We start from the raw sequence: 55,737 nt of genomic DNA, 5'->3' as shown, positions 1-55,737 counted from the left end.
ACTGCTGGCTGGCCCACATGCTACGGATGCCGTCAATGCGCAGTGGTCAGTGCAAAATTTTGTCACACCGCGCACGCCGCCGATGTTCCTGGTGCAAGCCGAAGACGATAAAGTTTCCAACCCGGCGAATACCTTGATCATGGCCGCCGCCTGCCGGCGTGAGCATGTGCCGGTAGCATTATACCGCTACGCAACCGGCGGGCATGGCTTTGGCATGGGCCGGCCCGGCACCCCTACCGTGGCCTGGCCCACGCACTATAAAACCTGGCTCCACGCCGGCTAAGGCGGGCCGCTACTCACCCTGTGCGATTTCCGGCGCCAGAATCCACTCGGCGCTGTCGTTCCACACGTCCATTTTAACGATCTTGCCGCCGCGAACTTCATAGCGATCCAGATAGCGGTTGCCGGCAAACGGGCGGCCGTCCGGCCATTCGCCATACAGCGTACCGTTGGAATACACCACGACGTGATCGCCGCGATCCATCCAGTCAAACTGCCCAACACGTTTTTTCACCCATTTATAGCGTGCGCCGTTAAAGTCGGTGATACCTTGGGTGGTGGGCATTTCACGCTTGCCGGTAAAAGTGATTTTAACCTGTGGGTGCATGTAGGTCGCGGCGCGCACCGCATCGGGGGCCATCGAAGCCTCCAGAAAGCCTTTTACAATCTCAACGGCGTTTTCAATCTCAGACATAAGCACTCCTGTGTTATCGCTGCACTACTTTGACGCGTCAGCACCAAAATGGCGCAACTTCGCGGTAATTAGGCGCCGTTTGGCGCGGCTTTTCAGCAATATCAAACTGGCACTCAAATTGCTAGAAATAATATGAAAAATAGCTAGCAATCCACCTGAGGTGCAACATGTTCGGAAAATCACGCCTGAAAAACTGGCGCCTGCGCACTGCGGCAGCCACCCTGTTTACACTGATGTCAGCCGGCGCTCTGGCGGCGGAAGAACCGATTAAAGTCGGCCTGGTGGCGGCGCTCACCGGCCAGTCGGCCAAGTCTGGTGAAGCGCTGACGCGCGGCCTGACCATCGCCATCGACGAAATCAACGCTGCGGGGGGCGTAAAAGGCCGCCCGTTGGCGCTGGTGCGCCGCGATGACGAAAGCAATCCCAGTAAAGGCATGCTGGCGGCGCGCGAACTGATCCAGCGCGAGAAAGTGGCGGTGCTGTTTGGCGGGCTGGATACGCCGGTATCGCTGGCGATTGTGCCGTTAGCCAATCAGTTGAAAATGCCGTTCGTCGGCATTTGGGCGGCGGGCACCGGCATCACCCAAAACGGGGCGAAACAAAACTATGTGTTCCGCGTCTCGGCGGTGGATGAGCTGGTGGACGAAGCGCTGGTGGAATACGGCATCAGCAAGAAAGGCATGAAAAAACCGGGCATGATCCTGGTGAACAACCCGTGGGGCGAATCCAACGAGAAAGGCTTCCGTACCGCGTTGCAAAAGCGCAACCTGCCGATCGCCGGCGTTGAGCGTATCGAAGACAGCGATGTCGATCTGGTGCCGCAGTTAACCCGGCTGAAAAATGCCGGCGCCGATGCCTTATTGATGGTCGGCAACGTGGGCCCTTCCGCCCAGGTGGTGAAATCGCTGCATAAAATGAACTGGCAGGTGCCGGTGGTTTCCCATTGGGGACCAGCGGGCGGGCGCTTTAGCGAGCTGGCCGGGCCGGGGGCCGATCGCGTGACCTTCATCCAAACCTTTGTCTTTACCGAACACAACTCCGCCAAGGCCGAACGGGTGCTGACGGCGCTGAAAACCAAATACCCGCAGATCAAAAGCCTGGCCGACGTTACCCCCGCCGTGGGCATCGCTAATGCCTATGACGCCATGCACCTGACCGCCATGGCGATGAACAACGCCGGCAGCCTGGACGGCACGGCGGTGCGCGACGGTTTCTACGCCATTAAGGATTACGCCGGCCTGATTAAGCACTACACGCAACCCTTCAGCCCAGAACAGCACGATGCCCTGGGGCCAAAAGACTATGTTTTCGCCCATTTCGTCGGCGAGCAGATCGTCCCGGTTAACGAGTAACCCACGCGAGGAACCTGACCATGTGGAGCACTGCCCTGACCACCGGCCTGAGCCTCGGCAGCATGTATGCGCTGCTGGCGCTCGGCTTTCATATCACCTGGATTGTGTCGCGCACGCTTAACTTCGCACAGGGCAGTGCGATGATGGTCGGCGCCACGCTCGGCTACACGCTAAGCGTCAGTTGGGGCTGGCCGCTGTGGCTGGCGCTGCCCGCCACATTGCTGTGCTGCGCGCTGTACGGCATGTTGATCGAGCGCCTGCTGGTGCGCCCGTTTGTCGCGCGCAATTCAGACGCCTGGCTGATGGCGACGGTGGCGGGCGGCATCCTGGTGGATAACCTGGCGATGTTCACCTTCGGTAAAGAGCCGCGCCAGTTCCCGGTGACCGACGTCAACTTCACACTGTTCGGCAGCCAGCTGTCGCTGATTAACCTGCTGATCCCGCTCACCGGCCTGGTGATTGTGGTGGCGCTGACGCTGGTGCGCCGCTATAGCCGCCTGGGCAAAGTGCTGGAGGCCACGGTGCAAAACCCGCGCGCCGCACAGTTGATGGGCATTCGCGTCAACACCGTGGTGGCCGTGGCCTTTGCCCTCTCCACGCTGTTCGCCGCGCTGGCCGGGCTGCTGATTGCGCCGCTGTTTAATATCCACAGCGACATGGGCACGTTGTTTGGCCTGAAAGCCTTTGCCGTGGCGATCCTGGGCGGCCTGGCCAGCAGCAGCGGCATCTGGATCGCCGGGCTGCTGTTTGGCCTTAGCGAAGCGCTGGTCACGCTGTGGTTTGGCTCCGCCTTTACGCAGATTTTCACCTTCTCGCTGGTGATCCTGGCGCTGGCGCTGCGCCCCGACGGGCTGTTTGGTAAAAAAATGAGGGTGAAAGTGTAATGCAACGTTTTCCTGTCAATACGGTGGCCCTGGCGCTGCTTGGCGTGATCGCCCTGCTACTGCCCTTTTTCCTCGGCAGCTATGCGCTGCTGGTGTTTTCACTGTTTGCGCTTGGCGTCACCACCGTCGCCGGCCTGAATATTTTGCTTGGGCTGAGCGGCCAGGTTTCCTTCGGCCATATCGCGTTTTATGCGCTGGGGGCTTATATTTCCGCCGGGCTGACCCTGGCCGGGCTGCCGCTCGGCATAGCGATGCTGGCGGCAATGCTGGCGTGCGGCCTGATCGGCGGCCTGCTGGCGATCCCAGCGCTGCGCGTGAGCGGCCCCTTCCTGGCGATGATCACCATCGCTTTTGCACTGGTCGTGCGCCATGTGTTGATCGAATGGCGCGATGTGACCGGTGGTTCTAACGGCCTGATGGGCATCCCGATGCCTGAATTCGGCGGGCTCGATCCGGCCATCGGCCTGGCGGTCTGCTGCGGCCTGCTGATGATGGCGGCGCTGTGCGGCTTCGCCCGCCTGCAGCATAGCCAATGGGGGCTGGCGATGCGCGCAGTGAAAGCCAGCGAAATCGCCGCGCGTTCGCTGGGCTTTAACCCCGTGGTGAGCAAAACTCTCGCCTTTACCCTTTCCGCCATGTTGACCAGCGCCGCCGGCGCCCTGGTGGCACCGCTGATGATGTTCATCAACCCGGATTCCTTCCCTTTTTCGCAGTCGATACTGTTTATTCTCGCCGTCGTCATCGGCGGCAGCGGCACGCTGTTAGGGCCAGTGCTGGGAGCGCTGTTGATCGTGGTGCTGCCGGAACTGTTGTCCTCATTTGCCGAATACCGGTTGCTGATCTTCGCCATGCTGTTGCTGGTGGTACTGTGGCTGGCTCCGCGCGGGCTGCTGGGCACTCTGAGCCGCTGGCTGGCGAAACCGCCGGTGGCATTGGCGCCGCAAACGCCGGACGCCGCCCTGCTGCAACGCCATTTCAGCCACAGCGACCAGCCGCTGCTGAAGGTGGAAAATATCGGTATCCGCTTCGGCGGCGTGCAGGCGGCGAAGGACGTCAGTTTTAGCGTGCGCGGCGGGGAAGTGCTGGGGCTGATCGGCCCCAACGGCGCCGGGAAAACCACCGTACTGAATATGATCAGCGGCTTTTACCGCGCCGACAGCGGCAGCATTCAGTTGCAACGGGAACTGCGCGGGCTGGCCGCCTGGCGGGTCGCCCGCAACGGCATCGCCCGTACCTATCAAACCACCCAGCTATTCAGCGGCATGAGCGTGCTGGAAAACCTGTTAGTGGCCCAGCAACGCGGCAGGCAGGGGTTGCCGTGGCGGCGCCCGGCCGCCGAGGCCCATGATATTGCGCTCGCGCTGCTGGCGTTGGTGGGTTACCGCGGTTCGGTACATACCCCGGCGGAAGATCTGCCGCACGTCGATCGTCGGCTGGTAGAGATCGCCCGCGCACTGGCGCTTAACCCAGCGCTGCTGCTGCTTGATGAACCGGCGGCGGGCCTGAGCCGGGAAGAAACCGACGCACTGATCCCACTGCTGCGCCGGCTGGCAAGCTTTGGGCTGGCGATAATCGTCGTCGAGCACGATATGGCGCTGGTCATGGCAGTGAGCGATCGGCTGCAGGTACTGGACGCCGGCAAACCACTGGCGCACGGCGCACCCGCCGAAGTGCAGCGCAATCCGGCCGTCGTGGCGGCCTACCTCGGCGGCACCGACTACCGCGGTAAACCGCGCCAGCGGGCGCTGTATTCCGATGGCCAGCCAGGGCTGGTAGTGAACCAACTGACGCTGGATTACGGCGCCGCGCCGGTGGTGCGCGACGTCAGTTTCAGCGTCAATCCGGGGGAAACGGTCGCGATCCTCGGCGCCAACGGCGCCGGCAAATCCACCATTCTGCAAACCCTCGCCGGCCTGCATCCGGCGCGCAGCGGCGCGATTTATCTGCACGACCATTCAATCAAAGAGCTGAACGCCAGCCAGATTGCCGCCCGCGGCCTGGCATTGGTGCCGGAAGGGCGGCAGCTATTCCCGCAAATGACGGTGCTGGATAACCTGCTGATCGGCCAGCATGCCTGTGCCGAAAGACACGATCCGCAGGCGGAGATCGAAAAGGTGCTGACACGCTTCCCGCGCCTGCGTGAGCGGCTACACAGCCCGGCAGGGCTGCTTTCCGGCGGTGAGCAGCAGATGGTGGCGATCGGCCGCGGCCTGATGTCGCGCCCATCGATCCTGCTGCTGGACGAGCCGAGCCTTGGCCTCTCGCCGGCGATGATCGGCGAGCTGTACGATGCGCTGGCGGCGCTGCGCGATGAGGGCGTTACGCTGTTGCTGGTGGATCAGATGGCCAACCTGGCGCTGACCATCGCCGATCGGGCGCTGGTGCTGGAATCGGGCGTCGTGGTGAAAGCCGGCCGCGCCAGGGATCTGTTGGCGCAGGCGGATCTGGCCGACGCCTGGCTGGGAGCTGCGAACGCATGAAACACCTTAAGATAATGAACGCGCGCCTGGCGAACCAGCCTGGGCTGCACAGCCTGTTGATTGAGGACGGGCGTTTTGTCGCCGCCCTGGCGGCGCCGGCCGAAACGCTGGATCTGCAAGGCGCGCTGGTGCTGCCCGGCCTGATCGAAACCCATATCCACCTGGATAAAGCCTGTATTATCGATCGCTGCCGCCAACAGGAGGGCACGCTGGCGGAAGCCATCCGCGAAACGGCGCGCGCCAAGACGGATTTCAGCGAGCAAGATGTCTATCAACGCGGGGCCAAAGTGCTGGAAATGGCGATTATGCAAGGCACCAGCCACATGCGCACCCATATCGAGATCGATCCGGTGATTGGCCTGACGGGCTTTAACGCCATTCGCCGTCTGCAGGCCGACTACGCCTGGGCGATTGATCTGCAACTGTGCGTGTTCCCGCAGGAGGGGATGCTCAATAACCCTGGCACCGAAGCGCTACTGTGCGAGGCGCTGGCCGGCGGGGCGGATCTGTTGGGCGGCTGCCCCTACACCGACAGCGATCCGATCGGGCAGATCCGGCGGCTGTTTGCGCTGGCGGCGCAGTACGATGTCGATCTGGATTTCCACCTCGATTTTGATCTTTTGCCGGAAAACCGATTAATCGATGAGGTGATCAGCCAAACGCGCCGTTGGCGGCGCGGCGGGCGCGTTACCGCCGGGCACGTCACCAAGCTGGCGCTGCTGGAACAAGATGCGCTGCGGGCGCTGGGCGCTGAACTGGCGCTGGCCGGGGTGCAGATCACCGCCCTGCCGGCCACCGATCTGTTCCTCACCGCGCGCGATCGCTTTGCGCTCAAACCGCGCGGCGTGGCGCCGGTAGATGAACTGGATAGCCTTGGCGTTGTCTGTTCGCTTTCCACCAACAATATCGCCAACCCGTTCACGCCGTTTGGCGATGCATCGCTGGTGCGGCAGGCCAACCTGTTCGCCAACGTCCGCCAGCTCGGCACCCAGGCGGATCTGCTGCGCTGCCTGTCGTGGATCTCGGGCCAGGCAGCACGGCTGCTGCGCCTAAAGGATTACGGGTTAACGCCCGGCTGCCAGGCAGATTTTGTGGTGTTTGACGCCGAACGCGCCGATCAGGTGGTGGCGGAGATCGCCGCACCCAGAATGGGCTTTAAACGCGGGCGCCAGACCTTCCACCGCCCGCGCGCCGCGCTACTTCGCTAGGCTTGCTTCAGCATTCAGCGCCTGGCGCAGCGACATTGCGCCAGCCGCTGGATCCAGCTCCAGCGCCAGTTCCGCCTCCAGCTCATTTAAATGCGCCAGCATGATCCGCTGCGCCTCTTCCACCTTGCCGGCCGCTAGCGCCGCCACAATCGCGCCGTGTTCCGCGCATTGGCAGGCCGGCGTATCGTTGCGCTGATAAAGCGCGACAATCAGCGAACTGCGCACCATCAGGTTGGCAAGGATTTCCCCCAGCACTTTATTGCCGCTGACCCTGGCCAGCAGCAGGTGAAAGGCGCTGAGCTCGCGCACGATGTCCCGGCGATCCTGCCGCTGCGCCGCTGCGCGTTCCGCCTGCTGCTGGGCGGCGATCTCGTCACTAAACTGCGCGATACGCTCCGGCGTGATAGAGGCCACAATCGCACTTTCAATGGCGCGGCGGGCAATGAAAATCTCACGCGCCTCCCGCGCCTCTGGCTGCGCCACCATCGCGCCGCGGTTCGGCTCAATGGTGACAATATGCAGCAACGCCAAGCGCTGCAACGCGGCCTGCACATGGTTGCGGTTGGCATTCAGAGCTTCGACAATCTGCGCTTCCACCAACCGGGCACCGGGCTTTAGCCGGTGCTGAGCAATAGCAACCGACAGCGCCTCAACGATACGTTGTACTTCACGCTGTTTTGCGGTGGCAACCTGACTCATCCTTACCTCAATCTGGCCTGATAGATAGCCGCTACTATAACATCTAACCCGGCACCGCCTCACTACAGAACAGCCGGCACCGCGATCGTCACGTCACCACCGTGGGCGCATGCGCCAAACGCATATGCAACAAGGGAAAGGGCTTGCCCAAGCTATCCAGGGGCGAACGGCCAACCACAACAAACCCCTGGCGTTGGTAGAAGCCGATGGCCTGTGGGTTCTGTTCATTCACATCCAGTTCGCTGATGCCCCATTGCGCAATCGCATACTGCAATAACTGCTTGCCAACCCCCTGCCCGCGCGCCTGTGGCGCAACGAACAGCATTTCAACCTTGCAGCCTGAAACGCCGATAAACCCCAACATCGCATTTGCGGCGTTCTTGCAAACGCGCAGTTCAAGCGCGCAAAGATAATCATGACGAATGCGCGGTCGCAGCCAGGCGATGTCCGCTGCCTGCAAAAAATCGTGAGTGACGCTGACAGACGCTTCCCAGAGATCCGCCAACGCATCAAACTCGCTTTCCTGTGCGGTGAAAATACTCGTCATTTGTCGTCATCCCTCAGATAAACATGCCGCCAGGCGTTCAGCGCCCCGTGATGGCGGCCAGCAACGCCTGCGGTTGCTCGACCGGGATTGAATGCCCGGCATCGGGGACTAAAAGATGCTCGGCCGCGGGGATCAGGCTGGCGATCTCAAGCCCAAGCTCGGCCGGCGTAGCCCGATCCTGGCCGCCAGATAACACCACGGTGGGCGCGCAAATGGCGCCGATCAGCGGCCGTATATCCCGGCGCTGGATAACCGCAGCGCGCAGCGCGGCAGCCAAACCTTCAGGATCCTGCGCCATCATGTTTGCCAACTCCTGCTGCGCCGCTTGTGGATGCGCGGCCAACCAGGCTCCCGCCGCCTTCATCCCCTGAATCTCCTTAAACATCGCCAGGCGCTCGGCATCGCTTCCCAGCAAGGCCTGTTCACGCCGATGCCATGCGGGAATACGTTCTGGGTATTCTTCCCGCGCGCTGGTATTCACCAACACCAAGCGTTCAACCAATGCGGGATGCCTGGCGGCAAGACGCATCGCAATCATTCCCCCCTGGCTGTGGCCGATCCAGGTAGCGTGCTTAATGCCCTGCTCTTGCAGCCACAATGCCAAATCATCAGCAATAAGGTCAAGATCAAGCCCGGTGCGCCAGCCCGTAGCGCCATGGCCGGGCATATCAAAGGCGATGCAACGATAATTCCCCTGCAACGTGGCAATCTGCTGCGCCCAGAATGAACGATCCAGAAACAGACCGTGCAGGAATATCAGCGCCGGGCCCTGACCTACGTCTTCCCAGCCATAATGCATTTGGTTAATGGCTACCGACCTGGCAGGCGACGCGCTTGCATGAGCCTGTGCCAGCAACAGCGAATCTTCAAAAATTTGGTAGCGGGCAATCCGCTGCTCACGGACGGTGAAGCGGATGGCATAGTCACTGTCGACGATGGCGCTACTGGCCATAACGCGGTGACGAAACCGCCCCAGCGCGATCACGTCGCTTCCCGCATCGAGCAAACGTTCGACACTAAAAGCCAACGGTGTGAAGCCCAGAGGGAAACGGGCGATCCAGCCACGGATTTGCGCATGCCCGCGCAAAATACCCACGGTGGTCACGGCCGGATCGCCATCAATGTGCCAGACGGCGTCTTGGTGCACGCAGGCCATGGCGCGCTCAACGTCGCCTTGGCCGAAGGCCGCCAGGTAGCGGCGAACGGTTGCAACGGCTTCAGTATCATGGGGCTGGGTCTTGGCAGTGTTCATGGCGTTCCTTTAAGAAAAATGAATGGGTTATCTTCACGGCCAAAATAAACCTTTCCTCGTTTTCTTAGAATGGAATATAAGTGAGAATCGAATTCCAATTATGGAAAGCCTATGAACTGGGATGACCTACGCTATTTTTCAGCCGTGATGCAGCACGGTGGCCTCAGCGGCGCGGCGCGTGTTTTAGGCGTGAGCGCCCAAACCGTCGGGCGCAGGATCACGATCCTGGAAGCGGAAATCGGCACCACCCTATTTGTGCGGCACCCGACCGGTTATCACCCCACCACCGACGCCTTCGCCTTTTCCGCTGAAGCCGAAAAAGTGGAGGCAGCGATGGTCATGCTGCAGGCCAACTTCAGCGCCCGCGCAGAAAACCTGACAGGCCCGGTGCGGCTGGCGGCCCCCGAAATGATCGCCGTCGAGCTGTTGCTGCCCGCGCTGCAACCTTTCCTCCAGTTGCACCCATCCCTTGAGCTTGAGTTGATCACAGGTATCGTGCCGGTGGGCATAGCCCGGGGCGATGCCGATATTGCGCTGCGGTTGGTGAGGCCGGAGCAAGGGGCATTAACCATCAGGCAGATAGGTTCTATGGCCAGTGGACTCTATGCCGCGCCCGGTGCTTCCAGCGATCTGGAAACGGCCCGGCTGATTGGCTGGGATGCCGCGATTGATTTGCCCGCCGCTCGCTGGCTGCGCCGGGTAACCGGCAGGGAGCCAGATATACGTCTTACCAGCCTTGCGGCGCACCGGGCGGCAATTAGCGCGGGAATTGGGATTGGTGTGCTCCCTCAGTTTTTGGCCGATGGCCTTATCAGGATTGAAGCACCGGCGTTGCCAATCGAACCTTTATGGCTGCTCACCCATGCCACCGAAACCACAACGCCGCGCATCAAGGCGATTTACGATGAGATAGTGCGGATTATCACGCTAAATGGCGCGAAAATCCGCGGCAAATAAGGATTACGATTCGCGCCAGACCGGGGAAATTTCGGTGTCAATCGCCCAGTGCGCTTGGCGTGGCGCGATGCATACCCCACCCACCCAGCGCGCCTGCGAGGCATAATCCGGCCAGTATGCCTGGCCTTTCACTACCGCCAGCCCCAATTCGGTCAGCGTTAATCGCCGCGCGGGCCATTCACGCTGCGGATCGGCCTCTATCAGCAGGGGTTCATCCGCATCAATCAGCGGCCGGATCAAGGCATGGAACATTAAATCGCCTAAATAAGGCAGCGGATCCCGCTCTGCGTTAAGCACGGCGAAAACGTTACCGAATGCCACTGGGCCGGCCTGATGGATGTAGTGCAACGCCAAGCGTTCCGTTAGCGACAGCCCATCCTGAATGTACGGTAGCTCTTGTAATTGCCGCAGCAAAGCCGGGGCAAGCAAAGGTAGCGCCGCATGGGGCTGGTGCGCAAGCGCCGCCAGTTGCACCGGCGATGCGCTGCAATACGCGGCCCACGCCTGGCAGGCCAAACGGTGCGCTGCAGCCCCAATGGGCCTGCGCTGCGGCCACAGCCAGGCCAGCACATCGGGGGAAAGCTGGCCGATGCCAATAAAGCGCTCAACCCCCGGCACGTGGTTTATTTCAATCAACTCCAGCTTTTGCGGCAGCCGTTTCAGGCTGGCCAACACCCGGATCAGGAACAGTTGATCGTAGGCATCCGCTTCACACCACAAGATGGCGTTGGCACTGTGCGCCAGATTTTCCAGGCACTGGTATTCGTTATCAAAACGCGACGTGACCTCGGCCTTTGCGATACCAAAGGCACGGCTGATGTATTCAGTGCGCTGCGCCCGGTATTGCGCAAAGGGCAGATCCTGCACCGGCCCCATGCAGAAAGGATCGGTCAGCGTTTGGAATTCCCCATGGAAACCGGCAATCCGTAGCGCGTGTTCGATATCATTGCCGCAGCGCCAGTGCACAGTATGCGCTTCGTTGTCCGCGGCGAAACTAGGATGGCGGGCAGCGAAATCGAGCGCCTCTACGTGCGCTTTTAATTTGGGCCAACTGCTAAAGCCAAGGCCGCGGGCGATCAGCCACTGGGCGCCCGACAGGGTGAGAGCAGCGGAGGGATTGAGGCGCTGAAGCAAGGCCAATTCATCAGGCGCAGCGCCTTGTTTTAACCGACGCAGCAGTGCCTTCGCGCGTTTGCGTTGTTGCTCAAGGTTGATGTGGCCATTGTCGATGTGTGATGCAGACATACGAGCTCCTTATCATTACCTTATCCGCATTCAGGTAGGGAGTCGTAAGATACGCTGTGGGCAAACAATCCTGGGCGTAGCCCTTTCCGCAGATGGCGGCGCAGATCACGCCAGCCGTGAGTATAACTATTAAGAAATGGGCGCGCAATCTATACGCCTTGGGCCATCGCCAGCAGCCACGCCAGCAGTTGCCGCCCGCCGGGCAGCTCAAGGCTACCTGGCGGCCAGGCGACAAAATAAGGTTTGCTAAGCGGCAGGCTCAGGCTATCGAGCACCACCAATTGGCCACTTTTCAGCGCCGGGCCGATCAGCCGCCGCTGCCCAAGCAACAGGCCGTGGCCCTGGATTGCCGCATCAATGGCCAGCGAGGTGAGATTAAAGGTCAGATGCCGGCGCCCGCCAGGCGCGGCGATCCCTCGGGCCTGGCACCACTCGCGCCAGTTGGGCAAAAAGCGCCCGTCCTGCCCCCAGTCAAGATGAATCAGCGGCGCCGTAGCCAGGCCGGCCAGGCCATTGATGGCGGCCGCCAGCGCCGGGCTGCCCACCGGCAACACCTCATCCTGAAACAGCTGGCGCTTTTCCAGTTGGGGGTACTGATGCGCGCCGAAGCAAATAACAAAGTTCGCCGACATGGCGTTGAAATCCACATGGGCGTGGGTGGCGTGCAGCGCCAGATCCACCTCTGGGCAATAGTGTTCCCAGCTTGCCAGGCCGGGCAGCAGCCACAGCGAAGCCAGCGCCGGCAGGCAGTACAGCGCAAGCCGCTGCGCCTGGCGCTCCGCATTCAGGTTATGCTGCCCCAGTTGCAGGATCTCGAACGCCTCTTTCACATAGCGCAGGTATTCTTTGCCCGCCTCGGTCAGTTTCACGCCGCTGCGAGTGCGCACAAACAGCGTGACGTGCAGTTGTTCCTCCAATAACCGAATTTGCTGGCTCACCGCCGCGGGAGTTAACGCCAGCAGCGCCGCCGCTTTCGCCAGGCTCCCTGCTTCCGCCGCCACCTGAAAGGCCTGGATGCTGTTCATTTTCGGCAATTTGGGCTGCACGGGCGGCATATAACTTTCCTTTTGTTAGCGTTAAGAAATTTTTGCTACGGCTGATAGCGGCAGGCTGCTTATAGTGAACGCCACCTGCACAAAACGAGAACCAAAACCATGTTGAACACTATCGTCCAAATCGATGCCCATCCCTTAGCGGATCCCGCCTGGCGCCAGACCTGCCGGGAAACGCTGCAGCGCGACGGCGCGCTGGTACTGCGCGGCTTCCTGACCGGCGCAGCGCTCGAGCAGGTGCGCCAGGAAGGCGAGGCCCGCCACCATTTGGCCTGGTACGCCGTCAACCGCCATAACGTTTACCTGCTGAAGCCCGATCCGGCCTTGCCGGCCGAGCATCCGCGCAACCGTGAGGTTGTCTCCACCAAAGGCTGCATTACCGACGATCAGGTTGCGCAGGATTCCCCGCTGCGCCAACTTTATAACGACGCCCAGTTCCGCGATTTCCTGTGCGATGTGCTGGAAGAAGAAGCGCTGTGGCCTTATGCCGATCCGCTGTCGTCCATCAACCTGCACTATGCCCATGCCGATCAGCAACTGGGTTGGCATTTCGACAATTCATCGTTCGCCATCACGTTGCTGATCCAAAAACCGTTGGGCGGCGGCGTGTTCGAATATGTCCGCGATCTGCGTGACGCCGACGCCGGCGAAATGAACTACGCCGGGGTGGCGGAGGTGCTGGATGAACAACGCCCGGTCGCTAAACTGGCGATTGAGCCAGGCGATCTGGTGCTCTTTCGCGGGCGCAACGCGCTGCACCGGGTCACCCCGACCGAAGGTGAAAAACCCCGGATGCTGGCTGTGCTGGCCTGGAACGCACAACCGGGGATCGCCCTGTCTGAAACGGCTCGCATGACGTTTTACGGGCGGCTATAAAGGCTCGCTTTCCGCTAACGCCCGCCACGCCCGGCGGAAAATCTGCCGGGTACGCAGCGCCACCAGCTCACGCCAGTCCTCATCTGCTGGCCAGAAACCGGCCACCAGCGCCTGCTTCACCGCCCGCCCGGCTGGGCTAAGCGGATCGCCTGCCAAGTGCAGCCAGTGATCGGCCCGCACCCGCTGGTGCATCTGTTCCCCACTCAGGGTGCCGCACTCAATCACCAGTTGGATCAGTTCCACGCCAGGCAGGCTATCCAGCATAAACTGGGACAGATAGCCGGTCGCGCTGGCCGTAACGCCGGTGTCGCTCTCGCGCTCGGCACCGGTAAACAACACGGTGAGCCATTCGCCGAACCACTGCCGGGCAAGCGCCTGCTCCGGGCGCGGCGTTTCGGAAATAGCCAGCAGCATCGGGTGGCCCCAGGCGCCGGCACCGGTATGCAGGTCAAAACTGATGATCCGCCGGGCGTGGCTAAGGTGGCGTTCGATAATCTGTTTCAGGGTTTGGCGCGACCAACTCTCGCCCACGCCGCCGAAGAACAGGCCGTCGGCATGGCGATACTGCCCGGCTTCCACCACCCGCTTCACCGCCGGCCAGCCTTGGGCGCCCAACACCGCCGCCAACGCACGATCCGCCGGCTCCCGCTCGCCATGATAAAACGCATGATATTTTTCATAATCTGCGTTCACCGGCAGCGGTTGCCCAAAATCGACGAAATTACGGTTAAGATCAATGTTGTCTTCGTTCACGCGCCGCAGCCAGGCGGTGCCCCAGGGGTTGATCAGATGGATCAGCACCGCGGCGGTATCCGGCGGCAAGGCGTGCGGATCGTATTCATCCAGCCAGGCGATCTGGCTCTCTGAACCGTAGTAGCCCTCTACCCCGTGCGTGCCGGAAATAATCACCAGCAGCTGGCTGGCCTGCGCCGGGCCGATCAGCGCAACATCGGTATATAGGGTTTCGCCTTGCGGGCCGGGCAGCGGGTGCCGCCAGTGGCTCAACGCCCCGCCGGCCCGCTGCACTGCCGCAAGAAAACGCGCCCGCTGGGCGCAATAATCAGGTAATGCCACGGCATCCGTCACGGCCTTATTCCTTGTTTGGGTAGACGTTGAAATGGAAGTACTTTTTGGTCAGGCGATCATATTCACCATTTTTATGTAGCTCGGCCAGCGCCTGGTTAATCAGGGCCAGATTGGCCTTATCATCTTTACGTAAACCGATCCCAACGCCTTCGCCAAAGAATTTTTTATCCACCAGCGTTGCTACGATGGCGTACCCTTTGCCCTGATCCCGGCTCAGAAATCCCTCATCGGCCGATACGGCATTGGTCAGCGTGCCGTCTAACCGGCCGGTAACCAGATCCGGCCACAGCTCTTCCTGGTTCGGGTAGGCAACCACATGTACACCCGCCGGCGCCCATTTTTCGTTGGCCCAGGATTCGTGAATGGTGCCCTGGGCTACGCCAATGTTTTTGCCCTTGAGGGTGGCGATATCAGCCGTTAACCCGCTGCCTTTCGGGGCGACCAGCGCACTCGGCGTGTTGTAAACCATGTCGGAGAAGGCAACCTGTTGGCGGCGCTTATCCGTCATCGACATGGCGGACAAGATAGCATCGAACTTTTTGGCCTGCAGCGCGGGAATAATGCCGTCAAAGCCGATTTGCACCCATTGGCATTGCACCTTGGCCTGATGGCAAATCGCATTGCCCAAATCAATGTCGAAGCCCTGCAACGCGCCATCCGGCGCTTTGGACTCAAAGGGCGGGAAGGTCGGATCGACGCCAAAACGCAGCGTCTGTTGGGCCGCCGCCGCGCCGCAAAAGCCCACTAACCCAGCCAGGCAGGCGGATAACAGTCGTTTTTTCATTGCTTACTCCCTGAAAAATCATGCAGTAAAAGGCAGGTGAGGTTATTGGCCTGCCGCAGGTGAAACCTGTGTTTATGCCGGTGAAGCGTAATACCGGCTTGCTGGCAAAACTTGATACTGGTGGATCACGCCTGCCAAGGCAACCCGCGACATCAGCATCATTCCCTGTGAAATAGACGATTAAGGCACAGCTCTGACACGCAGGCCGTTTATAAACATACATGTATATACAGGAGCGCTAATGCAAGCATTTATCGTGCCAAAGCGGAATGGAGATAAAACGGAAGACGGCGGTCACGCAGTTGCGGCACGTGCACCAAAACAGGCCAGCGCTGCTGCCTTATGGCACCCGGGCGCGGCGGTTTTGGCGAACCTGAAAGCGATTTTCAGCCGGGGAAACTAAGGCAAAAATGTTGGGGGAATACATCAATATCTGGCTGGCACAGGCCAGCCAGAAAACAACCGGTTATTTACTATAGGCTTCGGTTGAGATAGTCAGCGTGACTTCATCGGCAACGGCAGGAACGTATTTATCAATTTTAAAGTCAGAGCGTTTGATCGTACCTACGGCATCAAACCCAATCGCAGGTTTTTTCAGCATCGGCTGAATATCCTGTTTGTTGAGGGTGGCATGCAGCGTGACCGGTTTAGTGGTGCCTTTAATGGTCAGGTTACCTTCAACGTCGAACTGATTATCACCCTTAGCGATAACTTTGGTGCTACGGAACGTCGCCGAAGGATATTTCGCCACGTCAAAATATTCCACACCCTTGAACTCTTTGGTCAGCAGCGGTACGTGGCTGTCTATTTCAGAAACCGGAAGAGTAACATTGATGGTTGATTTTTCAGGGCTTTCTTTATCGAACACCAGTTCGCCTTTGGCATTCGGGATCACCGCTGTCGGATGAGAAAAACCGAAGTGGTTCCAGGTTACAATAACGGAAGTATGTTCCGGGTTGAGCTCGTATTTTACAGCTTCTGCCTGTGACAGCGGGACATAAAGACTTGTTGCCGCAAACAACGCGATGGCGATCTTTTTCATATTATTCACTGCACTACCCTCATGAATGAGCAAGCATTAGGAAAGATATTTTCACCAGCTATTAACAACGTTGATAGTGAATAGTTTTGTTTATTACGTTCAGTTTTTTTCAAACATGATGACGCATGGGCTATTCAGCCTGCGCCATCGTATGTTTCAGTATAATAAATCTCTTGCCATCTGCCCCAAAACACGGAGGCAAACTTAAGCCGTTTTGCTGAGTCGCATTTTTTCCACTAATAGCGGCTCAAGCCAGGCAATAAATAGCTGGAGCGGGCGTGCAAGATGCCTTCGGCTGGGATACAACACGCTGACAGGAAGCGGGCGAGGCAAAAAAGCCGGCATGACCTCATGCAGGGCACCGGCCGCCAGGCGTTCACTCACGTCATATTCCGGGATCTGAATCATCCCCATGCCCGCGACGCAAGCCTCGATATACGCTTCAGCGTTATTAACGGTCAGAAAACTGTTAACGTCCGTACTGCATGTTTCTCCATCGCGCAGCCATTCCCAACGTTCCTGGCGCCCGGTCGTCGGCGAGACGTAACCCACAGTAAAATGCTTATCAAGCTGCTCCGGGGATTCGGGCGCGCCGAAAGAGGAAATGTAGCCCGCGGAAGCTACATTAATAAACTTCAGATAACCGACCCTGCGCGCCACCATCCCCGAGTCATTCAGTACGCCAACGCGAATGGCGCAGTCAATACCTTCCTCCGGGAGATTCACGCTGCGGTCGGTCACACCGAGATCAATCTGAATAGAAGGATGACGGGCAAAAAAATCAGGTAGCGCGGGCACGATAATGCGTCTTCCGACCCGCCCAGGCACATCCACCCTGATTTTCCCCTGCACATGCCCATCGGCCTGCCGGAAAAGATTCTCGGTTTCTTCCACATCCTGAACCACAACCTGGCAGCGCGCATAAAACGCGCTTCCGTCGGAAGTCAGGGAAACGCTGCGCGTGGTGCGGTGTAAAAGGCGGGTCCCTAGCCGGGACTCAAGTTCTTTGATGGCGGCAGAAACGGTCGAGGCGGGCCGGTTCATCGTCTCCGCCGCCCGAATAAAGCTGCCGTTTTCCGCAACACGGATAAATATCCGGAACAGTTCGATGGTGTCCATAGGCTCTCATTATTCGTTAATGCTGAATAGTGCATGCAGATAATGGTTCTTTATACAGCATTCCGTTGTATTAAGCTGTTTTTACGAACACACCCGTCAATAACCGACACAGGAGTTGGAACATGACCGACCATGCCATCAAAGGTAAAACCGTTCTAATCGCCGGTGGGGCTAAGAATCTCGGGGGCCTGATTGCCCGTGATTTCGCGCAGCAAGGGGCCCGTGCCATTGCCATTCACTATAACAGCGACGCAACGCGCAAAGATGCCGAAGCCACTGTCACGGCGATCAAGGCCGCCGGCGCGCAAGCGGTGGCGCTCCAGGCTGATTTGACCTCTGCCGCCGCCATGGAAAAGCTCTTTGCTGACGCCGCCGCTGCGCTGGGGGCACCGGACATCGCCATCAACACCGTAGGGAAAGTGCTCAAGAAGCCGATGGCCGAGATCACCGAGGCGGAGTTTGATGACATGAGTGCCGTTAATGCTAAATCTGCGTTTTTCTTCCTGAAAGAAGCGGGTAAACACGTCCGGGATAACGGTAAAATCTGCACGCTGGTTACTTCGCTGCTCGGTGCCTATACCCCATACTATGCTGCCTATGCGGGCATGAAAGCACCGGTTGAACACTTCACCCGTGCGGCTTCGAAAGAGCTGGGCGAACGCGGTATTTCCGTCACCGCTATCGGCCCCGGGCCAATGGACACGCCGTTCTTTTATCCGGCCGAAGGCGCGGATGCCGTGGCTTACCACAAAACCGCGGCGGCCTTGTCCCCTTTCAGTAAAACCGGCCTGACGGATATTGAAGACATCGTTCCCTGGGTCCGCTTTCTGGTCAGCGACGGCTGGTGGATGACCGGGCAGACGATTCTGGTCAACGGGGGCTACACGACTAAATAATGCCGGGCACTGGCAGCGCCTCTCATACGGAGGGGCTGCCAATGTTATTGCCGTTCATCATGGCGCAATAGTGATGGCAATCCCCGTCGGCACTCTGGCCCAGATCTGCTGCATGTCTGCGTTGCTGACAGCGATGCAACCATCGGTCCAGTCAAAATGGCTGAATATCGAGCTAAACCATCCCCAGATAACTTTCGGTTCCACGATCTGAGGCACACTTTGGCAAGCTGGCTGCTTCAGGCGGGAGGCCACTATCAGCTTTGCAAGAAATTGAGTGGCTGGGAATCTATCGAGATGATGCGTCGATACGCTCACCTGGCGCCGATCCATTTAATCGAACATGCCAAGCAGAATGATGCGATTTTCGGGGGGTAGTCCCAAATCTGTCCCACACAGGAAAAGAGAAAACAGGTTGAGTTATGTAACTCATTGATATTTAATGGTACGCCCTACAGGGCTCGAACCTGTGACCTACGGCTTAGAAGGCCGTTGCTCTATCCAACTGAGCTAAGGGCGCATTGGGATGCGGCAACCGGGGGTTGCGGGTTGGGATTATACGGTCAGCGGGTACTGAGTCAATGCCTTTTCATAGGGTTGCGCCGGCAATGGTGCCTTATGGCGATTTTTCGCCCATGCGGCATCGCTATCCCACCGTTAATCATTGCTATTTCACCCAGCGGCCTTAGCATTCCCCCCAACCGCCGGCACCAATCCCCCTACTTTATGGCAGCTAAAAAGCCGCAAATCAGCCAAGTCCGACGCCGTTCCACGCAATAACCCTGATTCAACGCCTGACAGCGCGGCCAGCTTCTGACAAAATAGCGCCATCCCCCCGCTTTTCTTAATTGATGGATTTCCTCACTGATGGCAGCAAAAATTATTGATGGTAAAACGATTGCGCAGCAGGTTAGAAATGAAGTGGCTGAGCATGTTAAACAACGTCTGGCCGCTGGCAAACGTGCTCCCGGCCTGGCGGTGATACTGGTCGGTGAAAACCCGGCCTCACAGATTTACGTCGCCAGCAAGCGCCGCGCCTGTGAAGAGGTCGGCTTTATTTCCCGCTCTTACGATCTGCCGGCTTCCACCACCGAGGCGGAACTGCTGGCCCTGATCGACACGCTAAATGCAGACAAAGAAATCGACGGTATTTTGGTGCAGTTGCCGCTGCCGGCCGGCATCGATAACGTCAAGGTGCTTGAGCGCATCCTGCCGGATAAAGACGTTGATGGCTTCCACCCGTACAACGTCGGCCGCCTGTGCCAGCGGGCACCGAAGCTGCGCCCCTGCACGCCGCGTGGCATCGTCACCCTGCTGGAGCGCTACAACATCGATACCTTCGGGCTGAATGCCGTAGTGGTCGGCGCGTCCAACATCGTTGGCCGCCCAATGAGCATGGAACTGCTGCTGGCGGGTTGCACCACCACCGTCACCCACCGCTTTACCAAAAACCTGCGCCACCATATCGAACATGCCGATCTGCTTATCGTCGCCGTCGGCAAGCCGAACTTTATCCCTGGCGAATGGATCAAAGAAGGCGCGATCGTGATCGATGTGGGCATCAACCGGCTGGAAAGCGGTAAAGTAGTGGGTGACGTGCTGTTTGAAGAAGCCGCCGCCAAAGCCTCGTACATCACCCCCGTACCGGGCGGCGTTGGGCCAATGACGGTCGCCACGTTGATCCAAAACACGCTACAGGCGTGTGAAGAGTACCATGACACGGAGAACCACTAAGATGGCAACCTTTTCCCTGGGTAAATACCCGCACGTCGAACTGTGCGATCTGCTGAAACTGGAAGGCTTGAGTGAAAGCGGCGCGCAGGCGAAAAACGCCATTGCCGATGGCCTGGTTACGGTAGACGGTGCGGTGGAAACCCGTAAGCGTTGCAAAATCCTCGCCGGGCAAACGGTCAGCTACGCCGGGCAACAGATCACCGTGACTGCGTAACCCTGCCCTATTGATGGCCGGCTGCGCTGTTATCGCCGCCGGCTATCGTTGAAAACCGCGGTGGAAAGCGGGCAACCCGCCACGCAGGTTGCCATTATCGCGGTTACTTACGGCGCCAGATCGTTCCCTGTGCGCCGTCTTCCAGCACAATACCCATTTCGTTTAGGCGATCGCGCGCCGCATCGGCTGCCGCCCAGTCTTTGGATTGGCGGGCGTCGTTGCGTTGTTTGATCAGCGCTTCAATCTCCGCCACCTCACCGTCATCCGCCTGTGCGCCGCTTTGCAGGAACTGCTCCGGCTCCTGCTGCAACAGGCCAAGCACCTTCGCCAGCTTGCGCAGCTCCGCCGCCAGGCTGTTGGCCGCCGCCATATCTTCCCCTTTCAGGCGGTTGACGTCGCGGGCCAGATCAAACAGCGCCGAATAGGCTTCCGGCGTGTTGAAATCATCGTCCATCGCTTCCCGGAAGCGTGCCTCAAAGGCTTCACCGCCGGCCGGCAGGGCTGCAGCGTCGGTGCCGCGCAGCGCAGTGTACAAGCGCTCCAGCGAAGCACGCGCCTGTTTCAGGTTCTCTTCGCTGTAGTTCAACTGGCTGCGATAATGGCCGGACATCAGGAAATAACGCACGGTTTCAGGATCGTAATGCCCCAGCACGTCACGGATGGTAAAGAAGTTGTTTAAGGATTTAGACATCTTCTCTCTGTCAATCATCACCATGCCGGAGTGCATCCAATAATTGACGTACGGGCCATCGTGCGCACAGCTTGATTGGGCGATCTCGTTCTCATGGTGTGGGAACATCAGATCTGAGCCGCCGCCGTGGATATCGAAATGGGTGCCAAGCTGTTTGCAGTTCATCGCTGAGCACTCAATGTGCCACCCTGGGCGGCCCGGCCCCCATGGCGATTGCCAGCTCGGCTCGCCCGGCTTGGACATCTTCCACAGCACGAAGTCCATCGGGTTGCGTTTCACGTCATCAATTTCCACGCGCGCGCCGGCCTGCAGTTGATCCAGATCCTGGCGCGACAGCAGGCCGTAATCCGGATCGCTGTCGATCGCGAACATCACGTCGCCGTTGCTCGCCACATAGGCATGATCGCGCTCAATCAGGCGCTGGGTAAGCGCGATAATTTCGCCGATATGCTGGGTGGCGCGCGGCTCCTGGTCTGGCCGTTCGATCAGTAGCGCATCGAAATCCGCATGCATCTCGGCCAGCATGCGCGCCGTCAGTTGCTCGCAGGTTTCACCGTTTTCCGCCGCGCGGCGAATGATTTTGTCGTCAACGTCGGTAACGTTGCGCACATAATCCAGATCGTAGCCCAGGTAGCGCAGATAGCGCGCCACCACGTCAAAGGCGACAAAGGTGCGCCCGTGGCCAATGTGGCACAAATCGTAAATGGTCACCCCGCACACGTACATGCCCACTTTCCCGGCATGAATAGGTTTGAATTCCTCTTTTTGACGACTCAGGGTATTAAAAATCTTTAGCATCAGGATATTCCGTGGTGTACGTGATAACAGTATTAATTACAGGGCATCAAGTTAATGCTGCGTATTGAACCCCGAAGGGTGATGTAATGCAAGGTTCAGGCACGGGTTTGCTGCCCAGGCCGGTAAAAAAGCTCATAACCATGAATAGTATCACCAGGCAGGGCAAAAAATCCCGTATTGCAACATACCGCCCCAACCCGCCAATACTGACTCGCTAAGTGAGATATGTTATAAGAGCGGTCTGATCGTGCACGCTGTAATGACAGGCGCGCTGGCTTTCCGGCAACGCGTATGTTGAGCGTATATGTGGCATCTCACTTCACCTTGTTAGGATTAAAATATGGTTACTTTCCACACCAACCACGGCGATATCGTTATCAAGACCTTTGCTGACAAAGCGCCGGTTACCGTTGAAAACTTCCTGAACTACTGCCGTGCAGGCTTCTACGACAACACCATTTTCCACCGTGTTATCAATGGATTCATGATCCAGGGCGGCGGCTTTGAGCCAGGCATGAACCAGAAAAGCACCCAGGCGCCAATCAAAAACGAAGCCAACAACGGCCTGAAAAACACCCGTGGCACCCTGGCAATGGCCCGTACCAACGATCCGCACTCTGCCACCGCCCAGTTCTTCATCAACGTTGTCGACAATGACTTCCTGAACTTCCGTGGCGAAAACGCCCAGGGCTGGGGCTACTGCGTATTTGCCGAAGTGGTTGAAGGCCTGGACATCGTCGACAAAATCAAAGGCGTGAAAACCGGCCGCAGCGGTATGCACCAGGACGTTCCGGTTGAAGATGTGGTAATCAACAGCGTTACCGTCAGCGAATAATCACAACTGCATGAGCACCCTGTTCATTGCAGATTTGCATTTATGCGCACAGGAACCGGCAATTACTGCCGGTTTTCTGCGTTTTTTGCAACGTGATGCGATCCATGCCGACGCACTGTACATCCTTGGCGATCTGTTCGAAGCCTGGATTGGCGATGACGATCCCCAACCGCTGCACCGTGAGGTCGCCGCCGCGTTGAAAGCGCTGCAGTTGGCCGGCGTGCCCTGCTACTTTATCCACGGCAACCGCGATTTTCTGCTGGGCAAACGCTTCGCCCGCGAAAGCGGCATGGCGCTGCTGCCGGCAGAAAAAGTCCTCGATCTGTACGGCAGAAAGATCCTGATCCTGCACGGCGATACGCTGTGTACGGACGATCACGCCTACCAGCGGTTCCGCCGCCGGGTGCACAACCCGGTGATCCAAACGCTATTCCTTGCCATGCCGCTGCGCTGGCGTCTAAAGATCGCCGCCAACATGCGCGCCCGTAGCCAACAGAGCAATCAGTACAAATCTGAAGCGATCATGGATGTTAACCCACATGCGGTTGAGCAGGCCCTGCTGCGCCACCAGGTGCATTGGATGATCCACGGCCATACCCATCGGCCGGCGGTGCATACGCTCGCGTTGAGCAGCGGCGAAGCGCACCGGGTGGTGCTCGGCGCCTGGCACAGCGAAGGTTCGATGGTCAAGGTCAGCGCGAACGGCGTTGAATTGATCCGCTTCCCATTTTAGCCCCGCCGCATTCGCCAACGCCGCCATAAGGCGTTGTTTACGCGGCGGCCGTTAAAACGCGCTAAAAAATTCCCGGGTTTGCCGGCGAAAAGCGGCGACGCAACCGTTTTCCTCGCCGTGCTCACATGTTATGCTCTACGCCCTCAAACGGCCTGCCACCCGCGCAACCGGCCAAAGCTTGTATCATTTACAGGAGCCTTACACCCATGGGAGCCAACGCCGCTTCAGCCACCCAAGCCGGAGCTAAAATCGCAATTGTTATGGGATCCAAAAGTGACTGGGCCACCATGCAATTCACCGCCGACGTCCTCACCGCACTGAACGTTCCATTCCACGTCGAGATCGTCTCTGCCCACCGCACCCCGGACAAACTGTTCAGCTTTGCCGAACAGGCCAGCGGCAACGGTTTTGATGTGATCATCGCCGGCGCGGGCGGCGCGGCGCATTTGCCCGGCATGCTGGCGGCTAAAACGCTGGTCCCGGTGTTGGGGGTTCCCGTGCAAAGCGCGGCACTGAGCGGCGTCGACAGCCTGTATTCCATCGTGCAGATGCCGCGCGGCATCCCGGTGGGCACATTGGCCATCGGCAAAGCCGGTGCGGCCAACGCCGGCCTGCTGGCGGCGCAGATCCTGGCGTTGCACGACAGCGCGTTAGCACAGCGCCTGGCAGCCTGGCGCCAGGCGCAAACCGATGAAGTGCTGAATAATCCGGATCCACGGGAGGAAGCATGAAACCGGTTTGCGTACTGGGCAACGGCCAACTGGGGCGTATGCTGCGCCAGGCCGGCGAGCCTTTAGGCATTGCGGTCTATCCGGTTGGCCTTGATGCCGAACCGGAAGCGGTGCCGTATCAAAACAGTGTGATTACCGCGGAAATCGAGCGCTGGCCGGAAACCGCGCTCACGCGCGAACTGGCGCGCCATAACGCATTCGTCAACCGCGACATTTTCCCGCGCCTGGCCGATCGCCTGACGCAAAAACAGCTGCTGGATCGGCTCAACCTGGCGACCGCGCCCTGGCAACTGCTGGCCGATGCCAGCGAATGGCCGCAGGTGTTTTCCCAACTGGGCGAGTTGGCCATCGTTAAACGGCGCGTCGGCGGCTATGACGGCCGCGGCCAATGGCGCCTGCGCCCCGGCCAGGAGAATGAGTTGCCGGCCGATGCCTACGGCGAATGCATCGTTGAACAGGGGATCAATTTCTCTGGCGAAGTGTCGCTGGTGGGCGCCCGTGGCCATGATGGCCAGGCGGTATTTTACCCGCTGACCCACAACCTGCATCAGGACGGCATTCTGCGCACCAGCGTTGCGCTGCCGCAGCCGCTCCCGGCGTTGCAACAGCAGGCCGAACAGATGCTCGGCGCGATCCTTAACGAGCTCGACTACGTTGGGGTGATGGCGATGGAATGCTTTATCGTCGGCGATCGTTTGTTGATCAACGAACTGGCGCCGCGCGTACACAACAGCGGCCACTGGACACAAAACGGGGCGTCGATCAGCCAGTTTGAACTGCACCTGCGGGCTATTCTGGGTTTGCCGTTGCCGAAGCCGGTGGTTAACACGCCGTCGGTGATGGTCAACCTGATCGGCACCGCGGTGAATACGCAATGGCTGTCGCTGCCGCTGGTGCGGCTGCACTGGTATGAAAAAGAAGTGCGCCCCGGGCGCAAGGTCGGCCATCTGAACTTAAACGATCCGCACGCCGCCGCATTGCAGCAGGCGTTACAGGCGCTGGCGCCGCTGTTGCCGGCCGAGTACCAAAGCGGGTTGGAGTGGGCGCAGCAAAAACTGGGCTAACCCCAGGCGTTTTCACTGCCGCGGTTTCGGCTTGCCTCTTTCCCACTGGGAGAGAGGCAAGCCAGCGCCAGAAAGCGGGAACGTACGTTTCAGGCTATCGCGCAATCACCCTTCGTAATTGCGAAACAGCGCCTTGCCGCTTAGCAAACGCACGCCTAACCAACCGCCGCACAGTGAAAGCAACAGCGCACTGAACAGCGGCAACGCCCACCACAGCAGCACGGTCGGCTCCCAGGGGAAGTCAAACACCCGGCTTTGCAGCAGCCACAGCGCCGCTTCCGCACCCAGCGCGGCGGCAATACCGGCCCCCAGCCCCAACAGCGCAAATTCGCACCAGAGCGTGCCGCGCAGCAGGCGCTTACCAGCGCCCAGCGTCCGGTAAACCACCAATTCCTGCCGCCGCTGGCGCATCCCCACCTGCACCTGAGCCAACAGTAATAAGCCCCCGCAGATAACCACCAACACCACCATCACCTCCAGCGCACGGCTCACCTGCTGCAACACGCCGCCGATTTGTTGCAGGATCGACCCCACATCCATCAGGCTGAGCGACGGGAACTGGCGATTAAGCTGGGTCAACATGCTGCCGTCGCCATCGTAACGGAAACTGGTCAGCCAGGTTTGCGGCTGGCCGTCCAGCCCGCCCGGCGGGAAAATAAAGTAGAAATTCGGCTTCAGGCTTTCCCAGTCCACCTGCCGCAGGCTGGTGACTTTGGCGCTGAATGTCTGGGTATCGCCGCTAAAGGTCAGCGTATCCCCCAGTTTGACATTCAGGCGTTTGGCCACGCCCTGCTCCATCGACACTTCCCCGGCTTTCGGCGGCCAGGTGCCGGCCACCAGCGGGTTGTGGTCCGGCAACGCCGCCAGCCAGGTCAGGTTCAATTCGCGGTTCACCGCTTCGCCGCCCGGATCGTCTTCATGCACCCGTTCCGTCGCCGCCTGTTGGTTAATTTCAGCCAGCCGCACGCGAACAATCGGGTAAAAGGTTTCCTCATGCACCTTATGCTGCGCCAGGAATGCCTTCACCTGGGGCACCTGCGCATCATTCATGTTCAGCAGGAAGTAGTTCGGCGTGCCCGGCGGCAACTGTTGCTGCCAGCGATCGAGCATATCGCCGCGCATCACCAGCAGCAGCGCCAACAGCATAAACGACAGCGAAAACGCCCCAAGCTGGCTGATCGTCACCCACGGCTGGTGCAGCAGGCGGTTGACCGCCAGCCGCAGCGCCAGGTTCTTTAACGTAATGCGCCGCAGCACCATCAGGCTGCACCAGCCGATAGCGCCCAACAGTAACGCAAGAACCACAATCCCGGCCAATATTGACCACAGCAGCGTGCTGGCGCCCATCAGCGCCGCCAACAGCAGCACCACAATCAGCAAGGCCGCCGGCAGGAAATAACGCAGCGGCCACACGTTGGCCACCACATCACGCCGCAATACCCGCAGCGGCTGCGTCGCCAGCAATTGGCGGTATGGCCGCAGCCCCACCAGCAGTGAAATCATCACCAGCGCGCCGATCGCCCATAGCCAAGGCCAGGCGCTGGCGGCGGGCAATTCCCCCGGCAGCACCGGCGCCAATAGGCGGATCAGCAATGCCTCAAACGCCAAGCCGATGACGCTGCCGCAAACCCCGGCCAGCACCAACACCGCCAGCCATTGGCCGGCGATCAGGCGCCGCAGTGCCTTGCGCCCGGCGCCGAGGGTTTTTAACACCGCGATCAGATCGTAACGGCTACGGCAATAATGGCTCATCGCCACCGCCACGGCGGCGATCGACAACAGCAGCGTCAACAGCGCGGACATCAACAGAAAATGCTGCGAGCGCTGCAGTGATTTGCCCAGCGCACTGCCGGAATCCTCCAGCCCGTACCAACGCTGCCCCGGCGTAAGCTGTGGCACCAGGCGATCTTCATAGCGTTGGATATCCTCCACCGCGCCGGCGAACATATAGCGATAGGTCAAACGGCTGCCGGGCTGCACCGCGCCGGTTTTATCCACGTCCGCCAGGTTGATGATGATGCGCGGCGCCGTCTGGAACGGGTTAAAGCCAGAGTCTGGCTCCTGAATAATTTCACCGGCGATGCGCAGCGTGGTATCGCCCACATCCAGATTATCGCCCACTTTCACATTCAGCAGCGCCAACAAACGTGGCGCCACCAGCACCGTGCCCGGCTCCAGCTTCACATTGGCCGGGCGCGTTTCCAGCGTGCCGTATAACGGATAGGCCAAATCGGTCGCCTTTACCTGCGCCAGTTGCGGACGATCGCCGGCATAGGTCATGGTGGTGAACGACAGCTGGCGGCTCACCTGCAGCCCCTGCTGCTGCGCATCCAGGATCCAGCCTTCCGGCACCGGGCGCGCCGTGCGCAGAACCCGATCGCCGGCGATAAAATCGCGGCTTTGCTGGCTTAACCCTTTGTTCATACGATCGCTGATGCTGCCCAGCGCCAGCACACAGGCCACCGACAGCGTCAGCGCCAGCCAGACAATCAGCAGCGAAGGCGAACGCCACTCACGCCAGAACCAGCGCCAAATCATGCTTCCTCCCACAGCTTGCCTTCACGCAAGCGCAGCCGCCGCTGGCAGCGTGCCGCCAGCGTTTCGTCGTGGGTGACCAGGATGAGCGTAGTATCAAAATCACGGTTGAGGGAAAACAGCAAATCGGCGATGCGCACGCCGGTCTGGCGATCCAAGTTGCCAGTGGGTTCATCGGCAAACAGCACCCGCGGCCGGCCGCTGAAGGCCCTGGCGAGCGCAACCCGCTGCTGCTCGCCGCCGGATAGCTGCGCCGGCAGGTGGCCCAGGCGCTTGCCCAGGCCCAGTTGCTCCAGCAGTTGCACCGCCTGCTCGCGGCTTTGGCGTTCACTCTCGCCGCGCAACAATGCGGGCAACTGCACGTTCTCCAGCGCGCTGAGCGTCGGCACCAGCATGAACGACTGAAAGACAAACCCCACGTCCCTGGCGCGCAGCGCCGCACGTTTTTCTTCATCCAACGCGGGCAGATTTTCCCCCAGCAGACGCACTTCGCCGGCGCTGCCGTCGTCCAGCCCGGCCAGAATGCCCAGCAGCGTCGATTTGCCGGAGCCGGACTCGCCAATCAGGGCGATGGTCTGCGCGGGTTTGACAACCAGCTCGACACCGGTAAGTATGGTGAGCCGATGTTCCCCCTCACCAACGTGTTTACTAAGATGATGAACTTCAAGAACGTTTTCCGCTGGCATCTTCCCTTCCTTTTGCTGTTGGGATTATTCAGTTTACGCGCTGCCGCCGCAGATACCCTATTGATTTTGGGCGACAGTTTAAGCGCCGGCTACCGCCTGCCGGTGGCGCAGGCCTGGCCGACGCAGTTGGCCGCCCGCTGGCAGAAACAGCCAGGTAGCCCACAGGTGGTTAACGCCAGCATCAGTGGCGACACCAGCGCCCAAGGGCTGGCGCGCCTGCCGGCGCTGCTAAAGCAGCACCAGCCACGCTGGGTGCTGGTTGAGCTGGGCGCCAACGATGGCCTGCGCGGCTTTCCGGCGCCCGATATTCAACAGCAGCTCAGCCAGATCATCACGCTGATCCAGCAGGCCGGCGCCCAGCCGCTGCTGATGCAGATTCGCATCCCGCCCAACTACGGCAAGCGCTATACTGACGCTTTCAGCGCCATTTACCCGCGGCTCGCCGGGCAGTTCAACATTCCGCTGCTACCGTTCTTTATGGAACAGGTGGTGATTAAACCGGAATGGATGCAGGATGATGGATTGCATCCCAATCAGGATGCCCAGCCGTTTATCGCTGCCTGGATGGCAGAGCGCCTGGAACCCTTAGTAAAACATGAGTCTCATTAAATAAGGCCGTACGGTAGGTAAAGTTATGCAAAAAGCGGTATTAATAACCGGCTGTTCCAGCGGGATCGGCTTGATAGCGGCGCAGGATCTGCGTAACCGCGGCTATCGCGTGCTGGCGGCCTGCCGTAAGCCACAGGACGTGGAAAATATGCGCCAGCTTGGGCTGGAGGGCATTGAGTTGGATCTGGACGACAGCGCCAGCGTTGAGCGCGCAGCCAGCCAGGTGATCGAACTGACCGGCGGCCGGTTATATGGCCTGTTCAATAACGGCGGCTTTGGTGTTTACGGCCCGCTAAGCAGTATTTCCCGTGCCCAGTTGGAAAAACAGTTCGCCACCAACCTGTTCGGCACCCACCAACTGACCCAACTGCTGCTGCCAGCCATGCTGCCGCACGGCGAAGGGCGCATTATCCAGACCAGTTCGGTAATGGGGCTGGTGGCCAGCGCCGGGCGCGGCGCCTACGCCGCCAGCAAATTCGCGCTGGAGGCCTGGTCGGACGCGCTGCGCATGGAGCTGCACGGCAGCGGCATCACAGTAAGCCTGATCGAGCCCGGCCCGATCGCCACCCATTTCAGCCAGAACGTGAATCAGGCGCTGCGCGATAAACCGGTGCATAACCCCGGCATCGCCAAACGCCTGACGCTGCCGCCGGAAGCCATTCTGCCCAAACTGCGCCATGCGCTGGAAAGCCCACGGCCCAAATTGCGCTACCCGGTGACGCTGATCGCCCATGCGCTCAGCATACTGCGCCGTATTCTTCCTGGCCGGGCGCTCGACTGGCTGCTGCGCAGCAACGGCTAAGCGCCCCATCGGCAACGGCGTTTCGCCCCTATATTCGCGCCGGGGGTTGAAGATGCCGGCCCTTGCCCCCACGTAGCCTTTATTGGCTCCGAAAGTTTCAGAGAGAAAATACATGCTAACTCAAGCCGTTGTTGATATTAACGAAACCAACCTGCACCAGACGCTGGATCAATCCATGTCGGTTCCGGTGCTGTTTTACTTCTGGTCCGAACGCAGTCAACACTGCCAGCAGCTTACTCCGGTGCTGGACAAACTGGCGGCCGAATATGCCGGGCAGTTTATTTTGGCAAAAGTGGATTGCGACGCCGAGCAGATGATCGCCTCGCAGTTTGGCTTGCGCTCGATTCCAACGGTTTATCTGTTTAAAGACGGCCAGCCGGTAGACGGCTTCCAGGGCCCGCAGCCGGAAGAGGCTATTCGCGATTTGCTGCAGCGTTTTTTGCCGAAGGAAGAAGATCTCAAACTGGAGCAGGCTACGGCGCTGCTTGCCGAAGGGCAGGCGCAGGAAGCGCTGCCGCTGCTGAAAGATGCGTGGCAGCTCAGCAATCAGCGCAGTGATATCGGCCTGGCGCTGGCGGAAGCACAGATCGCCTTGAACCGCACGGAAGACGCCGAAGCGGTGCTGGCGACCATTCCACTGCAGGATCAGGATACTCGCTATCAGGGCCTGGTGGCGCAGATTGAACTGCTGAAACAGGCAGCGGACACCCCGGAGATCCAACAGTTGCAGCAGCAAGTGCAGCAACAGCCTGACAACGTGGAACTGGCCATCCAGCTTGCGCTGCAGTTGCATCAGGTTGGGCGCAACGAAGAAGCATTAACGCTGTTGATGGAGCATCTGAGAAAAGACCTGGCCGCAGCCAACGGCAATGCGCGCAAAACGCTGATGGATATTATGGCCGCACTCGGCACCGGCGATGCGCTGGCCGCCAAGTTCCGCCGCCAGCTCTACTCCCTGCTGTATTGATTTGCCCCCATATGTACCCCCTCTCCCACTGGGAGAGGGCCGGGGTGAGGGTGAACCCTTCCCCACTCCTAGCCTTACGCTTAGCGGTAAACCCGCACGCCGCCCGGCACGCCGCTCGGGCTGAACAATACCTGCCACAGTTGAATATTACGTGACCGGAACGCACCAGCGCAGGCGTTCAGATAATAGCTGAACATGCGTTCAAAACGCGCCGAATAGCGGCCTTCCAGCGCGGGCCAGGCCTGGCGGAAATTTTCATACCATGCCATCAGCGTCCGATCATAGTCCGCCCCAATGTTATGCCAGTCTTCCATGATAAACCGCCCTTCACTCGCCTGAGCAATATGCTGTACCGAAGGCAGGCAACCGTTGGGGAAAATGTATTTATCGATCCAGGAATCAACGTTCAAATCGGTCTGGTTGGAGCCGATGGTGTGCAGCAGGAACAAACCGTTCGGTTTCAGGTTCCGCGCCGCTACGGTGAAATAGGTGTCGTAGTTTTTAGGCCCCACGTGTTCAAACATGCCCACCGAGACAATGCGGTCAAACTGCCGATCCAGGTCACGGTAATCCTGTAGCAAGATCTGAACATCCAGCCCTTCACAGCGCTGCTGCGCCAGTTTCTGCTGCTCGGCGGAGATCGTCACGCCATACACGGAAACGCCGTAATTCTGCGCCGCATACTGGGCCAGGCCGCCCCAACCGCAGCCAATATCCAGCAGCGACATGCCCGGTTTCAATTGCAGCTTTTCACAGATCATTTTCAGCTTGTTCTGCTGCGCCTGCTCCAGCGTCGTGGCATCCTTCCAGTAACCACATGAATACTGCATGTAGGGATCCAACATGCGGGCGAACAGATCGTTACCGATATCGTAATGCTCTTTCCCCACCTGCCAGGCGCGCCGGCGGGACTGGCGGTTAAACAACCGGGCATAAAGGATGCGGGCGATATCTGCCATGTTTTTCGGCAGCCGTTCATCAATTCCGGCACGCAGGATCTGGGTGAACAGCATGTCCAGCAGCTCGCAATCCCACCAGCCATCCATATAACTTTCGCCAAAACCGAGCGAGCCTTCCTGCAGCACCCGTTTGAATAATTCAGGATTGTGCACCTGAATATCGCATGCATTATTACCATTAATGGCAATGCCGGCTTCGCTGAGCATATTCTCAACGATCTGATACCAGCGATCTTTCTTGTGCGTGAGTTGTTCGACACTGACCGAGTTCATAACAATCCTTGCTCTGCCCGCCATTCCAAACCGCATTGTCGCAAATTGAAATGACAATTTTTTTAAAGAGAAAACGACGCTACCTTTTACTGTAGCCAAGCGCGGCAAGGGCATGAAATGAATTAAAATTATTGAATTCATGCCCATTTGGCATGATTCCAGCGTAATAACGGTGAATAATTGGCTATTCCCCCTATCGCTGGCGTACTATCAGGTACAAATGCCTGACAGGAGGTTATGCCATGATTACCGTTATCCCGATTATTATCGTTGTCGCTCTGATCGTCGTCTTTGCCGGCGTAAAAATTGTGCCGCAAGGTTTTCAATGGACCGTGGAACGCTTCGGCCGCTATACCAAAACCCTGATGCCCGGCCTGAATCTGGTGGTGCCGTTTATGGATCGCGTCGGGCGTAAAATCAATATGATGGAGCAGGTGCTGGATATTCCTTCGCAGGAAGTCATATCGCGCGACAATGCCAATGTGGCGATCGACGCGGTGTGTTTTATTCAGGTTATCGATCCGGCGCGCGCCGCTTATGAAGTCAGCAATCTGGAACAGGCCATTGTTAACCTGACGATGACGAATTTCCGCACAGTTTTAGGCTCCATGGAGTTGGACGAAATGCTCTCGCAACGCGACAGCATCAACACCCGTCTGCTGCATATCGTCGATGAGGCCACCAACCCGTGGGGGGTAAAAATCACCCGCATCGAGATCCGCGATGTGCGCCCACCGGCAGAACTGATTGCCTCAATGAACGCCCAGATGAAGGCCGAACGAACCAAACGCGCGGATATTCTCGAAGCCGAAGGGGTGCGCCAGGCGGCCATCCTGCGCGCCGAAGGGGAAAAACAGTCGCAAATCCTGAAGGCTGAAGGTGAACGCCAGTCTGCTTTTCTGCAGGCTGAGGCCCGCGAACGCGCCGCCGAAGCTGAAGCCCGCGCCACCCAATTGGTTTCCGACGCGATCGCCGGCGGCAACATTCAGGCGATCAACTATTTCGTGGCGCAGAAATATACCGAAGCGCTGCAAAATATCGGCTCCGCCAACAACAGCAAAGTGATCATGATGCCGCTGGATGCCAGCAATCTGTTGGGTTCCATTGGCGGCATTGCGGAGTTGTTGAAAGAGAGCAAAGGGAAATGAACATCATCGCCAGCATCGCCATGAATCCACACGGGTTCTGGCTCTCGCTCGGCGGCCTGTTGTTGGCGGCCGAGATGCTCGGCGCCGGTGGCTACCTGCTATGGAGCGGCGTGGCGGCGATGGTGACCGGCGCCATTGCCTGGCTGTGGCCGCAGCTCGGCTGGGATTGGCAAGGCGTTATCTTTGCGGTGCTGACCGTGGTGGTCGCCTGGTTGTGGTGGGCCTGGCTGCGGCGCCAGACGGCGAAAAACCAGGCTGTTTCGCCCCTAAACCAGCGCGGCCGCAGCCTGATCGGCTTTCGCGCCACGCTGACAGAGCCCGTGTCCAACGGCCTGGGGCGCGTGAACATTGGTGACGGCAGCTGGCGCGCGCAGGCCGGTGAGGACTACCCGGTGGGCACCGAGGTTGAAGTGGTAGCGGTGGAAGGCACCACGCTTATCATCAGCAAAGTGCCGCGTTAAACCGCACCCGCTTTGGGGAGCGCACGGCCATTGCGCCTGCCAGATAGGCTTTCTAATGGCAGCAACCAGCCAGGTTATTCATAATGGGGCACTCAGCCCCTTCATCGCCGGGGCATTGCTCCGCCAGCGCCAATAAACGTTGACGCATACCATCCAGCTCCTGCATGTGCTTTTCAATTTCCGCGACTTTTTGCAGCGTACGCGCCTTCACATCGGCGCTGTGGCGTTTGGGATCGTTAAACAGCGCCACCAGCTCACGGCATTCATCCAGTGTGAAGCCCACCTGGCGCGCCTGGCGCAGTAACGTCAGTTCTTCAATCTGTTTCGAACCATAGCAGCGGTAGCCATTACCGGCGCGCAGCGGCGCGGTCAGCAACCCTTTTTCTTCGTAAAAACGGATGGTCTTGCTGGTCAAGCCGGTTTTTTTGGCAACCTCACTGATATTCATCTTCCCCCCTTGACCTTCCCCTTGCAGGAAGGTTTAACCTCATTCTTAATGAAAATTGTCATGACGGTCAAGCCTTGAACAAGGCCCGTCAGCGAGGAGCCAAACCATGTCACAAACCACAGTGCTGGCGCTGCAGGGGTTATCCTGCATGAACTGTGCCCAGCGGGTAAAACAAGCTCTGGAAAACCGCGCCGATGTCGAACAGGCGCAGGTAGATGTTCACTATGCAAAAGTTACCGGCAGCGCGCCCAGCCAGGCGTTGATCGACAGCGTCATCGCCGCCGGCTATCAGGCCACGCTGGCGCAACAGGCGGATACCGAGCTCCAGCTAGCCGGCCTCAGTTGCATGCACTGCGTTGGCGCCACCCGCAAAGCGCTGGAAGCCGTGCCGGGCGTGTTTGCCGCCGACGTGACCCTCGATAAAGCCAAAGTGTATGGCGATGCCGGGGCGCAAACACTGATTGAAGCCGTCGAGCAAGCGGGCTACCAGGCCAGCCTGGCCGGGGCCAAACACCCAAAAACTGAGCCGCTGGCTGATGCAGTGCCATCCATGCCGGAAACGCAGACAGCGGCTCAGGTTCCCCTTCCGGCAGAACAAGATGAAGAAAACAGCCTGCAGCTGTTATTAAACGGCATGAGCTGCGCCAGCTGCGTAAACAAAGTGCAGAAAGCGTTGCAAAGCGTGCCGGGTGTGGAACAGGCACGGGTCAATCTGGCGGAACGCAGTGCGCTGGTCAGCGGCCGCCCCGATCCCCAGCGGCTGATCGCCGCCGTGGAAAAAGCCGGCTATGGCGCTGAAATTCTGGCTGATGAAACCGCCCGGCGCGAGCGCCAACAGCAAACGGCCCAGGCGGCGATGAAACGTTTTCGCTGGCAAGCGGCGCTCGGCCTGGCGCTCGGGATCCCCCTGATGGCCTGGGGGTTGTTCGGCGGCAGCATGGCGCTCACGCCAAACAGCCAGCGCCCCTGGCTGCTGGTAGGCATCATCACATTGCTGGTGATGATCTTCGCCGGCGGTCATTTCTATCGCAACGCCTGGCGGGCATTACGCAACGGCGGCGCCACGATGGATACGCTGGTGGCGCTCGGCACTGGGGCGGCCTGGCTGTACTCGTTTGGCGTCACGCTCTGGCCTGCGAGCTTCCCGATGGAAGCGCGCCACCTGTACTATGAAGCCAGCGCAATGATCATCGGGTTAATCAACCTGGGCCATGCGCTAGAGCAAGGGGCGCGGCAACGTGCTTCCCAAGCGCTTGAGCGGCTGCTGGATTTAACGCCGCCGGTGGCGCGCTGGATCAGCGACGAAGGCGAAAAGCCGCTGCCATTGGCCGACGTGCAACTCGGCATGACGCTGCGGCTGGTCACCGGCGATCGCGTACCGGTGGACGGCGAGATCGTGCAGGGCGAAGCCTGGCTGGATGAAGCGATGCTCACCGGCGAGGCGGTGCCGCAGCAAAAAGGCGTTGGCGAGAAGGTTCACGCCGGCACCCTGGTGGAAGACGGCAGCGTGCTGTTTCGCGCGGCGGCGATCGGCAGCCATACCACGCTGGCGCGCATCATTAAACTGGTGCGGCAGGCGCAAAGCAGTAAACCGGCGATCGGCCAGCTCGCCGATCGCATCTCGGCGGTGTTCGTGCCGGCGGTGGTGGCCGTGGCGCTATTCAGCGCGGCGATCTGGTTCTTCTTTGGCCCGCAGCCAAACCTGGCGTATACGCTGGTGATCGCCACCACGGTGCTGATTATCGCCTGCCCATGCGCGCTGGGGCTGGCAACGCCCATGTCGGTCATCGCCGGCGTCGGCCGGGCGGCGGAATTCGGCGTGCTGGTGCGAGATGCCGATGCGCTGCAGCAGGCCAGCCGGCTCGATACGCTGGTGTTCGATAAAACCGGCACCCTGACGGAAGGGCAGCCGCGCGTTGTTGAAGTACTGACCTTCAATCAGGTGAGCCAGGAACAGGCTACCCGCTGGGCGGCGGCGTTGGAACAGGGGGCCAATCACCCGCTGGCCCGGGCTATCGTCGCCCACGCCGGCAACCAGATGCTGCCGGTGGCACAACGGTTGCGCACGCTGCGCGGCAGCGGCATCAGCGGCGAGGTTGACGGCGCAAAGCTGCTGTTGGGCAATGCCCGCCTGCTGCAGGATAACCAGATCAACACCGCGGAACTGGAGGAGCCGATGCAGCAGCAAGCTGAACGCGGCATCACGCCAGTGGTGCTGGCGGTGGATGGCAAACCGGCGGCGCTGTTCGCCATCCGCGATCCGCTGCGCGATGACAGCGTCGCCGCGCTGCAACGGTTGCATCAGATGGGCTACCAATTGGTGATGTTGACCGGTGATAACCCAATTACCGCCAGTACCATTGCCAAAGAAGCCGGTATCGATCGCGTGATTGCCGGCGTACTGCCGGAGGGCAAGGCCGAAGCCATTAAGCAGTTGCAGGCCAAGGGCCTGCGCGTGGCGATGATCGGCGACGGCATCAACGACGCCCCGGCACTGGCGCAGGCCGACGTTGGCATCGCCATGGGCAGCGGCAGCGATATCGCCATTGAAACCGCGGCGATCACCCTGATGCGCCACAGCCTCAACGGCGTGGCCGACGCCCTGATATTGGCCAAAGCCACGCTGCGCAACATGAAGCAGAACCTGCTGGGGGCGTTTATCTATAACATTCTGGGCATCCCAATTGCCGCCGGCGTGTTGTACCCACTGACCGGCACGCTGCTTAGCCCGGTGGTCGCCGGCGCGGCCATGGCGCTCTCGTCCATTACCGTGGTCAGCAACGCCAACCGGCTACTGCGTTTTAAACCCAAAGCATAATCTCGCCGGGCGCCGGGATAATTCATTCACCCTAAAGGCTTTCTTGTCCAGTGGATAGCGTTTAGCATGGTGTAAACGTTAACCAGGAGCCGCTGTATGGGTCAACTGTTACGCCGCATTGCCGCTTTCCTTGGCATTATTTCCCCGATGGCCTACCCCTACCCGGCGCTGGATATCACGCTGCCGGGCGATCGCCAACTGCATCTGGTGGGCAGCATCCATATGGGTACGGTGGATATGGCGCCGCTGCCGGCCAGGCTGCTCGCGCACCTGAAACAGGCCGATGCGCTGATCGTCGAAGCCGACATCACCGAAGCCGCATCGCCGTTCGATCACGCCGACACGGCACCGGAACTGGCACAACGCCTGTCTGGCGCAGAGTTCCAGCAGTTGCAGGCACTGTGCCAGGAGCTGGGAACCAGCGTAGAGACGTTTTCCACCCTTCCCGCCTGGCAAGTGGCGCTGATGATGCAGGCGCGCCAGGCGCAAAGGCTGGGGTTGCGCGGGGAATACGGCATTGATTACCAACTGTTACGGGCGGCCAGAGAACAGCAGAAAACGGTGTTCGAACTGGAAGGCGCCGATCAACAGCTCAACATGCTGGAGCAATTGCCGGAAGGCGGTATCGCACTGCTGCGCGATACCCTGGAGCACTGGCATACCAACGCACGCCTGCTGCAAACCATGATCGGCTGGTGGCTGGATGCCAGGCCGGGCAGTATGCAGGAGCGCCTGCCCGCCACCTTCAGCGCCGGCCTGTTTGACGTGCTGATGCACCAGCGCAACCGCGCCTGGCAACAGCAATTGCAGGCGCTGCCGCCGGGTAAATACGTGGTCGCCGTAGGCGCGCTGCACCTGTACGGCGAAGACAATCTGCCGGCGATGCTGCAAGCGCAGTAAAAAAGGGCCAATATGGCTATTGGCCAGTCAACGAGCCATTTTTGATATGCTAGTCATTCGTATTGAAACCGCCAGGCGGTTACAATTGATGGGGTAACAAACGGGCGGGCGCATTCGCCGGTTGTCTCAGGGCCGTATTAGGTAATTTTGTTGCTCCGTGTTGCAACTTGTCCTTCGGGATATATTTGGGAAAACACACTATGACACCCGCAGTTGTCCTGCTTGAAAAACAAAAAGTCGCATTTACTCTCCATACCTATCACCACGACAGCGACGAAACCAACTTTGGTGATGAAGTGGTCAAAAAGCTGGGGCTGAACGCCAACCAGGTTTATAAAACGCTGCTGGTCGCGCTCAATGGCGATGCCAAAAAGCTGGCGGTCGCCGTCACGCCGGTCGCCAGCCAGTTGGATTTAAAGAAAGTCGCCAAGGCGTTAGGCGCTAAAAAGGCGGAGATGGCCGATCCCACGCTGGCGCAGCGCGTCACCGGCTATCTGGTGGGCGGCATCAGCCCGCTTGGGCAAAAGAAACGGCTGCCCACGGTGATCGACAGCCCGGCGCAGCAATTCGCCACTATCTTTGTCTCCGGCGGTAAACGAGGCCTGGACATTGAGCTGGCCGCCGGCGATTTGTGCCGCCTGTTGGCCGCTTCATTTGCCGACATCGCCAAACGGGACTAAACCCGGCGCAGGCACATCACCCGGCGCCAGACAGCGCCGGGTGGGTTTCTTGCGCTTAACGGTAAACGATCTCGCCCTGCGGCGCATAGGCCGCCGCATCCAGTGGGGAGTGTTTTTCAATATACTGCTTGAGCACTTCCGCATCGATAAAACCGGTATTCACGTAGCCCGGCAGTGAATCAATCCGTGGGTAGCCATCGCCCCCCAACGCGATAAAATTCAGCATCGCCATACGATAGGTTTTATCCGCCTGCAAAGGTTCGCCGTTGATTTTCACCGCGCTCACGCCCTTGCCGTCGGCGATCAGGCTCACATCGATAAACTGCGCGTAGGCGCCTGAATCCGGCTTCATGTTGGCCGCTACCGCCAGATATTTTTCCAGATCGCGGCCTGGCATATCGATATACACCAGCGTGTTGCCGAACGGTTGAACCTTCAGCACATCCTTGTAGGTAATGTCGCCAGCGTCGATGGAATCGCGCACCCCGCCGCCGCTGATGATGGCGAAATCTGCGTTAGCACGCTCTTTCTGGGCCGCCAAGATCAGGTGCGCCAGATTGGTCTGCTCAAAGCGCACTTTGCTGCGGTCCCCTTCCAGCCGGCCGTTAACGTGGCCAATCGTCTGTTTCAACTGCACGGTGCCTTTGTCCTGGAACGGCGTCAGCAGTTTCAACATCCCCGTATCCTGCGGGATCTCGTGGGTGTAATAGGCAAACTGGCTACCGCCCGCCTGCTCCACCTTTTTCTTCAGGTTGACCGGGATCAGTTGATAATACACCAGCTTCAGTTCGCCATTACGGAACTGGAAATCGGCGCGCCCAACGTACTTGCCCCATTCGTGCGCCTGAACAATCCAGGTGCCGTTCTGGCGATCCGGCGCGCACGGGGTTCCCGGCACGTAGTCCACCTGCTTATGGTTCTCGCTGGCCATGCATACCGGGTTTTGCGAATGGCCGCCGACAATCATATCCAGGTAGCCGGCCGGCAGGCTGCGCGCCATTTCCACGTCGCCCGGCGCATTGGAGCCATGTTGGCCGTTATCGTAGTGGCCCATATGGGTCGCGGCGATGATCACATCCGGTTTTTCCTGTTCGCGCAGCTGTTCCACCACCCGTTTCGCCTCGGCCGCCGGCGCATGGAATTCGATATCGGTAAAATATTCCGGGTTGCCCAGTTTGGCGGTATCGTCCGTCGTCAGCCCGATGACCGCGATTTTCACCCCCTGCTTATCAAACAGCGCATAGGGTTTAAACAGCCGTTGCTGGGTGCTTTTCTGGTAAATATTGGCGGAAAGCAGCGGGAAGCCGGCCCATTTCTCCTGCTGACGCAGCACGCTCAGTGGGTTATCGAATTCATGGTTCCCCAACGCCATGGCGTCGTAGCCGATCAGTTTCATACCGCGGAAATCCGGCTCGGCATCCTGCAAATCAGACTCCGGCACCCCGGTGTTAATATCCCCGCCCGAAAGCAGCAATAGGCTACCGCCCTGCGCCGCAACCTCCTGGCGAATACTGTCAACCAGCGTTTTCTGGGCGCTCAGGCCGTATTCGCCGCGATCGTTTTGCCAAAAGCGGCCGTGATGATCGTTGGTGTGCAGGATCGTGATGTCGTAAGTTTTATCCTTTTCCCAGGCGTTGGCGGCTCCCCAGGGCAGACTTGCCAGAGAAACAGCCAACATACATGCGGTGGTTTTAAGCGAAAAACGCATGGAGGAACTCCGTAAAAATGAATAACAGTTTTTGCGTGAGCGGAATTGTAACGTGAACCAAAGGGATAATTTCAAATTTTTGCGAGGTAAATCAAATTATTTCAGCCGTGGTAAAGCCCGAATAATCGACTAAGATGTTGCTTACTTAAATTAAAAAACATACCAGGCTAACTATTAATGACCGATCGTAGCGAAAGCAGCGGGCTGCTCGCCAAACGCAGTGCGCTAAAAGGCACTGCCTATTCCATCCTCGGCGCGATCAGCGTTTCACACCTGCTCAACGACATGATCCAATCGCTGATCCTGGCCATTTACCCGATGCTGCAATCGGAATTCAGCCTAAGCTTTGTCCAGATCGGCATGATCACCCTGACCTATCAGTTAACCGCATCGCTGCTGCAGCCGCTCATCGGTTATTACACCGATAAACACCCGCAGCCTTATTCACTGCCCATCGGCATGGGCTTCACGCTCACCGGCCTGCTGCTGATGGCCTTCGCCCAGACCTTCCCGCTGGTGCTGCTCGCCGCCGCGCTGGTGGGCACCGGCTCTTCCGTGTTCCACCCTGAATCCTCGCGCGTGGCGCGGATGGCTTCCGGTGGCCGGCATGGGCTGGCGCAGTCGTTATTCCAGGTGGGGGGCAACTTCGGCAGCTCGCTCGGCCCGCTGCTGGCCGCCTTGATTATCGCCCCTTATGGCAAAGGCAACGTGGCCTGGTTCTCACTGGCGGCGCTGCTGGCGATCGTCGTGCTGCTGCAGGTCAGCAAATGGTACCAACTACAGCAACAGGGCTTTCAGAAAAAAACCATGAGCGCCCAGGTGCTGCAAACGCGACCTAAACGCACGGTGATTTTTTCTCTCGCTATTCTGCTGTTGCTGATTTTTTCAAAATACTTCTACTTGGCCAGCATCAGCAGCTATTACACCTTTTATCTGATACATAAGTTTGGCGTTTCCGTGCAGAATGCCCAGATACATTTGTTTGCTTTTCTGTTCGCCGTTGCCGCCGGCACCATTATCGGCGGGCCATTAGGGGATCGCTTTGGCCGCAAGTATGTTATTTGGGGCTCGATACTTGGTTCAGCACCGTTTACCCTTGTTTTACCCTATGCATCACTGGAAATGACCGGCGTTTTAACCGTGATTATTGGATTAATCCTCGCTTCGGCCTTTTCTGCCATCCTGGTCTATGCTCAGGAGCTGATTCCGGGCCAGGTGGGCATGGTTTCCGGCCTGTTCTTCGGCTTTGCCTTCGGCATGGGTGGGTTGGGCGCGGCAGTGCTGGGCTATATTGCTGATTTGGCCGGCATTGATCTGGTCTACCAAATTTGTGCTTTCCTGCCATTGATCGGCATTATCACCGTTTTACTGCCGAATATAGAACACAACGCACAGTAGCCTTGGCGATATTCCCGGCTGAAACGCATAAGCAGGCCGGGTAATCCCCCCGATAAATCAAAGCCATTTTACTTATCTGCTCACAAATCCTCTCTTCATCGATCCTCAGGCAGAATCCTCTGCTTTTTTACAAAAGCTACGCATTTAGCTAAGCAAAGCGCGTATAAATGCAATAAACTAAATGTATCTTTCTGTAATCTCGATTACACGCCGCAACCCCCCTGTGATTTATAACGAGAAGGAGTCTGGATGCACCATTCTACACCGCTGATCACAACCATTGTCGGGGGGCTGGTGCTGGCCTTCCTGCTTGGTATGCTGGCGAACCGCCTGCGGATCTCACCGCTGGTGGGCTATCTGGCCGCTGGCGTGCTGGCCGGCCCGTTCACCCCGGGTTTCGTGGCGGATACCTCATTAGCGCCCGAACTGGCGGAAATCGGTGTGATCCTGCTGATGTTTGGTGTTGGCCTGCACTTCTCGTTAAAAGACCTGCTTGCCGTAAAATCCATTGCCATTCCCGGCGCCGTTGCGCAGATTGCCGTCGCCACCCTGCTGGGGATGGGCCTGGCGAAACTGCTCGGCTGGGATTTGATTTCCGGCCTGGTATTCGGGCTGTGCTTGTCCACGGCGAGTACCGTGGTGCTGCTGCGCGCCCTGGAAGAGCGGCAACTGATCGACAGCCAGCGTGGGCAAATCGCCATTGGCTGGCTGATTGTTGAAGATTTGGCCATGGTGCTGACGCTGGTGCTGCTGCCGGCCGTCGGTAATCTGATGGGCAGCGGCAATGCCAGCACCGGCCAGTTGCTGACCGAGCTGGCGATGACCATCGGGAAAGTGATCGCCTTCATCGCGCTGATGATCGTGGTCGGCCGCCGCCTGGTGCCCTGGATCCTGTCAAAAACCGCCAGCACCGGCTCACGCGAGCTGTTTACACTGGCAGTGCTGGCATTGGCGCTGGGGATTGCCTATGGCGCCGTCGGCCTGTTTGACGTTTCCTTCGCACTCGGGGCGTTCTTCGCCGGCATGGTGCTCAATGAGTCCGAACTAAGCCACCGTGCCGCACACGATACGCTGCCGCTGCGCGATGCCTTCGCGGTACTGTTCTTTGTTTCTGTCGGCATGCTGTTCGATCCGCTGATTCTGATCCGTGAACCGCTGGCCGTGCTGGCAACGCTGGCGATTATTGTGTTCGGTAAGTCTGCCGCCGCGTTCTTGCTGGTGAAAATGTTCGGCCACTCCAAGCGCACCGCGCTGACCATCTCCGCCAGCCTGGCGCAGATCGGTGAGTTCGCCTTTATCCTGGCCGGGCTGGGGATTGCGCTGGGGATGATGTCAGAGCACGGCCGCAACCTGGTGCTGGCCGGCGCGATTCTTTCGATCATGCTGAACCCGCTGCTGTTTACCTTGTTGGAGCGCTATCTGGCGAAGAACGAAACCATCGACGAACAGATCATGGAAGAAGCGGTGGAAGAAGAAAAACAGATCCCGGTCGATATGTGCAACCACGCGTTGATCGTCGGCTATGGCCGTGTGGGCAGCCTGCTTGGCGCCAAACTGGCGGAAGCCGGTATTCCGCTGGTGGTGATTGAGAACTCACGCCCACGCGTGGAAGCGCTGCGTGAGCAAGGGATCAAGACGGTGCTGGGCAATGCGGCCAATCCAGAGGTGATGGATTTGGCGCGGCTGGACTGCGCGCGTTGGCTGCTGCTGACCATCCCCAACGGCTATGAAGCCGGCGAGATTGTCGCGTCCGCCCGCAGCAAACGGCCGAACATCGAGATTATCGCCCGCGCGCACTATGACGATGAGGTGTCTTACATCGCCGAACGGGGTGCCAACCAAGTGGTGATGGGCGAACGCGAAATTGCCAACAGTATGTTGAATATCCTGAGCCTGGATAGCCTGAGCACGGAAGAACGCACCGCCGGCTGCCCGATTTAAGCCTTGGCCCTCACCCCGGCCCTCTCCCACAGGGAGAGGGAGCAAACCAGCCGGTTATAAAGCCGTATCTCGGGCACGTTCTCATAGCCCCCTTCCCCTGTGGGAGAGGGAGAAAACCAGCCGAATATCAGGCACATTCTTATAGCCCTCTCCCTATGGGAGAGGGTTGGGGTGAGGGAAAAAGGGAAAGAAACGCGGGAGTTAACGCTCCCAGTAGGCCTCTTCCAGGCTGTCTTCACGCTCCGGCAGGCCGCGCGTCAGGCGCGGCGAATGCTGATTCAACACCTGATAGCTCACACGGTTGGCATACTTGCACACCTGCGCCAGCGAGGAATACGTCAGGTAACTGCGTGCATGCTTGCTGGAGTTCGGCACGTTGCTGCGGTGATAACCGTTGGCGGCAATATCATGCAACAACGCGGAAAGCGCCCCGTCGCCGGCGCCGTTGGTATTCATGATCTTCTCCGGCCCGCCCATGTACGGCGCAATGTGCGAATAAACGCGCAACGGATTTTCACACTGTTCACGCCGCATCGCACGGCTAAACTCGTAGCGGTTGAACTCGGCAATCTTGCCCGGCAGCAGCGGGTGTTGCGTTTGCCGTTTGTTGGCCTCTTCGGTATAGCCTGCCATATACAGGCCGTTCGGCCCGGCGGTGCATAGCACCAGATCCACCCACTCCAGCGCCATATCCGCCGCGCTGAGCGGATCGCTCTGGCCGGTCAATTCCAGCCCTTCTTCCTCGTTCATCGCCAGAATAGACACGTTCTCACGCAGGAAATCGCGCCACCACTGCGGGTTATCGGCAATCACATATTTAGTGCCCAGGGTCAGCACCACCGGCACGTCATGCTTTTTGGCATATGCCACTGCCTGCTGGGTGGCGGCATGCATCGGCTCGCCGGGTTTACAACGCATCAAATAGGCGGTCAGTACCAGCGCAGACGCGCCGGCGATTACATCTTCCGGAATGCTTTCCGGCCGCAGTTGATTCATCATCCCCGGGCTGATGGCAAAGGAACGTTCGCCGCTTTCGCTGATCAGCGTAAAGCAGCGGCCGATCGCGCCATCCACGCCCTGCAGGTAGTTAAGATCGGTGCGGCTGGAGGTATTGCACAGGTAGCGGTAGGCATAGCTGCCGATTTTCACGTTGCTGCACATCACGCCAAGCAGGATCGAACGATCGTCAGCCAACACGGAATAGTTATGCAGCGTATTGCCGATAGTGCCGCCGGCAAACTGGTGGGTGATCAGATTGTGGTCGATCAACTCCTGATACAGCGTTTCAGCTACATCATCGTCAATCACCAGAGAATGGCCCAGGCTTAGGCCGTAGCGCTGGATAAACGCATCATCTACCTTTGCTTCGATATCCACCACAATCTGATCGATACCGACGATATAGGAAGTACTGATTTCATTTTCCGGCTGGGCCTGCTGTAGCAACGGATCACGGGCGCTGACCGGAAAATAGTGTTTGGATTTACGTTTACCAGGAAATTTCATTTAATGGGCGGTAGTAGCAATTATCGGGCTGCGAATGGTAGCACATTCCAGCCCGATTAATGAATCCAGCGCGTCAGAAACGCTGGGCCACCAGTTGCTGTAGCATATCGATATGCTCAGGATCGTCATTAAGCGCCGAAATATATTCAAATTTCTCCCCGCCGGCCGACAGGAAGATCTCACGGTTCTGTTCTTTGATCTCTTCCAGCGTTTCCAGGCAGTCGGCGGCAAAGCCGGGGCAGATCAGTTGAATATGCTTCACGCCCTGTGCCGGCAGTGCTTTGAGCGTTTCGTCCGTATAGGGGGTGAGCCAGGGCTCACGGCCAAAACGTGACTGGAAGGTCATCATTATCCGATCCGCTGGCAGCGATACGTTGTCTAACAGCGCGCGCCGCGTTGCTTCACAGCGCAGCGGGTAATCATCCCCCTGGTGCGCATAGCGTTTTGGAATGCCGTGGAACGACAGCACCAGACGATCCGGTTGCCCATGCTCGGCAAACGCGCGTTCAATGCTGTGCTGCAGCGCGGCGATGTAGGCCGGGTGTTCCGCATAGTCGCGGATAAAGCTCACCGCGGGCAGGCGGCGGTAACCTTTGAGGATGTTAGCCACCCCATCCCACACGGCCGCGGTCGTGGAGCAGGAATATTGCGGATAGAGCGGCAGCACCACCATATGGGTCACGCCCTGCGACAGCAGCGAATCGATGGCCTTTTGCAGGCTGGGCGAGCCATAGCTCATGCCCAGCGCAACCGGCGTATTCGGCATACGCTCGGCCAAAGCCTGCTGCTGCCGGCGGCTGTAAACCAACAATGGTGAGCCTTCTTCCATCCACACCGACTGATACAGCTTCGCCACCCGCGGCGACCGGGTGGGCAAAATGATGCCATTGAGGATCGGCCACCACAGCCAGGGAGAGGTATCAACCACGCGGTTATCACTGAGGAATTGCTTCAAATAGCGCTTTACCGCCTGCGGGGTCGGCGCATCTGGCGTGCCCAGGTTGACCAGCAAAACCCCGTACTTTTCTTGCTTCATCTCAGTTTCCTTCATACCGTTTCAGCTTACCCCTCTTTCTGAATCAGGGTGTTAGCAACCGTGATTGGCTGCCATTGTAACGGAAAAGCGGTTAATCGGAACCGATATCAGCAACAGGCATGGCCCATTAACCATGCCGGGTTCACGCCATTAGGCTTGCGCCAAGCGCCAGACGGCGGCCACGTTGCGTGCCGTCACCTGCAGATTGTGCGCTGCGTCGGCCAGCGCCTGTTCCAGCGTCACGATGCGGTCAATCACGGAAAACGCCGCGTCGATGCCGTGCTGGTGCACGACCTGGTGGTCCTGGGCCAGGCTCCCGGCGATGCCGATCACCGGCAGGCCATAGCGTTTGGCGACGCGCGCCACACCGATCGGCGTTTTGCCGCGGATCGACTGGCTGTCCAGCCGCCCTTCCCCGGTGATCACCAGATCTGCATCGCGCACGGCGTCTTCCAGCCGCAGCGTCTCAATCACAATCTCAATGCCTGGCCGCAGTTGCGCCTGCAACATCCCCAGCAGCGCCGCCCCCATGCCGCCGGCCGCTCCGGCCCCCGGCGTATCCATCACCGCCCGGCCGGTGGTTCGCTCCAGCAATTCGCCGTAGTGGCGCAGCGCCGTATCCAACTGCCGCACCATCTCCGGCGTCGCCCCTTTTTGCGGGCCGAATACCGCAGAGGCGCCTTTTTCACCACACAGCGGATTATCCACATCGCAGGCAACGGTAAAGGCGATCTGTTTCAGGCGACTGTCCAGCGCGGCCAGATCGATATCCACCAGTTGCGCCAGCGCCGCGCCACCCGGCGCCAGGGGCTGGCCTTGTGCATCCAGAAACTTCGCCCCCAGGGCCTGCATCATACCGACGCCGCCGTCATTGGTGGCGCTGCCGCCAATACCCAGAATGATCGCCTGCACGCCGCGCTCCAGCGCGGCGCGAATCAGTTCACCGGTGCCATAGCTGGTGGTAGCCCGCGGATCGCGCTGGCTGCCGGTGGCTAAATGCAGGCCGGAAGCGGCCGCCATTTCTATCACCGCCGTTTTATCGTCGCCCAGCAGGCCGTAAAAAGCCGCAACGGGTTTGCCCAGCGGGCCGGTCACGGTGACATTTATTTTCTCGCCGCCGGTGGCGGCCACCATCGCATCCACGGTGCCCTCGCCACCGTCCGCCATTGGCAGCGCGACATACTGCACGTCAGGGAATATCTCCCTGAAACCACGCTCAATCGCCTGCGCCACTTCCAGCGCGCTCAGGCTCTCTTTGAATGAATCCGGAGCAATGACCACTTTTTTCAGCGTTCTCATCCACATTCCTTATCTTCGCGATGATTGATGCCAAAGATGCCGAGCATCACCGATGCCTAAAGGGTAGCAGTTCCAGCCGCAGGATGGCCGCATAACGCATGGCCGGCGGCCAACAGGCAAAAAAAACGCCGGGCAGTTGCCCAGCGTAGTCACGTAAAACCGACAATTAGCCGAGGATTTTCGCCAGTTCGGCGCTAATTTCAGCCACTTTACGCGTGCCGTCGATTTTATGGTATTCGGTGTTGCCGGCATCGGCTTCTTTACGATAGTAAGACACCAGCGGCGCGGTCATCTGATGATATTCAACCAGGCGTTTACGCACGGTTTCTTCCTGATCGTCTTTACGGGTCGTCAGTTCTTCGCCGGTAACGTCGTCTTTGCCTTCCACCTTCGGCGGGTTGAACTTAACGTGGTACACGCGGCCGGAAGGGGCATGCACGCGGCGGCCAACGATGCGATCGACAATCAGCTCATCCGGCACGTCGAACTCCAGCACGTAATCCACCGCAATGCCGGCGTCTTTCATGGCATCGGCCTGCGGAATAGTGCGTGGGAAACCGTCCAACAGGAAACCGTTGCGGCAGTCAGGCTGTGCAATACGCTCTTTAACCAGCGCGATCACCAGCTCATCGGTCACCAGCTTGCCGGCGTCCATGATCTCTTTCGCCTGTTTGCCCAGTTCGGTGCCGGCCTTTACGGCTGCGCGCAACATATCACCAGTGGAGATTTGCGGAATGCTGTATTTCTCCATAATGAATTGAGCCTGAGTACCTTTACCAGCGCCCGGAGCGCCCAGCAGAATGATACGCATTGCGTAAATCCCCTTGCTTGTAGTTTTTTATAAAATTGAGAAAACGCTAAACCATACCATTTCCCGGGGGGGCGGCTCAAGGCGCATGGGATAAATCACAGGCAGGGAATAAAAGACGTGGCTGGCAGGTGGGAAAAGCGCCCTTAACCGGCGGTTAAAGGCGCCTGGCTTGCTATCAGGCAGACAGCAGTTTATTCATCCGGCGGATAAACTGGTTAGGATCTTCCAGCGTGCCGCGTTCAGCCAGCAGCGCCTGATCCAGCAGCAGATCAATCCATTCAGCGAACTGGTCGTTATCGCCGACGTCAGCGGCGCGTTTAACCAGTGCGTGGTCCGGGTTCAGCTCAAAAATATACTTCACTTCCGGCGCCTGCTGGCCAGCGGCGGCAAACAGCTTCGCCATTTGGGTGCTCATTTCGTCCGCATCGGTAGTGACAATAGCCGGCGTATCGGTCAGGCGGTGGGTCAGGCGCACGTCTTTCACACGGTCGCCCAGCAGGGTTTTCACGCGTTCGATAAACGGCTCCAGCTGTTTTTCAGCCTCTTTCTGCTCTTCGGTTTCGTCCGCCAGTTTTTCCAGCGACTCATCCGCCTTGCTGATGGACTGGAACGGCTTGCCGTCGAACTCGGTCAGGTAGCTCATCATCCACTCATCGATACGATCGGAGAGCAGCAGCACTTCGATGCCCTTCTTACGCAGCAGCTCCAGGTGCGGGCTGCTTTTCGCGGCGGCATAGCTGTCGGCGGTGATGTAATAGATTTTTTCCTGCCCTTCGGCCATGCGGCTAACGTATTCCTCCAGCGATACCGTCTGCGCGGAGCTATCGTTTTGGGTGGAAGCAAAGCGCAGCAGCTTGGCGATGGTTTCCTTATTCGTCGTATCTTCCGCCGGCCCTTCTTTCAGCACCTGGCCAAACTGCTGCCAGAATTTCTGATAGGCTTCGGCATCGTCTTTCGCCAGTTTTTCCAGCATTTGCAGCACGCGTTTGGTCAGCGCGCTGCGCAGGCTCTGGGTCACACGGCTGTCTTGCAGAATTTCACGCGAGACGTTCAGCGGCAGATCGTTGGAGTCTATCAGGCCACGCACAAAACGCAGGTAGTTCGGCATGAACTGTTCCGCATCGTCCATGATGAACACGCGCTGGACGTACAGTTTCAGGCCATGCTTGCTGTCGCGGTTCCACATGTCCCACGGCGCCTGCGCCGGGATATACAGCAGGCTGGTGTATTCCTGCTTGCCTTCCACCCGGTTGTGGCTCCAGCTTAGCGGATCGGTGAAGTCATGGGAGATATGCTTGTAGAACTCTTTGTATTCGTCATCGGTGATATCGGCTTTATTGCGGGTCCACAGCGCCTGGGCCTTGTTGATTTTTTCCCAGGTGGTGGCGCTGTCTTCTTCTTCGCCCTTGGTTTCGATCTCAACCGGCAGCGCGATGTGATCGGAGTATTTGCCGATCACCGAACGCAAGCGCCAGGCATCCAGGAACTCGCTTTCGTCGGCGCGCAGGTGCAGGGTAATTTCGGTGCCGCGATCTTCTTTGGTAATGTCGGCGATAGTGTAGTCGCCTTCACCGGCGGATTCCCAGAATACGCCCTCATCCGCCGCTGCGCCTGCCGCACGGGTGCGCACGGTGACTTTATCCGCAACGATAAACGCCGAGTAGAAACCCACGCCAAACTGGCCAATCAACTGGCTGTCTTTAGCCTGATCGGAACCGATGGACTCCAGGAAAGCTTTAGTGCCTGATTTGGCGATGGTGCCAAGGTTTTCGATCACTTCGTCGCGGCGCATCCCAATGCCGTTATCGGAAATGGTCAGTGTGCTTTTGTCTTTATCAACGGACAGACGGACACGCAGCTCACCGTCGCCTTCATACAGATCCGGCGCGGACAGCGCGCGGAAACGCAGCTTATCGGCGGCGTCGGATGCGTTGGAGATCAGCTCGCGCAGAAAAATCTCTTTGTTGGAGTACAGCGAATGGATCATTAAATGAAGCAGCTGTTTAACTTCAGACTGGAACCCGCGTGTTTCTTGACCTTTCATACTCATTGATTACCTCAAAGACAATTGCAACCAAAACCAAACAATGCACATTAGGTGGGGATAGGGGCGTGATTTTTCAAGCGGCTGGCGGGAAATTTTTGCAGAGAATGAAGGGCTACGGCGGCAAACGCGGGCGGTAAAAACATGGGTGGGTGCAACCGCAGGCAGCCCCACCACACGCACGCCGAGGGGGAATCAGAACTTGATGGCGTGGCGGCCGGCCAATGAATGCGACAGCGTGGTGCCGTCGACCATCTCCAGCTCACCGCCCACCGGTACGCCATGGGCGATTCGGCTGGCCATCACACCGTACTGGCCGCACATTTCGGCAATGTAGTTGGCGGTAGCTTCGCCTTCGACCGTTGGATTGGTGGCCAGTATCACCTCGGTGATAGTTTCCTGCTCCAGGCGCTGTTCCAGGCGGTCCAGGCCGATATCCCCCGGCCCGATGCCGTCCAACGGCGACAGATGCCCCATCAGCACGAAGTAGCGCCCGGCAAATTGCCCGGTCTGCTCAATGGCGTGGATATCCGCAGGGCTTTCCACAACGCAAATCTGGCCGTTTTGCTGGCGGCGCGGATTGGCGCAGATAGTGCACACATCCTGCTCGGTGAAGGTGCGGCAATCGGCGCAGTGGCCGATCTCCGACATGGCGCGCGTCAGCGCCTGCGCCAGGCGCATCCCCCCGCTGCGATCGCGCTGCAGCAGGTGGAAAGCCATACGCTGCGCCGATTTCGGGCCAACGCCCGGCAGGCAGCGCAACGCCTCCATTAATGATTCAAGGAGCGGGCTGGTTTGCATCAGAATGGCATCTTAAAGCCAGGCGGCAATTGCATACCGTTGGAAACCGACGCCATTTTTTCTTTCTGGGTTTCTTCGATACGGCGCGCGGCATCGTTAAACGCGGCGGCGATCAGATCTTCCAGCATGTCTTTGTCGTCTTCCAGCAGGCTGGGATCGATTTCCACGCGGCGGCAGTTGTGCGCACCGTTGATGGTCACTTTCACCAGGCCAGCGCCAGATTCGCCAGTCACTTCCAACTTGGCGATTTCTTCCTGCATCTGCTGCATTTTTTCCTGCATTTGCTGGGCTTGTTTCATCAGATTGCCCAGACCGCCTTTACCAAACATAGTCATCTCTCATCGCATGGGCCGCGCATTGTGCACAGCGGTTAAATGGGGCGAATACTCTCTTCGTCCAGATCCGCGTCGAAAAACCGGCGCAGCGTCTGCACGTTGGTATCCGCAATGATCGCCTGGCGCGCCTGCGCCAGCTTTTCTTCATAAATGGCTTGCCGCCACTCCAGCGGAGTGCGTTGCGCCAGATTATCATCTTCCACTACGTTGAGCTCAACCGGGCCGCCGTGCAGCTCGCTGAGCGCCTCCGCCAGCGTTTTCTGCGCCGAAGGCGAATTCAGATGGCGCTGCGACGGCCGCAGGTGGAGACAAATTTTGCCGGGTTCCAACTGTTCTTTAAAGGCGTTCAACGCCAACTGCTGGACCAGTTTCGGGATTTTCAGCTTATCGATTTCCGCAGCCCAGGGATCGCGCTCAAGCGATTCCACCACCAGCTTCGCCGCAAGCTCCGGCGTTTTTTCATGCTCCAGCGCCGTGCGCAAGGCCTTTGGCGTTGCCAGCGGCTCCGGCTCGGCTTCCGGCGCTTTATTCTGGGCGCGCCAGCGATAGGCCTCGGGCTTGGCCGGTTTTTCCTTGACGATCCGCTCGGCCTGACGCTGTTGGCTGCGTTCAGTGACAGAAGCGAGCCGTTCCAACGCAGAATTCGCCGGCCGCGCTCTTGATGGCGCCGCCGGTTCAGCCTTTTTTGGCGGGGATGCCCCCTGTTGCCGCAGCAACTGGGTGCGCGCTTTCAGCAACTGCGCGGTGGCATCCGGTAAACTTGCCGCGGGCGCATCAGCGGGCCCGGCCGGCGCATTGTGCTGCGTTGGCGGCGCGGGCTGCTGCAACGGCTGCCCTTGTGGCTGCGCCATCGGCGGCGGGCTTTGCACCGGCGCGACCGACTCCGGGATCACGGCCTTGGGATGAAACGCCAACGCGCGCAGCAGCGTCATCTCAACGCCCATGCGGCGATCCGGCGCGAACGCCAGCTCTTTGCGCCCCACCAGCAGCGTTTGATAATACAGTTGTACATCGGCCGGCGGCAGCGTGCGCGCCAGCTCCCGCAGCCGCTGCTCGATCGCCGCATAGTGGTTATCCAGCGTCGATGGCAGCAGTTGCACCATGGCGATGCGGTGCAATAACGCCAGCGTATCGACCAGCAGGTTTTCCCAGTCAACGCCGCGCGATGCGGCCTGCGCAACCTGGGCCATCATTTTCTCGCCGTCCGCGCTGACCAGCGCTTCCAGGATCGCCAGCGGTTGTTCATCATCCAGCGTACCGAGCATTTGGCTGACGGTGGCGGTCGTGACCTGGCCCTGCCCAATAGCGATGGCCTGATCGGCCAGGCTAAGCGCATCGCGCATGCTGCCGTCGGCGGCCCGCGCCAGCAGTTGCAGCGCCCGGGCATCGCTGGTGATGTGCTCGGCCTGCAACACCGTTTCCAACTGGTTGCGGATCTGCTCTACATCCAGCGCTTTTAGGTGAAATTGCAGGCAACGCGACAGAATGGTGACCGGCAGCTTTTGCGGATCGGTGGTTGCCAGCAGGAATTTAACGTGCGCGGGGGGTTCTTCCAGCGTTTTCAACAGCGCGTTGAAGCTGTGGCGCGAAAGCATGTGCACTTCATCGATCAAATAGACCTTGAAGCGGCCGCGCGCCGGCGCATACTGCACGTTATCAAGCAGTTCGCGGGTATCTTCTACCTTAGTGCGCGACGCCGCATCGATCTCGATCAGATCAACAAAGCGCCCCTGTTCGATCTCGCGGCAATTATCGCATTGCCCGCACGGGGTGGCGGTAATGCCGGTTTCGCAATTCAGGCCTTTCGCCAACAGGCGTGCAATGGTGGTTTTCCCCACCCCACGGGTGCCCGAAAACAGATAGGCGTGATGAATCCGCCCAAGTTTTAGGCCATTAGCCAACGCTGTCAGGACGTGTTCCTGTCCGACAACATCTGCAAACGTTTGAGGGCGCCACTTACGGGCAAGAACCTGATAGCTCATTAATACCGGAGATGTCGAGTAATCTGGAGGGTCATGCTAACACAGCCCCGCGGCAAACCGCGAGGCCGTTGTCGCCATGTGGATTAATGGCCGGCAAAGTCCACCAGGCTGTAGCTGGTGACGCCGAGATTTTTCAGGCGCGCTTCGCCGCCCAGATCCGGCAGGTTAATGATGAAAGCGGCGTCGTTGACTTCCCCTTTCAGGCGGCGGATCAGTTTAACGGTGGCTTCAATGGTGCCACCGGTGGCCAGCAGATCGTCCACCACCAGCACTTTATCGCCCGGCACAATCGCGTCGCTATGGATTTCCAGCCTATCCGTGCCGTATTCCAGCTCATAGCTTTCGCTTAGGGTCTCACGCGGCAACTTACCTGGCTTGCGCACGGGTACGAAACCCACCCCCAGCGCCAGCGCTACCGGGGCGCCGAACAGAAAACCACGCGCTTCGGTACCAACCACTTTGGTGAAACCTGCGTCGCGGTAACGCTCAACCAGCAATTCAATGCTGGCGGCATAAGCCAGTGGGTTTTCCAACAGGCTGGTTACGTCACGGAACAGTATGCCCGGCTTAGGGTAATCCGGAATGGTTTTGATACTGTCTTTAATAAACTGAAGCTGCTGCGCAGTAGCGGTCATAATTATTGCCTGATAAAACTGCTTGAAACTGGAACGCAGGCCGCCCGGCCACCGCAGCATGTTGCCCTGCGGTTGAGAATGGCGGAGTACCCCACGCACGAAAACGCACAAATCTATGCAAACTACCGGATAAATGCAACTGGCAGTGCACTATCAGCGCTGCTTTTGTTGTGGCAGGTCAATAACCGGCAGGCGAAGCATAAAGGTTAACAAAATAACCAGCATGACGAAAAGTATGCCACGCACCCACCAGATCTTCACCCACCATAATGAAACCGCAAACGTCAGCACGATCATCAATACCGCTTTCCATTTCGCCCCGGGGGGCAACGCACGGTGCTGTTGCCAGTGGCGCAGGTAGCCGCCAAACCAAGAACGATAGAGCAACCAGTGGTGAAAACGCGGCGAAGAGCGGGCAAAGCACCAGGCGGCCAGCAGCAGGAATGGCGTAGTCGGCAACAACGGCAACACCACGCCGAGCATTGCCAGCACCACCGCCAACCACCCCAAAATTATCAGTAACCAACGCGCCATGCCCGCCCCCGCAACGATTATTGCCGCCTACTGTACCACCGGCCAACCGGGCCGTGCCAGCAACGGCGCGCACAGCACGCTTGTTTCTGCAGTGGTTCACAGGCAAGCTGGACAACGATATGGTTAATGTAAAGGAACGCGCGTGAGCACGCATCGCCTCTTGCAGGTGTTAGAACAACAAATTGCGGCCCTGGCGGCGGGGCTTTCGCCACAAGGCAATGCTCCCCTTCAGCAGGCGCGCTTCGACACCGCCTTGTTTAACAGCCGGGGCACGCGTCTGCGCGACTATCTGGCGGAAATAGAGAAAAATTTCGCCCAGTTGCAGGCGGCCGTCAGGGATAACCGCACGGCGCAGGTAGCTTTCCTGGCTGAAAAGCTGGTTGCGCAAATCGCGGCGTTGCAGCGAGAACAGGCCACCCAGGCGCTGCGGCGGAAAAATCAGCCCCAACGCGCGCCGGCGCCGGATCTGTACCACAAGCTGGCGGAGCACCAGGATTATGAGCGCCGCTTGCTTTCCATGATACAGGATCGCGAAAGCCTGCTCGGGCGGCAAACCACGCTGGCCGGCCAGCAAAAATTGCAGCAGGAATTGGCTGCGCTGGAAGGCCGGCTGATGCGCTGCCGCCAAGCGCTGACGCGCATTGAACGCAGTATCGAACGCAAAGAAAACGGTTTCTGACAGAGCGCGCCGCGGTGAAACGTTATACTCAACGCACAGGCTCCCCAAAATGAAGGTGGTTTTATGTCACTGGAAAAGGCACCGGCAGAATTACAGTTAGCAGTGGATTTGATCTATCTGCTGGAATGCAACGAGATCGATCCCGCCACGGCGCTGGCCGCCCTGGAAATCGTCAAACGGGATTACCAGGCGAAGCTACAGCGTAGCGAAGCACCCCCTGCCCAGCCTGGCCAATAACCGCCCCGCCGTTACGCCGTTGCCGGCTGCTCGTCAGGCCCGCCTTTCAGCACGCGTTTCACTTCCTGCACTTCTTTGCCCTGCGGATTATGCAAATAAACTTCAAGCTGATTGAAGGCAATGTCGATGTCGTTCTCCCGGCACAGGCGATCGATTGCCCGGTTCAACTCATCCACCGTGTAGCTGCGATCGCGCAGTTCGCGCACGTACAGGCGGAGTTCATGATCCAGCGTGCTGGCGCCAAAGTTGAGGAAAAACACCTGCGGTTCAGGATCGGCCATCACCCGTGGATTATCATGCGCCGCCTGCAGCAAGACGCGCTTCACCTTCTCCAGATCGGAACCATAGGCCACGCCAACGCTGATAATAACGCGGGTAATGGTATCCGACAGCGACCAGTTGATCAGCCGCTCGGTCACGAACGCTTTGTTCGGGATAATCACTTCTTTACGATCAAAATCCGTAATGGTGGTGGCGCGGATGCGGATACGGCTGACGGTGCCGGAAAACGAGCCGATGGTGATGGTATCGCCGA

Annotated in this window: 55 protein-coding genes, 1 tRNA gene, 1 pseudogene and 1 other annotated feature (2 of these 58 cut by a window edge); of the genes and pseudogenes, 28 read left to right on the top strand and 29 right to left on the bottom strand. The window is 59.0% G+C overall.

The features are described from left to right. A protein-coding gene (locus tag ABFX35_RS01980; protein WP_428832179.1) for an alpha/beta hydrolase crosses the window boundary here: on the top strand, window positions 1–283 show its 3' end. The gene continues 629 nt to the left of window position 1, outside the view; only the last 283 of its 912 coding nucleotides appear in the window; its start codon lies beyond the left edge, outside the window; the stop codon is at window positions 281–283. Window positions 284–292: 9 nt separating this feature from the next. Here the strand turns inward: ABFX35_RS01980 and ABFX35_RS01975 are convergent, their stop codons facing one another. Continuing rightward, on the bottom strand, window positions 293–694 hold the full coding sequence (locus ABFX35_RS01975; RefSeq protein WP_121555587.1) for a nuclear transport factor 2 family protein: 402 nt from the start codon (window positions 692–694) through the stop codon (window positions 293–295). 167 nt (window positions 695–861) lie between these two features. Between ABFX35_RS01975 and ABFX35_RS01970 the strand changes: the two genes are divergently transcribed. From ABFX35_RS01970 to ABFX35_RS01955, 4 genes are read left to right on the top strand one after another with little or no spacing between them, the layout of a single operon-like run. Continuing rightward, on the top strand, window positions 862–2,046 hold the full coding sequence (locus tag ABFX35_RS01970; protein ID WP_346078864.1) for an ABC transporter substrate-binding protein: 1,185 nt from the start codon (window positions 862–864) through the stop codon (window positions 2,044–2,046). A 20-nt stretch (window positions 2,047–2,066) separates the two neighbouring features. Next, entirely contained in the window at window positions 2,067–2,930 is an 864-nt protein-coding gene (locus ABFX35_RS01965) for a branched-chain amino acid ABC transporter permease (protein ID WP_279027864.1), read from the top strand. Beyond that, a complete protein-coding gene (locus ABFX35_RS01960; protein WP_346078861.1) occupies window positions 2,930–5,410 on the top strand; it encodes a branched-chain amino acid ABC transporter ATP-binding protein/permease in 2,481 nt (826 codons plus the stop codon). The genes ABFX35_RS01965 and ABFX35_RS01960 overlap by 1 nt, the downstream gene beginning before the upstream one ends. After that, entirely contained in the window at window positions 5,407–6,618 is a 1,212-nt protein-coding gene (locus tag ABFX35_RS01955; protein ID WP_279027858.1) for an amidohydrolase family protein, read from the top strand. Before ABFX35_RS01960 ends, ABFX35_RS01955 begins: the two co-directional genes overlap by 4 nt. On the opposite strand, the gene ABFX35_RS01950 is transcribed toward ABFX35_RS01955, so the two are convergent. From ABFX35_RS01950 to ABFX35_RS01940, 3 genes are all read right to left on the bottom strand, one after another. Continuing rightward, window positions 6,607–7,317 (bottom strand): GntR family transcriptional regulator, encoded by a 711-nt coding sequence (locus ABFX35_RS01950; protein WP_279027856.1) that lies wholly within the window; start codon window positions 7,315–7,317, stop codon window positions 6,607–6,609. The genes ABFX35_RS01955 and ABFX35_RS01950 overlap by 12 nt on opposite strands. A gap of 88 nt (window positions 7,318–7,405) precedes the next feature. After that, complete coding sequence (locus ABFX35_RS01945) at window positions 7,406–7,864, bottom strand: GNAT family N-acetyltransferase (RefSeq protein WP_346078858.1); 459 nt, start codon at window positions 7,862–7,864, stop codon at window positions 7,406–7,408. 37 nt (window positions 7,865–7,901) lie between these two features. Continuing rightward, window positions 7,902–9,116, bottom strand: coding sequence for an alpha/beta fold hydrolase (locus tag ABFX35_RS01940; protein WP_346078856.1), 1,215 nt, complete (start codon window positions 9,114–9,116; stop codon window positions 7,902–7,904). A 111-nt stretch (window positions 9,117–9,227) separates the two neighbouring features. On the opposite strand from ABFX35_RS01940, the gene ABFX35_RS01935 reads away from it, so the two are divergent. Continuing rightward, window positions 9,228–10,073 (top strand): LysR family transcriptional regulator, encoded by an 846-nt coding sequence (locus tag ABFX35_RS01935; protein ID WP_346078854.1) that lies wholly within the window; start codon window positions 9,228–9,230, stop codon window positions 10,071–10,073. Window positions 10,074–10,076: 3 nt separating this feature from the next. Here the strand turns inward: ABFX35_RS01935 and ABFX35_RS01930 are convergent, their stop codons facing one another. Then, entirely contained in the window at window positions 10,077–11,318 is a 1,242-nt protein-coding gene (locus ABFX35_RS01930) for a DUF1835 domain-containing protein (RefSeq protein ID WP_346078852.1), read from the bottom strand. A gap of 149 nt (window positions 11,319–11,467) precedes the next feature. After that, window positions 11,468–12,373 (bottom strand): LysR substrate-binding domain-containing protein, encoded by a 906-nt coding sequence (locus ABFX35_RS01925; RefSeq protein ID WP_346078850.1) that lies wholly within the window; start codon window positions 12,371–12,373, stop codon window positions 11,468–11,470. Window positions 12,374–12,472: 99 nt separating this feature from the next. Here ABFX35_RS01925 and ABFX35_RS01920 point away from each other — a divergent pair, with 99 nt between their 5' ends. Then, window positions 12,473–13,246 carry a HalD/BesD family halogenase gene (locus ABFX35_RS01920; RefSeq protein WP_346078848.1) on the top strand — a complete coding sequence of 258 codons (774 nt, stop codon included), beginning with the start codon at window positions 12,473–12,475 and terminating at the stop codon, window positions 13,244–13,246. Here ABFX35_RS01920 and ABFX35_RS01915 read toward each other — a convergent pair. After that, entirely contained in the window at window positions 13,241–14,320 is a 1,080-nt protein-coding gene (locus tag ABFX35_RS01915) for a DUF2817 domain-containing protein (protein ID WP_346080820.1), read from the bottom strand. The two genes, ABFX35_RS01920 and ABFX35_RS01915, sit on opposite strands and share 6 nt — an antisense overlap. 16 nt (window positions 14,321–14,336) lie before the next feature. Next, window positions 14,337–15,116, bottom strand: coding sequence for an ABC transporter substrate-binding protein (locus ABFX35_RS01910; protein ID WP_346078846.1), 780 nt, complete (start codon window positions 15,114–15,116; stop codon window positions 14,337–14,339). A gap of 241 nt (window positions 15,117–15,357) precedes the next feature. Here ABFX35_RS01910 and ABFX35_RS01905 point away from each other — a divergent pair, with 241 nt between their 5' ends. Next, window positions 15,358–15,519 (top strand): hypothetical protein, encoded by a 162-nt coding sequence (locus ABFX35_RS01905; protein ID WP_346078844.1) that lies wholly within the window; start codon window positions 15,358–15,360, stop codon window positions 15,517–15,519. Window positions 15,520–15,582: 63 nt separating this feature from the next. Here ABFX35_RS01905 and ABFX35_RS01900 read toward each other — a convergent pair whose 3' ends face one another. Beyond that, a complete protein-coding gene (locus ABFX35_RS01900) occupies window positions 15,583–16,158 on the bottom strand; it encodes a YceI family protein (protein WP_428832156.1) in 576 nt (191 codons plus the stop codon). A 204-nt stretch (window positions 16,159–16,362) separates the two neighbouring features. Beyond that, entirely contained in the window at window positions 16,363–17,277 is a 915-nt protein-coding gene (locus ABFX35_RS01895) for a LysR family transcriptional regulator (protein ID WP_346078840.1), read from the bottom strand. A 122-nt stretch (window positions 17,278–17,399) separates the two neighbouring features. Between ABFX35_RS01895 and ABFX35_RS01890 the strand changes: the two genes are divergently transcribed. Next, entirely contained in the window at window positions 17,400–18,173 is a 774-nt protein-coding gene (locus tag ABFX35_RS01890; RefSeq protein WP_279029422.1) for an SDR family oxidoreductase, read from the top strand. 57 nt (window positions 18,174–18,230) lie between these two features. Here ABFX35_RS01890 and ABFX35_RS24140 read toward each other — a convergent pair whose 3' ends face one another. Further along, complete coding sequence (locus ABFX35_RS24140; RefSeq protein ID WP_428832155.1) at window positions 18,231–18,377, bottom strand: L,D-transpeptidase family protein; 147 nt, start codon at window positions 18,375–18,377, stop codon at window positions 18,231–18,233. Here ABFX35_RS24140 and ABFX35_RS01885 point away from each other — a divergent pair. Then, a pseudogene (locus ABFX35_RS01885) lies at window positions 18,360–18,589 on the top strand (tyrosine-type recombinase/integrase); the annotation flags it as partial. The gene ABFX35_RS24140 and the pseudogene ABFX35_RS01885 overlap by 18 nt on opposite strands. 24 nt (window positions 18,590–18,613) lie before the next feature. Here ABFX35_RS01885 and ABFX35_RS01880 read toward each other — a convergent pair. After that, window positions 18,614–18,690, bottom strand: a tRNA-Arg gene (locus ABFX35_RS01880). A gap of 347 nt (window positions 18,691–19,037) precedes the next feature. Between ABFX35_RS01880 and folD the strand changes: the two genes are divergently transcribed. Both folD and ybcJ read left to right on the top strand, forming a co-directional pair. After that, window positions 19,038–19,904 (top strand): bifunctional methylenetetrahydrofolate dehydrogenase/methenyltetrahydrofolate cyclohydrolase FolD, encoded by an 867-nt coding sequence (gene folD / locus ABFX35_RS01875; protein WP_346078838.1) that lies wholly within the window; start codon window positions 19,038–19,040, stop codon window positions 19,902–19,904. Between the two features lies 1 nt (window position 19,905). Then, on the top strand, window positions 19,906–20,118 hold the full coding sequence (gene ybcJ / locus ABFX35_RS01870) for a ribosome-associated protein YbcJ (protein WP_095845545.1): 213 nt from the start codon (window positions 19,906–19,908) through the stop codon (window positions 20,116–20,118). Window positions 20,119–20,221: 103 nt separating this feature from the next. Here the strand turns inward: ybcJ and cysS are convergent, their stop codons facing one another. After that, on the bottom strand, window positions 20,222–21,607 hold the full coding sequence (gene cysS, locus ABFX35_RS01865) for a cysteine--tRNA ligase (RefSeq protein WP_346078836.1): 1,386 nt from the start codon (window positions 21,605–21,607) through the stop codon (window positions 20,222–20,224). A 340-nt stretch (window positions 21,608–21,947) separates the two neighbouring features. Between cysS and ppiB the strand changes: the two genes are divergently transcribed. The 4 genes from ppiB (at window position 21,948) to purK (ending at window position 24,970) form a co-directional block, all read left to right on the top strand. After that, window positions 21,948–22,442 (top strand): peptidylprolyl isomerase B, encoded by a 495-nt coding sequence (gene ppiB / locus ABFX35_RS01860; protein WP_095845547.1) that lies wholly within the window; start codon window positions 21,948–21,950, stop codon window positions 22,440–22,442. Window positions 22,443–22,452: 10 nt separating this feature from the next. Continuing rightward, window positions 22,453–23,175 carry a UDP-2,3-diacylglucosamine diphosphatase gene (locus ABFX35_RS01855; protein ID WP_279027898.1) on the top strand — a complete coding sequence of 241 codons (723 nt, stop codon included), beginning with the start codon at window positions 22,453–22,455 and terminating at the stop codon, window positions 23,173–23,175. 206 nt (window positions 23,176–23,381) lie between these two features. Continuing rightward, window positions 23,382–23,906: a 5-(carboxyamino)imidazole ribonucleotide mutase gene (purE, locus tag ABFX35_RS01850; protein WP_095845549.1), complete on the top strand. Its 525-nt coding sequence runs from the start codon at window positions 23,382–23,384 to the stop codon at window positions 23,904–23,906. After that, entirely contained in the window at window positions 23,903–24,970 is a 1,068-nt protein-coding gene (gene purK / locus ABFX35_RS01845) for a 5-(carboxyamino)imidazole ribonucleotide synthase (protein WP_279027894.1), read from the top strand. Before purE ends, purK begins: the two co-directional genes overlap by 4 nt. Window positions 24,971–25,075: 105 nt before the next feature. Here purK and ybbP read toward each other — a convergent pair whose 3' ends face one another. Together ybbP and ybbA are read right to left on the bottom strand one after the other, a co-directional pair. Beyond that, window positions 25,076–27,508 carry a putative ABC transporter permease subunit YbbP gene (gene ybbP, locus ABFX35_RS01840; RefSeq protein ID WP_346078833.1) on the bottom strand — a complete coding sequence of 811 codons (2,433 nt, stop codon included), beginning with the start codon at window positions 27,506–27,508 and terminating at the stop codon, window positions 25,076–25,078. Continuing rightward, window positions 27,505–28,191, bottom strand: a complete 687-nt coding sequence (gene ybbA / locus ABFX35_RS01835; RefSeq protein WP_095848937.1) for a putative ABC transporter ATP-binding protein YbbA — start codon at window positions 28,189–28,191, stop codon at window positions 27,505–27,507. The genes ybbP and ybbA overlap by 4 nt, the downstream gene beginning before the upstream one ends. On the opposite strand from ybbA, the gene tesA reads away from it, so the two are divergent. The 3 genes from tesA (at window position 28,162) to ABFX35_RS01820 (ending at window position 30,569) form a co-directional block, all read left to right on the top strand. Beyond that, the gene (gene tesA, locus ABFX35_RS01830; RefSeq protein WP_183096631.1) at window positions 28,162–28,800 is read left to right on the top strand and encodes a multifunctional acyl-CoA thioesterase I/protease I/lysophospholipase L1; all 639 of its coding nucleotides are present in this window, start codon (window positions 28,162–28,164) and stop codon (window positions 28,798–28,800) included. The two genes, ybbA and tesA, sit on opposite strands and share 30 nt — an antisense overlap. Window positions 28,801–28,825: 25 nt before the next feature. Next, window positions 28,826–29,602 carry an SDR family oxidoreductase gene (locus ABFX35_RS01825; protein WP_095845552.1) on the top strand — a complete coding sequence of 259 codons (777 nt, stop codon included), beginning with the start codon at window positions 28,826–28,828 and terminating at the stop codon, window positions 29,600–29,602. Between the two features lie 112 nt (window positions 29,603–29,714). Then, entirely contained in the window at window positions 29,715–30,569 is an 855-nt protein-coding gene (locus ABFX35_RS01820) for a co-chaperone YbbN (protein ID WP_279027885.1), read from the top strand. An 80-nt stretch (window positions 30,570–30,649) separates the two neighbouring features. Here the strand turns inward: ABFX35_RS01820 and cfa are convergent, their stop codons facing one another. Next, window positions 30,650–31,801 carry a cyclopropane fatty acyl phospholipid synthase gene (gene cfa, locus ABFX35_RS01815; RefSeq protein ID WP_346078831.1) on the bottom strand — a complete coding sequence of 384 codons (1,152 nt, stop codon included), beginning with the start codon at window positions 31,799–31,801 and terminating at the stop codon, window positions 30,650–30,652. Between the two features lie 242 nt (window positions 31,802–32,043). Here cfa and ABFX35_RS01810 point away from each other — a divergent pair, with 242 nt between their 5' ends. Both ABFX35_RS01810 and ABFX35_RS01805 read left to right on the top strand, forming a co-directional pair. Further along, on the top strand, window positions 32,044–32,949 hold the full coding sequence (locus ABFX35_RS01810) for an SPFH domain-containing protein (protein WP_095845555.1): 906 nt from the start codon (window positions 32,044–32,046) through the stop codon (window positions 32,947–32,949). After that, a complete protein-coding gene (locus ABFX35_RS01805) occupies window positions 32,946–33,410 on the top strand; it encodes an NfeD family protein (RefSeq protein WP_428832154.1) in 465 nt (154 codons plus the stop codon). Before ABFX35_RS01810 ends, ABFX35_RS01805 begins: the two co-directional genes overlap by 4 nt. A gap of 52 nt (window positions 33,411–33,462) precedes the next feature. On the opposite strand, the gene cueR is transcribed toward ABFX35_RS01805, so the two are convergent. Beyond that, entirely contained in the window at window positions 33,463–33,858 is a 396-nt protein-coding gene (cueR, locus tag ABFX35_RS01800; protein ID WP_346078828.1) for a Cu(I)-responsive transcriptional regulator, read from the bottom strand. A 106-nt stretch (window positions 33,859–33,964) separates the two neighbouring features. On the opposite strand from cueR, the gene copA reads away from it, so the two are divergent. The 3 genes from copA (at window position 33,965) to ybaK (ending at window position 38,256) form a co-directional block, all read left to right on the top strand. Beyond that, the gene (gene copA / locus ABFX35_RS01795) at window positions 33,965–36,676 is read left to right on the top strand and encodes a copper-exporting P-type ATPase CopA (protein WP_346078827.1); all 2,712 of its coding nucleotides are present in this window, start codon (window positions 33,965–33,967) and stop codon (window positions 36,674–36,676) included. Between the two features lie 96 nt (window positions 36,677–36,772). Next, window positions 36,773–37,576 carry a TraB/GumN family protein gene (locus ABFX35_RS01790; RefSeq protein WP_279023106.1) on the top strand — a complete coding sequence of 268 codons (804 nt, stop codon included), beginning with the start codon at window positions 36,773–36,775 and terminating at the stop codon, window positions 37,574–37,576. A 200-nt stretch (window positions 37,577–37,776) separates the two neighbouring features. After that, window positions 37,777–38,256 carry a Cys-tRNA(Pro)/Cys-tRNA(Cys) deacylase YbaK gene (gene ybaK / locus ABFX35_RS01785; protein WP_279023104.1) on the top strand — a complete coding sequence of 160 codons (480 nt, stop codon included), beginning with the start codon at window positions 37,777–37,779 and terminating at the stop codon, window positions 38,254–38,256. 55 nt (window positions 38,257–38,311) lie between these two features. Here the strand turns inward: ybaK and ushA are convergent, their stop codons facing one another. Continuing rightward, window positions 38,312–39,964 carry a bifunctional UDP-sugar hydrolase/5'-nucleotidase UshA gene (ushA, locus tag ABFX35_RS01780; protein ID WP_346078824.1) on the bottom strand — a complete coding sequence of 551 codons (1,653 nt, stop codon included), beginning with the start codon at window positions 39,962–39,964 and terminating at the stop codon, window positions 38,312–38,314. A 177-nt stretch (window positions 39,965–40,141) separates the two neighbouring features. Between ushA and ABFX35_RS01775 the strand changes: the two genes are divergently transcribed. Beyond that, window positions 40,142–41,362 (top strand): MFS transporter, encoded by a 1,221-nt coding sequence (locus ABFX35_RS01775; RefSeq protein WP_279023101.1) that lies wholly within the window; start codon window positions 40,142–40,144, stop codon window positions 41,360–41,362. Window positions 41,363–41,611: 249 nt separating this feature from the next. Continuing rightward, entirely contained in the window at window positions 41,612–43,303 is a 1,692-nt protein-coding gene (gene ybaL, locus ABFX35_RS01770) for a YbaL family putative K(+) efflux transporter (protein ID WP_279023099.1), read from the top strand. Between the two features lie 201 nt (window positions 43,304–43,504). Here the strand turns inward: ybaL and ABFX35_RS01765 are convergent, their stop codons facing one another. The 10 genes from ABFX35_RS01765 to ABFX35_RS01720 form a co-directional block, all read right to left on the bottom strand. Beyond that, window positions 43,505–44,809: an inosine/guanosine kinase gene (locus ABFX35_RS01765; RefSeq protein WP_279023098.1), complete on the bottom strand. Its 1,305-nt coding sequence runs from the start codon at window positions 44,807–44,809 to the stop codon at window positions 43,505–43,507. A gap of 73 nt (window positions 44,810–44,882) precedes the next feature. Beyond that, on the bottom strand, window positions 44,883–45,845 hold the full coding sequence (gene hemH / locus ABFX35_RS01760) for a ferrochelatase (protein ID WP_121525286.1): 963 nt from the start codon (window positions 45,843–45,845) through the stop codon (window positions 44,883–44,885). Window positions 45,846–45,995: 150 nt separating this feature from the next. Continuing rightward, window positions 45,996–47,144: a glycerate kinase gene (locus ABFX35_RS01755; protein ID WP_279023096.1), complete on the bottom strand. Its 1,149-nt coding sequence runs from the start codon at window positions 47,142–47,144 to the stop codon at window positions 45,996–45,998. Window positions 47,145–47,310: 166 nt separating this feature from the next. After that, window positions 47,311–47,955, bottom strand: a complete 645-nt coding sequence (gene adk, locus ABFX35_RS01750) for an adenylate kinase (RefSeq protein WP_095845567.1) — start codon at window positions 47,953–47,955, stop codon at window positions 47,311–47,313. 175 nt (window positions 47,956–48,130) lie between these two features. Then, window positions 48,131–49,999 carry a molecular chaperone HtpG gene (htpG, locus tag ABFX35_RS01745; RefSeq protein ID WP_279023118.1) on the bottom strand — a complete coding sequence of 623 codons (1,869 nt, stop codon included), beginning with the start codon at window positions 49,997–49,999 and terminating at the stop codon, window positions 48,131–48,133. A 195-nt stretch (window positions 50,000–50,194) separates the two neighbouring features. After that, complete coding sequence (gene recR / locus ABFX35_RS01740; RefSeq protein ID WP_279023094.1) at window positions 50,195–50,800, bottom strand: recombination mediator RecR; 606 nt, start codon at window positions 50,798–50,800, stop codon at window positions 50,195–50,197. Continuing rightward, window positions 50,800–51,129, bottom strand: a complete 330-nt coding sequence (locus ABFX35_RS01735) for a YbaB/EbfC family nucleoid-associated protein (protein ID WP_095845570.1) — start codon at window positions 51,127–51,129, stop codon at window positions 50,800–50,802. The genes recR and ABFX35_RS01735 overlap by 1 nt, the downstream gene beginning before the upstream one ends. A 41-nt stretch (window positions 51,130–51,170) precedes the next feature. Then, the gene (dnaX, locus tag ABFX35_RS01730) at window positions 51,171–53,117 is read right to left on the bottom strand and encodes a DNA polymerase III subunit gamma/tau (RefSeq protein ID WP_346078820.1); all 1,947 of its coding nucleotides are present in this window, start codon (window positions 53,115–53,117) and stop codon (window positions 51,171–51,173) included. After that, window positions 51,777–51,841: a sequence feature (DnaX frameshifting element), on the bottom strand. Its footprint overlaps the gene before it by 65 nt. An 83-nt stretch (window positions 53,118–53,200) precedes the next feature. Then, window positions 53,201–53,752: an adenine phosphoribosyltransferase gene (apt, locus tag ABFX35_RS01725; RefSeq protein WP_279023091.1), complete on the bottom strand. Its 552-nt coding sequence runs from the start codon at window positions 53,750–53,752 to the stop codon at window positions 53,201–53,203. A gap of 153 nt (window positions 53,753–53,905) precedes the next feature. Then, complete coding sequence (locus ABFX35_RS01720) at window positions 53,906–54,286, bottom strand: DUF454 family protein (protein WP_095845572.1); 381 nt, start codon at window positions 54,284–54,286, stop codon at window positions 53,906–53,908. Window positions 54,287–54,428: 142 nt separating this feature from the next. Here ABFX35_RS01720 and priC point away from each other — a divergent pair, with 142 nt between their 5' ends. Both priC and rsmS read left to right on the top strand, forming a co-directional pair. Further along, window positions 54,429–54,965, top strand: coding sequence for a primosomal replication protein PriC (gene priC / locus ABFX35_RS01715; RefSeq protein ID WP_279023090.1), 537 nt, complete (start codon window positions 54,429–54,431; stop codon window positions 54,963–54,965). A gap of 63 nt (window positions 54,966–55,028) precedes the next feature. Further along, complete coding sequence (rsmS, locus tag ABFX35_RS01710) at window positions 55,029–55,202, top strand: pleiotropic regulatory protein RsmS (protein ID WP_279023088.1); 174 nt, start codon at window positions 55,029–55,031, stop codon at window positions 55,200–55,202. 11 nt (window positions 55,203–55,213) lie between these two features. Here the strand turns inward: rsmS and mscK are convergent, their stop codons facing one another. Then, window positions 55,214–55,737, bottom strand: partial view of a mechanosensitive channel MscK gene (gene mscK, locus ABFX35_RS01705; RefSeq protein ID WP_346080815.1) — the 3' end only. The gene runs 2,779 nt beyond the window's last position; 524 of the gene's 3,303 nt are visible here — the last part of the coding sequence; its start codon lies off the right edge, out of view; its stop codon occupies window positions 55,214–55,216.

The sequence above is a fragment of the Gibbsiella dentisursi genome, from assembly GCF_039539505.1.
Classification (GTDB): domain Bacteria; phylum Pseudomonadota; class Gammaproteobacteria; order Enterobacterales; family Enterobacteriaceae; genus Gibbsiella; species Gibbsiella quercinecans.
This window is presented reverse-complemented; position numbering and strand designations above follow the sequence as displayed.

Bases quoted from the DNA above. Each gene is read 5' to 3' on its own strand.
- recR (WP_279023094.1), bottom strand. From the start codon at position 50,800: ATGCAAACCAGCCCGCTCCTTGAATCATTAATGGAGGCGTTGCGCTGC.
- rsmS (WP_279023088.1), top strand. From the start codon at position 55,029: ATGTCACTGGAAAAGGCACCGGCAGAATTACAGTTAGCAGTGGATTTG.
- ABFX35_RS01945 (WP_346078858.1), bottom strand. From the start codon at position 7,864: ATGACGAGTATTTTCACCGCACAGGAAAGCGAGTTTGATGCGTTGGCG.
- cfa (WP_346078831.1), bottom strand. From the start codon at position 31,801: ATGAACTCGGTCAGTGTCGAACAACTCACGCACAAGAAAGATCGCTGG.
- ABFX35_RS01970 (WP_346078864.1), top strand. From the start codon at position 862: ATGTTCGGAAAATCACGCCTGAAAAACTGGCGCCTGCGCACTGCGGCA.
- ABFX35_RS01905 (WP_346078844.1), top strand. From the start codon at position 15,358: ATGCAAGCATTTATCGTGCCAAAGCGGAATGGAGATAAAACGGAAGAC.
- ABFX35_RS01820 (WP_279027885.1), top strand. From the start codon at position 29,715: ATGCTAACTCAAGCCGTTGTTGATATTAACGAAACCAACCTGCACCAG.
- ybaL (WP_279023099.1), top strand. From the start codon at position 41,612: ATGCACCATTCTACACCGCTGATCACAACCATTGTCGGGGGGCTGGTG.
- purK (WP_279027894.1), top strand. From the start codon at position 23,903: ATGAAACCGGTTTGCGTACTGGGCAACGGCCAACTGGGGCGTATGCTG.
- adk (WP_095845567.1), bottom strand. From the start codon at position 47,955: ATGCGTATCATTCTGCTGGGCGCTCCGGGCGCTGGTAAAGGTACTCAG.
- ABFX35_RS01900 (WP_428832156.1), bottom strand. From the start codon at position 16,158: ATGAAAAAGATCGCCATCGCGTTGTTTGCGGCAACAAGTCTTTATGTC.
- ABFX35_RS01825 (WP_095845552.1), top strand. From the start codon at position 28,826: ATGCAAAAAGCGGTATTAATAACCGGCTGTTCCAGCGGGATCGGCTTG.
- ABFX35_RS01960 (WP_346078861.1), top strand. From the start codon at position 2,930: ATGCAACGTTTTCCTGTCAATACGGTGGCCCTGGCGCTGCTTGGCGTG.
- ABFX35_RS01895 (WP_346078840.1), bottom strand. From the start codon at position 17,277: ATGGACACCATCGAACTGTTCCGGATATTTATCCGTGTTGCGGAAAAC.
- htpG (WP_279023118.1), bottom strand. From the start codon at position 49,999: ATGAAAGGTCAAGAAACACGCGGGTTCCAGTCTGAAGTTAAACAGCTG.
- folD (WP_346078838.1), top strand. From the start codon at position 19,038: ATGGCAGCAAAAATTATTGATGGTAAAACGATTGCGCAGCAGGTTAGA.
- purE (WP_095845549.1), top strand. From the start codon at position 23,382: ATGGGAGCCAACGCCGCTTCAGCCACCCAAGCCGGAGCTAAAATCGCA.
- ushA (WP_346078824.1), bottom strand. From the start codon at position 39,964: ATGCGTTTTTCGCTTAAAACCACCGCATGTATGTTGGCTGTTTCTCTG.
- ABFX35_RS01925 (WP_346078850.1), bottom strand. From the start codon at position 12,373: ATGCCGCCCGTGCAGCCCAAATTGCCGAAAATGAACAGCATCCAGGCC.
- ABFX35_RS01920 (WP_346078848.1), top strand. From the start codon at position 12,473: ATGTTGAACACTATCGTCCAAATCGATGCCCATCCCTTAGCGGATCCC.
- ABFX35_RS01890 (WP_279029422.1), top strand. From the start codon at position 17,400: ATGACCGACCATGCCATCAAAGGTAAAACCGTTCTAATCGCCGGTGGG.
- ABFX35_RS01765 (WP_279023098.1), bottom strand. From the start codon at position 44,809: ATGAAATTTCCTGGTAAACGTAAATCCAAACACTATTTTCCGGTCAGC.
- cysS (WP_346078836.1), bottom strand. From the start codon at position 21,607: ATGCTAAAGATTTTTAATACCCTGAGTCGTCAAAAAGAGGAATTCAAA.
- ABFX35_RS01855 (WP_279027898.1), top strand. From the start codon at position 22,453: ATGAGCACCCTGTTCATTGCAGATTTGCATTTATGCGCACAGGAACCG.
- ABFX35_RS01940 (WP_346078856.1), bottom strand. From the start codon at position 9,116: ATGAACACTGCCAAGACCCAGCCCCATGATACTGAAGCCGTTGCAACC.
- hemH (WP_121525286.1), bottom strand. From the start codon at position 45,845: ATGAAGCAAGAAAAGTACGGGGTTTTGCTGGTCAACCTGGGCACGCCA.
- ybcJ (WP_095845545.1), top strand. From the start codon at position 19,906: ATGGCAACCTTTTCCCTGGGTAAATACCCGCACGTCGAACTGTGCGAT.
- ybbA (WP_095848937.1), bottom strand. From the start codon at position 28,191: ATGCCAGCGGAAAACGTTCTTGAAGTTCATCATCTTAGTAAACACGTT.
- ABFX35_RS01720 (WP_095845572.1), bottom strand. From the start codon at position 54,286: ATGGCGCGTTGGTTACTGATAATTTTGGGGTGGTTGGCGGTGGTGCTG.
- ABFX35_RS01790 (WP_279023106.1), top strand. From the start codon at position 36,773: ATGGGTCAACTGTTACGCCGCATTGCCGCTTTCCTTGGCATTATTTCC.
- ABFX35_RS01805 (WP_428832154.1), top strand. From the start codon at position 32,946: ATGAACATCATCGCCAGCATCGCCATGAATCCACACGGGTTCTGGCTC.
- ABFX35_RS01975 (WP_121555587.1), bottom strand. From the start codon at position 694: ATGTCTGAGATTGAAAACGCCGTTGAGATTGTAAAAGGCTTTCTGGAG.
- ABFX35_RS01955 (WP_279027858.1), top strand. From the start codon at position 5,407: ATGAAACACCTTAAGATAATGAACGCGCGCCTGGCGAACCAGCCTGGG.
- ABFX35_RS01755 (WP_279023096.1), bottom strand. From the start codon at position 47,144: ATGAGAACGCTGAAAAAAGTGGTCATTGCTCCGGATTCATTCAAAGAG.
- ABFX35_RS01965 (WP_279027864.1), top strand. From the start codon at position 2,067: ATGTGGAGCACTGCCCTGACCACCGGCCTGAGCCTCGGCAGCATGTAT.
- cueR (WP_346078828.1), bottom strand. From the start codon at position 33,858: ATGAATATCAGTGAGGTTGCCAAAAAAACCGGCTTGACCAGCAAGACC.
- dnaX (WP_346078820.1), bottom strand. From the start codon at position 53,117: ATGAGCTATCAGGTTCTTGCCCGTAAGTGGCGCCCTCAAACGTTTGCA.
- ABFX35_RS01935 (WP_346078854.1), top strand. From the start codon at position 9,228: ATGAACTGGGATGACCTACGCTATTTTTCAGCCGTGATGCAGCACGGT.
- ybaK (WP_279023104.1), top strand. From the start codon at position 37,777: ATGACACCCGCAGTTGTCCTGCTTGAAAAACAAAAAGTCGCATTTACT.
- ppiB (WP_095845547.1), top strand. From the start codon at position 21,948: ATGGTTACTTTCCACACCAACCACGGCGATATCGTTATCAAGACCTTT.
- ABFX35_RS01910 (WP_346078846.1), bottom strand. From the start codon at position 15,116: ATGAAAAAACGACTGTTATCCGCCTGCCTGGCTGGGTTAGTGGGCTTT.
- tesA (WP_183096631.1), top strand. From the start codon at position 28,162: ATGAACTTCAAGAACGTTTTCCGCTGGCATCTTCCCTTCCTTTTGCTG.
- ABFX35_RS01810 (WP_095845555.1), top strand. From the start codon at position 32,044: ATGATTACCGTTATCCCGATTATTATCGTTGTCGCTCTGATCGTCGTC.
- copA (WP_346078827.1), top strand. From the start codon at position 33,965: ATGTCACAAACCACAGTGCTGGCGCTGCAGGGGTTATCCTGCATGAAC.
- ABFX35_RS01950 (WP_279027856.1), bottom strand. From the start codon at position 7,317: ATGAGTCAGGTTGCCACCGCAAAACAGCGTGAAGTACAACGTATCGTT.
- apt (WP_279023091.1), bottom strand. From the start codon at position 53,752: ATGACCGCTACTGCGCAGCAGCTTCAGTTTATTAAAGACAGTATCAAA.
- ABFX35_RS01775 (WP_279023101.1), top strand. From the start codon at position 40,142: ATGACCGATCGTAGCGAAAGCAGCGGGCTGCTCGCCAAACGCAGTGCG.
- ABFX35_RS01930 (WP_346078852.1), bottom strand. From the start codon at position 11,318: ATGTCTGCATCACACATCGACAATGGCCACATCAACCTTGAGCAACAA.
- ABFX35_RS01735 (WP_095845570.1), bottom strand. From the start codon at position 51,129: ATGTTTGGTAAAGGCGGTCTGGGCAATCTGATGAAACAAGCCCAGCAA.
- ybbP (WP_346078833.1), bottom strand. From the start codon at position 27,508: ATGATTTGGCGCTGGTTCTGGCGTGAGTGGCGTTCGCCTTCGCTGCTG.